This window comes from Ruegeria sp. L12, assembly GCF_056531745.1.
Genome location: NZ_JBQFMH010000001.1, coordinates 504,144 through 559,809 on the forward strand (window position 1 = coordinate 504,144; position 55,666 = coordinate 559,809).

The 55,666-nt window shown below is 60.9% G+C and carries 58 protein-coding genes (2 of these 58 only partly in view); 35 read left to right on the forward strand and 23 right to left on the reverse strand.

Annotation, left to right across the window (positions count from 1 at the left end):
• From ACR0K9_RS02485 to ACR0K9_RS02560, 16 genes are all read left to right on the forward strand, one after another.
• Positions 1-825 carry the 3' portion of a phage portal protein gene (locus ACR0K9_RS02485; protein WP_480820473.1) on the forward strand. It extends 336 nt beyond the left edge of the window, so only the last 825 of its 1,161 coding nucleotides appear in the window; its start codon lies beyond the left edge, outside the window; it ends in the stop codon at positions 823-825.
• The gene (locus tag ACR0K9_RS02490) at positions 818-1,036 is read left to right on the forward strand and encodes a GTA head formation protein, RCAP_rcc01685 family (protein ID WP_170489631.1); all 219 of its coding nucleotides are present in this window, start codon (positions 818-820) and stop codon (positions 1,034-1,036) included. Before ACR0K9_RS02485 ends, ACR0K9_RS02490 begins: the two co-directional genes overlap by 8 nt.
• 26 nt (positions 1,037-1,062) lie before the next feature.
• Positions 1,063-1,608, forward strand: coding sequence for an HK97 family phage prohead protease (locus ACR0K9_RS02495; RefSeq protein ID WP_480820475.1), 546 nt, complete (start codon positions 1,063-1,065; stop codon positions 1,606-1,608).
• A 34-nt stretch (positions 1,609-1,642) separates the two neighbouring features.
• Positions 1,643-2,821, forward strand: coding sequence for a phage major capsid protein (locus ACR0K9_RS02500; RefSeq protein ID WP_480820477.1), 1,179 nt, complete (start codon positions 1,643-1,645; stop codon positions 2,819-2,821).
• Positions 2,822-2,992: 171 nt separating this feature from the next.
• On the forward strand, positions 2,993-3,592 hold the full coding sequence (locus ACR0K9_RS02505; protein WP_480820479.1) for a head-tail connector protein: 600 nt from the start codon (positions 2,993-2,995) through the stop codon (positions 3,590-3,592).
• Positions 3,589-3,927 (forward strand): phage head closure protein, encoded by a 339-nt coding sequence (locus ACR0K9_RS02510; protein WP_480820481.1) that lies wholly within the window; start codon positions 3,589-3,591, stop codon positions 3,925-3,927. Before ACR0K9_RS02505 ends, ACR0K9_RS02510 begins: the two co-directional genes overlap by 4 nt.
• Positions 3,924-4,337, forward strand: a complete 414-nt coding sequence (locus ACR0K9_RS02515) for a DUF3168 domain-containing protein (protein WP_480820483.1) — start codon at positions 3,924-3,926, stop codon at positions 4,335-4,337. Before ACR0K9_RS02510 ends, ACR0K9_RS02515 begins: the two co-directional genes overlap by 4 nt.
• Before the next feature lie 20 nt (positions 4,338-4,357).
• The gene (locus tag ACR0K9_RS02520; RefSeq protein WP_170779913.1) at positions 4,358-4,771 is read left to right on the forward strand and encodes a phage major tail protein, TP901-1 family; all 414 of its coding nucleotides are present in this window, start codon (positions 4,358-4,360) and stop codon (positions 4,769-4,771) included.
• Positions 4,771-5,085: a gene transfer agent family protein gene (locus tag ACR0K9_RS02525; RefSeq protein WP_480531781.1), complete on the forward strand. Its 315-nt coding sequence runs from the start codon at positions 4,771-4,773 to the stop codon at positions 5,083-5,085. The genes ACR0K9_RS02520 and ACR0K9_RS02525 overlap by 1 nt, the downstream gene beginning before the upstream one ends.
• The gene (locus ACR0K9_RS02530) at positions 5,082-5,291 is read left to right on the forward strand and encodes a rcc01693 family protein (RefSeq protein ID WP_480820485.1); all 210 of its coding nucleotides are present in this window, start codon (positions 5,082-5,084) and stop codon (positions 5,289-5,291) included. Before ACR0K9_RS02525 ends, ACR0K9_RS02530 begins: the two co-directional genes overlap by 4 nt.
• On the forward strand, positions 5,278-5,940 hold the full coding sequence (locus tag ACR0K9_RS02535) for a phage tail tape measure protein (RefSeq protein ID WP_480820487.1): 663 nt from the start codon (positions 5,278-5,280) through the stop codon (positions 5,938-5,940). The genes ACR0K9_RS02530 and ACR0K9_RS02535 overlap by 14 nt, the downstream gene beginning before the upstream one ends.
• A gap of 12 nt (positions 5,941-5,952) precedes the next feature.
• Positions 5,953-6,585 (forward strand): phage distal tail protein, Rcc01695 family, encoded by a 633-nt coding sequence (locus ACR0K9_RS02540; RefSeq protein ID WP_480531787.1) that lies wholly within the window; start codon positions 5,953-5,955, stop codon positions 6,583-6,585.
• The gene (locus tag ACR0K9_RS02545) at positions 6,585-7,469 is read left to right on the forward strand and encodes a DUF2163 domain-containing protein (protein ID WP_480820489.1); all 885 of its coding nucleotides are present in this window, start codon (positions 6,585-6,587) and stop codon (positions 7,467-7,469) included. Before ACR0K9_RS02540 ends, ACR0K9_RS02545 begins: the two co-directional genes overlap by 1 nt.
• Positions 7,469-7,909: an NlpC/P60 family protein gene (locus ACR0K9_RS02550; RefSeq protein ID WP_480820491.1), complete on the forward strand. Its 441-nt coding sequence runs from the start codon at positions 7,469-7,471 to the stop codon at positions 7,907-7,909. Before ACR0K9_RS02545 ends, ACR0K9_RS02550 begins: the two co-directional genes overlap by 1 nt.
• The gene (locus ACR0K9_RS02555; protein ID WP_480820493.1) at positions 7,909-11,877 is read left to right on the forward strand and encodes a baseplate multidomain protein megatron; all 3,969 of its coding nucleotides are present in this window, start codon (positions 7,909-7,911) and stop codon (positions 11,875-11,877) included. Before ACR0K9_RS02550 ends, ACR0K9_RS02555 begins: the two co-directional genes overlap by 1 nt.
• 7 nt (positions 11,878-11,884) lie before the next feature.
• A complete protein-coding gene (locus ACR0K9_RS02560; RefSeq protein ID WP_480820494.1) occupies positions 11,885-12,181 on the forward strand; it encodes a DUF7742 family protein in 297 nt (98 codons plus the stop codon).
• Here ACR0K9_RS02560 and ACR0K9_RS02565 read toward each other — a convergent pair.
• Positions 12,162-12,500, reverse strand: coding sequence for a TraR/DksA family transcriptional regulator (locus tag ACR0K9_RS02565; RefSeq protein WP_480820496.1), 339 nt, complete (start codon positions 12,498-12,500; stop codon positions 12,162-12,164). The genes ACR0K9_RS02560 and ACR0K9_RS02565 overlap by 20 nt on opposite strands.
• An 84-nt stretch (positions 12,501-12,584) precedes the next feature.
• Between ACR0K9_RS02565 and cysE the strand changes: the two genes are divergently transcribed.
• A complete protein-coding gene (gene cysE / locus ACR0K9_RS02570; protein WP_480531799.1) occupies positions 12,585-13,394 on the forward strand; it encodes a serine O-acetyltransferase in 810 nt (269 codons plus the stop codon).
• Between the two features lie 3 nt (positions 13,395-13,397).
• Here cysE and ACR0K9_RS02575 read toward each other — a convergent pair whose 3' ends face one another.
• The 6 genes from ACR0K9_RS02575 to ACR0K9_RS02600 form a co-directional block, all read right to left on the reverse strand.
• Entirely contained in the window at positions 13,398-13,640 is a 243-nt protein-coding gene (locus tag ACR0K9_RS02575) for a hypothetical protein (protein WP_480820498.1), read from the reverse strand.
• 148 nt (positions 13,641-13,788) lie between these two features.
• Positions 13,789-15,096: a pyruvate dehydrogenase complex dihydrolipoamide acetyltransferase gene (locus ACR0K9_RS02580; protein WP_480820500.1), complete on the reverse strand. Its 1,308-nt coding sequence runs from the start codon at positions 15,094-15,096 to the stop codon at positions 13,789-13,791.
• Between the two features lie 12 nt (positions 15,097-15,108).
• Complete coding sequence (locus ACR0K9_RS02585; protein ID WP_480820503.1) at positions 15,109-16,482, reverse strand: pyruvate dehydrogenase complex E1 component subunit beta; 1,374 nt, start codon at positions 16,480-16,482, stop codon at positions 15,109-15,111.
• A 15-nt stretch (positions 16,483-16,497) separates the two neighbouring features.
• Positions 16,498-17,487, reverse strand: a complete 990-nt coding sequence (gene pdhA, locus ACR0K9_RS02590; protein WP_480730063.1) for a pyruvate dehydrogenase (acetyl-transferring) E1 component subunit alpha — start codon at positions 17,485-17,487, stop codon at positions 16,498-16,500.
• A 159-nt stretch (positions 17,488-17,646) separates the two neighbouring features.
• Positions 17,647-17,946, reverse strand: a complete 300-nt coding sequence (locus ACR0K9_RS02595; protein ID WP_480820505.1) for an FtsB family cell division protein — start codon at positions 17,944-17,946, stop codon at positions 17,647-17,649.
• Between the two features lie 130 nt (positions 17,947-18,076).
• On the reverse strand, positions 18,077-19,267 hold the full coding sequence (locus tag ACR0K9_RS02600; RefSeq protein WP_480820507.1) for a phosphoglycerate kinase: 1,191 nt from the start codon (positions 19,265-19,267) through the stop codon (positions 18,077-18,079).
• A 136-nt stretch (positions 19,268-19,403) separates the two neighbouring features.
• On the opposite strand from ACR0K9_RS02600, the gene ACR0K9_RS02605 reads away from it, so the two are divergent.
• Entirely contained in the window at positions 19,404-19,910 is a 507-nt protein-coding gene (locus tag ACR0K9_RS02605; protein ID WP_480820509.1) for a peptidylprolyl isomerase, read from the forward strand.
• Positions 19,903-20,451 (forward strand): peptidylprolyl isomerase, encoded by a 549-nt coding sequence (locus ACR0K9_RS02610; protein ID WP_480820511.1) that lies wholly within the window; start codon positions 19,903-19,905, stop codon positions 20,449-20,451. Before ACR0K9_RS02605 ends, ACR0K9_RS02610 begins: the two co-directional genes overlap by 8 nt.
• Before the next feature lie 49 nt (positions 20,452-20,500).
• Here ACR0K9_RS02610 and aqpZ read toward each other — a convergent pair whose 3' ends face one another.
• A complete protein-coding gene (gene aqpZ / locus ACR0K9_RS02615) occupies positions 20,501-21,187 on the reverse strand; it encodes an aquaporin Z (protein ID WP_480820513.1) in 687 nt (228 codons plus the stop codon).
• Between the two features lie 174 nt (positions 21,188-21,361).
• Complete coding sequence (locus ACR0K9_RS02620) at positions 21,362-21,751, reverse strand: MerR family transcriptional regulator (RefSeq protein WP_480820515.1); 390 nt, start codon at positions 21,749-21,751, stop codon at positions 21,362-21,364.
• Between the two features lie 89 nt (positions 21,752-21,840).
• Between ACR0K9_RS02620 and ACR0K9_RS02625 the strand changes: the two genes are divergently transcribed.
• Together ACR0K9_RS02625 and ACR0K9_RS02630 are read left to right on the forward strand one after the other, a co-directional pair.
• A complete protein-coding gene (locus tag ACR0K9_RS02625; RefSeq protein ID WP_480820517.1) occupies positions 21,841-22,164 on the forward strand; it encodes a hypothetical protein in 324 nt (107 codons plus the stop codon).
• A gap of 4 nt (positions 22,165-22,168) precedes the next feature.
• Positions 22,169-22,387, forward strand: a complete 219-nt coding sequence (locus ACR0K9_RS02630) for a GDCCVxC domain-containing (seleno)protein (RefSeq protein ID WP_480820519.1) — start codon at positions 22,169-22,171, stop codon at positions 22,385-22,387.
• A gap of 119 nt (positions 22,388-22,506) precedes the next feature.
• Here the strand turns inward: ACR0K9_RS02630 and ACR0K9_RS02635 are convergent, their stop codons facing one another.
• The 4 genes from ACR0K9_RS02635 to ACR0K9_RS02650 all read right to left on the reverse strand — a co-directional run bounded on the left by ACR0K9_RS02635 (position 22,507) and on the right by ACR0K9_RS02650 (position 25,865).
• Positions 22,507-23,007: a bactofilin family protein gene (locus ACR0K9_RS02635; RefSeq protein WP_480531827.1), complete on the reverse strand. Its 501-nt coding sequence runs from the start codon at positions 23,005-23,007 to the stop codon at positions 22,507-22,509.
• On the reverse strand, positions 22,997-24,322 hold the full coding sequence (locus ACR0K9_RS02640; protein WP_480820521.1) for a DUF5930 domain-containing protein: 1,326 nt from the start codon (positions 24,320-24,322) through the stop codon (positions 22,997-22,999). The genes ACR0K9_RS02635 and ACR0K9_RS02640 overlap by 11 nt, the downstream gene beginning before the upstream one ends.
• 178 nt (positions 24,323-24,500) lie before the next feature.
• Positions 24,501-25,361 (reverse strand): ferritin-like domain-containing protein, encoded by an 861-nt coding sequence (locus ACR0K9_RS02645; protein ID WP_480820523.1) that lies wholly within the window; start codon positions 25,359-25,361, stop codon positions 24,501-24,503.
• A 42-nt stretch (positions 25,362-25,403) separates the two neighbouring features.
• The gene (locus ACR0K9_RS02650) at positions 25,404-25,865 is read right to left on the reverse strand and encodes a peroxiredoxin (protein ID WP_480820525.1); all 462 of its coding nucleotides are present in this window, start codon (positions 25,863-25,865) and stop codon (positions 25,404-25,406) included.
• 69 nt (positions 25,866-25,934) lie between these two features.
• Between ACR0K9_RS02650 and ACR0K9_RS02655 the strand changes: the two genes are divergently transcribed.
• The 4 genes from ACR0K9_RS02655 (at position 25,935) to ACR0K9_RS02670 (ending at position 32,476) form a co-directional block, all read left to right on the forward strand.
• A complete protein-coding gene (locus ACR0K9_RS02655) occupies positions 25,935-29,318 on the forward strand; it encodes a YhdP family protein (protein ID WP_480820527.1) in 3,384 nt (1,127 codons plus the stop codon).
• A 45-nt stretch (positions 29,319-29,363) separates the two neighbouring features.
• Complete coding sequence (gene queA / locus ACR0K9_RS02660; RefSeq protein ID WP_480820529.1) at positions 29,364-30,410, forward strand: tRNA preQ1(34) S-adenosylmethionine ribosyltransferase-isomerase QueA; 1,047 nt, start codon at positions 29,364-29,366, stop codon at positions 30,408-30,410.
• Positions 30,411-30,517: 107 nt separating this feature from the next.
• Positions 30,518-31,789 (forward strand): MFS transporter, encoded by a 1,272-nt coding sequence (locus tag ACR0K9_RS02665; protein ID WP_480531839.1) that lies wholly within the window; start codon positions 30,518-30,520, stop codon positions 31,787-31,789.
• A gap of 105 nt (positions 31,790-31,894) precedes the next feature.
• Positions 31,895-32,476, forward strand: a complete 582-nt coding sequence (locus ACR0K9_RS02670) for a DUF924 family protein (RefSeq protein WP_480531841.1) — start codon at positions 31,895-31,897, stop codon at positions 32,474-32,476.
• Here the strand turns inward: ACR0K9_RS02670 and ACR0K9_RS02675 are convergent.
• On the reverse strand, positions 32,473-32,907 hold the full coding sequence (locus tag ACR0K9_RS02675; protein ID WP_480820531.1) for a hypothetical protein: 435 nt from the start codon (positions 32,905-32,907) through the stop codon (positions 32,473-32,475). The two genes, ACR0K9_RS02670 and ACR0K9_RS02675, sit on opposite strands and share 4 nt — an antisense overlap.
• A gap of 204 nt (positions 32,908-33,111) precedes the next feature.
• On the opposite strand from ACR0K9_RS02675, the gene lpdA reads away from it, so the two are divergent.
• Positions 33,112-34,506, forward strand: a complete 1,395-nt coding sequence (gene lpdA, locus ACR0K9_RS02680) for a dihydrolipoyl dehydrogenase (protein ID WP_480820533.1) — start codon at positions 33,112-33,114, stop codon at positions 34,504-34,506.
• A gap of 134 nt (positions 34,507-34,640) precedes the next feature.
• Here lpdA and ACR0K9_RS02685 read toward each other — a convergent pair whose 3' ends face one another.
• Positions 34,641-36,026, reverse strand: a complete 1,386-nt coding sequence (locus ACR0K9_RS02685) for a M20/M25/M40 family metallo-hydrolase (RefSeq protein ID WP_480820535.1) — start codon at positions 36,024-36,026, stop codon at positions 34,641-34,643.
• A 301-nt stretch (positions 36,027-36,327) separates the two neighbouring features.
• Between ACR0K9_RS02685 and hemA the strand changes: the two genes are divergently transcribed.
• The 3 genes from hemA to ispG all read left to right on the forward strand — a co-directional run bounded on the left by hemA (position 36,328) and on the right by ispG (position 40,087).
• Positions 36,328-37,551, forward strand: coding sequence for a 5-aminolevulinate synthase (hemA, locus tag ACR0K9_RS02690; protein ID WP_480820537.1), 1,224 nt, complete (start codon positions 36,328-36,330; stop codon positions 37,549-37,551).
• Positions 37,552-37,680: 129 nt separating this feature from the next.
• Positions 37,681-38,895 (forward strand): helix-turn-helix domain-containing protein, encoded by a 1,215-nt coding sequence (locus ACR0K9_RS02695; protein ID WP_480820539.1) that lies wholly within the window; start codon positions 37,681-37,683, stop codon positions 38,893-38,895.
• Positions 38,896-38,965: 70 nt separating this feature from the next.
• Positions 38,966-40,087, forward strand: a complete 1,122-nt coding sequence (ispG, locus tag ACR0K9_RS02700) for a flavodoxin-dependent (E)-4-hydroxy-3-methylbut-2-enyl-diphosphate synthase (protein ID WP_480531853.1) — start codon at positions 38,966-38,968, stop codon at positions 40,085-40,087.
• 14 nt (positions 40,088-40,101) lie between these two features.
• Here the strand turns inward: ispG and ACR0K9_RS02705 are convergent, their stop codons facing one another.
• The 4 genes from ACR0K9_RS02705 to ACR0K9_RS02720 form a co-directional block, all read right to left on the reverse strand.
• Positions 40,102-40,677, reverse strand: a complete 576-nt coding sequence (locus tag ACR0K9_RS02705; protein WP_480820541.1) for a Rieske (2Fe-2S) protein — start codon at positions 40,675-40,677, stop codon at positions 40,102-40,104.
• A 123-nt stretch (positions 40,678-40,800) separates the two neighbouring features.
• On the reverse strand, positions 40,801-41,355 hold the full coding sequence (locus ACR0K9_RS02710; protein WP_480531857.1) for a CHAP domain-containing protein: 555 nt from the start codon (positions 41,353-41,355) through the stop codon (positions 40,801-40,803).
• Positions 41,356-41,627: 272 nt separating this feature from the next.
• Positions 41,628-42,386, reverse strand: coding sequence for a DsbA family protein (locus ACR0K9_RS02715; RefSeq protein ID WP_480531859.1), 759 nt, complete (start codon positions 42,384-42,386; stop codon positions 41,628-41,630).
• Positions 42,383-43,765, reverse strand: a complete 1,383-nt coding sequence (locus ACR0K9_RS02720; protein ID WP_480820543.1) for a M48 family metalloprotease — start codon at positions 43,763-43,765, stop codon at positions 42,383-42,385. The genes ACR0K9_RS02715 and ACR0K9_RS02720 overlap by 4 nt, the downstream gene beginning before the upstream one ends.
• Here ACR0K9_RS02720 and ACR0K9_RS02725 point away from each other — a divergent pair.
• The 3 genes from ACR0K9_RS02725 (at position 43,764) to ACR0K9_RS02735 (ending at position 48,799) form a co-directional block, all read left to right on the forward strand.
• Entirely contained in the window at positions 43,764-44,927 is a 1,164-nt protein-coding gene (locus ACR0K9_RS02725) for a pyridoxal phosphate-dependent aminotransferase (RefSeq protein ID WP_480820545.1), read from the forward strand. The two genes, ACR0K9_RS02720 and ACR0K9_RS02725, sit on opposite strands and share 2 nt — an antisense overlap.
• A 66-nt stretch (positions 44,928-44,993) precedes the next feature.
• A complete protein-coding gene (locus ACR0K9_RS02730) occupies positions 44,994-46,214 on the forward strand; it encodes an N-acetylmuramoyl-L-alanine amidase (RefSeq protein ID WP_480531865.1) in 1,221 nt (406 codons plus the stop codon).
• A 95-nt stretch (positions 46,215-46,309) separates the two neighbouring features.
• Positions 46,310-48,799: a penicillin-binding protein 1A gene (locus ACR0K9_RS02735; RefSeq protein WP_480820547.1), complete on the forward strand. Its 2,490-nt coding sequence runs from the start codon at positions 46,310-46,312 to the stop codon at positions 48,797-48,799.
• Here the strand turns inward: ACR0K9_RS02735 and ACR0K9_RS02740 are convergent.
• Positions 48,793-49,623 (reverse strand): aminoglycoside phosphotransferase family protein, encoded by an 831-nt coding sequence (locus ACR0K9_RS02740; RefSeq protein ID WP_480820549.1) that lies wholly within the window; start codon positions 49,621-49,623, stop codon positions 48,793-48,795. The genes ACR0K9_RS02735 and ACR0K9_RS02740 overlap by 7 nt on opposite strands.
• 77 nt (positions 49,624-49,700) lie before the next feature.
• Between ACR0K9_RS02740 and prfB the strand changes: the two genes are divergently transcribed.
• From prfB to ACR0K9_RS02755, 3 genes are all read left to right on the forward strand, one after another.
• Entirely contained in the window at positions 49,701-50,825 is a 1,125-nt protein-coding gene (gene prfB / locus ACR0K9_RS02745; RefSeq protein WP_480820551.1) for a peptide chain release factor 2, read from the forward strand.
• A 181-nt stretch (positions 50,826-51,006) separates the two neighbouring features.
• The gene (locus tag ACR0K9_RS02750) at positions 51,007-52,404 is read left to right on the forward strand and encodes an amidase (protein WP_480820629.1); all 1,398 of its coding nucleotides are present in this window, start codon (positions 51,007-51,009) and stop codon (positions 52,402-52,404) included.
• A 27-nt stretch (positions 52,405-52,431) separates the two neighbouring features.
• Positions 52,432-53,217, forward strand: coding sequence for a DUF2189 domain-containing protein (locus ACR0K9_RS02755; protein ID WP_480820553.1), 786 nt, complete (start codon positions 52,432-52,434; stop codon positions 53,215-53,217).
• 8 nt (positions 53,218-53,225) lie between these two features.
• Here the strand turns inward: ACR0K9_RS02755 and ACR0K9_RS02760 are convergent, their stop codons facing one another.
• The 3 genes from ACR0K9_RS02760 to ACR0K9_RS02770 all read right to left on the reverse strand — a co-directional run.
• Positions 53,226-53,912, reverse strand: coding sequence for a helix-turn-helix domain-containing protein (locus ACR0K9_RS02760; RefSeq protein WP_480820631.1), 687 nt, complete (start codon positions 53,910-53,912; stop codon positions 53,226-53,228).
• A 335-nt stretch (positions 53,913-54,247) separates the two neighbouring features.
• On the reverse strand, positions 54,248-54,808 hold the full coding sequence (gene ilvN, locus ACR0K9_RS02765) for an acetolactate synthase small subunit (RefSeq protein WP_480531878.1): 561 nt from the start codon (positions 54,806-54,808) through the stop codon (positions 54,248-54,250).
• Between the two features lie 67 nt (positions 54,809-54,875).
• Positions 54,876-55,666, reverse strand: partial view of an acetolactate synthase 3 large subunit gene (locus tag ACR0K9_RS02770; protein WP_480820555.1) — the end only. Its footprint extends 961 nt past the window's final position; only the last 791 of its 1,752 coding nucleotides appear in the window; its start codon lies off the right edge, out of view — the gene reads right to left on this strand; its stop codon occupies positions 54,876-54,878.

A 55,666-nucleotide genomic window follows, 5' to 3' on the forward strand; every position in this document is an offset into this window, starting at 1 on the left:
GGCAATGCGTATGTCGAGGCGGTTCGGGCCGAGGAGGGGCTGCCCGTTGAGCTGCATGTGTTGCGCTCGGATCGGATGAGCGTGGTGCCGGGGGCGGATGGCTGGCCCAAGGCGTATGATTACGCAGTCGGCGGTAAAAAGCACCGGTTTGCGGCGGAGAATATCTGTCATATCAAATCGTTCCACCCGCAGGATGATCACTATGGGTTCTCGCCCATGCAGGCGGCGGCGATGGCGATTGATGTGCATAACAGCGCTTCTCGCTGGTCGAAATCGCTGCTGGACAATGCGGCGCGACCTTCTGGCGCTTTGGTGTGGAAGGGTGACGGCCATGGGGTGATGGCTGAGGATCAGTTCCGGCGTTTGTCCGATGAGATCGAGCAGAACTATCGCGGGGCGCGCAATGCGGGTCGACCGATGGTTCTGGAAGGGGGGCTGGATTGGAAACCGATGGGGTTCTCTCCGTCCGATATGGAGTTTCAACAGACCAAGGAAGCCGCCGCCCGCGAGATCGCGCTGGCCTTTGGGGTCCCGCCGATGCTGCTGGGAATTCAGGGCGACGCGACCTATTCGAACTATCAGGAGGCCAACCGGGCGTTTTATCGCCTGACCGTGCTGCCCCTGGTGACGCGGGTGGCGGCGGCGGTGTCCGACTGGTTGGCGAGATTCTCGGGTGAGGATTTGGTGCTGAAGCCCGATCTGGATCAGGTGCCCGCGTTGTCGGCGGAACGCGATGCGCAATGGGCGCGGGTCAACGGGGCCGATTTCCTGACGGATGCCGAGAAGCGCGCTTTGCTGGGGCTGCCGGAGCGGGCGGATGTCTGACGGGTATCCTCCGTTCGAATGCGCGCCGGGGCTGCGTCTGGCCGCGCATGAGCGGGTGGCCGAGATCCAGCATGCCCATCTTTGTCGGCGGCTGGATCAGATCGAAGAGATGATGGAGCGGCTGGAGAAGCGGTTGTGGTTGACGGTCTATGGCGTGGTCGCGGTGATCCTTGCGCAGGCGTTTCAATCCATTCTGGTGGTAACGCCATGAGTACAGCAAGTTACTTGGAGAAGTTCATGGATTTAGAACATAAGTTTGCTCGATTTGGGGATGGGCTTTCCGTGTCTGAGGATGCGGTGATCGAAGGTTACGCCAGCCTGTTCGGACAGGTCGATCAGGGCAGTGATGTGGTGCAGCGGGGGGCGTATCGCGGATCGCTTGAGGGGCTCAAGGCCGCTGGTCAGCGGGTCAAGATGCTGTGGCAGCACGACCCGGCGCAGCCCATTGGTGTCTGGGACGAGGTGCGCGAGGACGACCGGGGCCTGTGGGTCAAGGGGCGTCTGCTGGAGAGCACGCAAAAGGGCCGTGAGGCGGCGGAGCTGATCCGGGCGGGGGCGATGGATGGCCTGTCGATTGGTTATCGCACCAGGCGGGCGGTGAAGAATGACAAGGGCCAGCGGGTCCTGACCGAACTGGAGCTGTGGGAGGTGTCGCTGGTGACTTTCCCGATGCTGCCCAGTGCGCGGGTGGCGGCGAAGGGTTTTGAGCCTGACGTTGAAAACACTTGGCGCAGTATTGCCGAGGTGTTCAACGACGCCCGGCAGGAGCTGGCGCGGAGCTGACGCGCCTCAAACCCCACCCAAAAAGGAAGTGCTGATGAGCAAGACCGAGACCCCGGCCTTGACCGGAGAGGGTGCGCCCCTGGTTCAGGAGGTGAAGCAGGCGATGGCTGGCTTCGTGAATGAATTCAAGGGCCTCAAGGCCGAAGTTAAAACCCAACTGCAACAGACAGAAGAGCGACTGACCATGCTGGATCGTAAATCAACCATCGCGGCACGCCCGCATCTTGCGGCCTCGATCGAGGACGGCGCACCGCATCAGAAGGCATTCGACGCCTATGTGCGTTCGGGCGAGGATGACGGGCTGCGCGGGCTTGAGATCGAGGCGAAATCGCTGTCGACCGCAGTGAACAGCGATGGCGGCTATCTGGTCGATCCGCAGACTGCCGAGACGATCAAATCGGTGCTGAATTCGACCGCCTCGATCCGTTCAATTGCGTCGGTGGTGAATGTCGAGGCGAATTCGTTCGATGTATTGATCGACCATACGGATGTGGGTGCGGGCTGGGCGGATGAAGCTTCGGCCACGGCTGAGACGGCGACGCCGTTGATTGACCGAATTTCGATTGCGCTGCACGAGCTGAGCGCGCTGCCCAAGGCCTCGCAGCGATTGCTGGATGACAGTGCCTTTGACGTCGAGGGCTGGTTGGCCGGTCGTATTGCCGACAAGTTCGCCCGTGCCGAGGCGTCGGCGTTTATCGCGGGTGACGGCGCGGACAAGCCCAAGGGTATTCTGGATCATCCGGCCGTCGACAATGACGTCTGGGCCTGGGGCAATCTGGGCTATGTGCCGACTGGCATTGACGGTGGTGTTGATGCGGATGCGATTGTCGATGTGGTCTATGCGCTGGGCGCGCAGTACCGGGTCAACGGAACCTTCGTGATGAATTCGAAAACCGCCGGCCTGATCCGCAAGCTGAAGGACAGCGATGGCCGATTCCTGTGGTCGGACGGTCTGGCCGCCGGTGAGCCAGCGCGTCTGATGGGCTATCCGGTGCTAATTGCCGAGGATATGCCGGATGCGGCAACCGACAGTTTCTCGATTGCCTTTGGTGACTTTCAGGCGGGTTACACCATTGCCGAGCGTCCCGATCTGCGCGTGCTGCGCGATCCGTTCAGCGCCAAGCCGCATGTCCTTTTCTACGCGACCAAGCGCGTGGGCGGCGACGTCAGCGATTTTGCTGCGATCAAGCTGGTGAAATTCGGCACCGCCTAAAGCGGGCTGAATCCGGGGGGCTTTGCGCCCCTCGGGCGGCGGGCGCGGGCCGGGGTGAGATCCCCTGCGTTGTCTAGCTGCTCCCCTCCGTCCGAGCAACGTGGGGCGGCGCGTGCCCGTCATTTTCTTGAGTGAGGCCCCCGGAGGGGTCCGAGATTGCGGAGTGAATGGATGATGTTGATCGAAGAAACCGCCATCGCGGATGCGGCGCTGCCGGTGGATCAGTTCAAGGCGCATCTGCGGCTGGGCACGGGGTTTGCCGAAGATGCCGTGCAGGACGAGGTGCTGAACGGCTTTCTGCGCGCGGCCATTGCGGCGATCGAGGCGCGCACCGGCAAGGTGCTGATCGAGAGGGAATTTTCGTGGAGCCTGAACGGCTGGCGCGACCCGGCGGGTGAGGTGCTGCCGGTGGCCCCGGTCGGTGCGATTGACGCGGTGATGGTGGCGGATGCGGCAGGGGCCGAGACGGTGATGGATGCGGCGGCTTATCGGCTGGAACGTGATGCGCAGCGCCCTCGGTTGCGTCCGGCGAGCTCATGTTTGCCCAAGGTGCAGACAGGTGGTTCGGTGAAGATTGTCTTCACGGCTGGAATGGCATCGGATTGGGGCGGCTTGCCCGCTGATCTGGGGCAGGCCGTGCTGCTGTTGGCGGCGCATTACTATGAATATCGCGATGAGACGGCGCTGGGCGCGGGGTGTATGCCGTTCGGCGTGACCAGCCTGATCCAGCGCTATCGCACAGTGCGCTTCGGTGCAGGGGTGACGCAATGAGCGCGCCGCGACTGAACCGCAAGCTGGTGCTGGAGGCCGCGACGCGCGTGGCCGATGGCGCCGGGGGCTATACCGAGACATGGGCTGCGCTGGGCTCGCTTTGGGCAGAGGTGACGGCGCGCAGCGGGGCGGAACGGGCTGTGGGCGGCGCCTCGGTGTCGCGGGTTGGCTATCGCATCGTGGTGCGGGGTGCGCCCGAGGGATCAACCATGCGCCCCGCGCCGGATCAGCGGTTTCGCGAAGGCGCGCGGCGCTTCGTGATCCGCGCAGTGGCTGAACGCGATGGGCGTGGCCAGTACCTGACCTGTTTTGCAGATGAAGAGGTGGCGGCATGAGCTATGGCGTTTCAGCCGCTTTGCAGGCGGCGGTGTTTCAGCAGCTTTCGGGGGATGCGCAGGTCGGTTCGCTTTCCGGCGGCGCAATCTATGACGCGGTGCCCTCGGGGGTGTTGCCTCAGACTTACGTGACCTTGGGGCCGGAGGAGGTGCGTGAGGCATCGGACCGGTCAGGCGCAGGTGCGGTACATCGCTTCACGGTCTCGGTGGTGTCGGAGGCGGCGGGTTTCGGCGCGGCCAAGACGCTGGCCGGCGCGGTGTGTGATGCGCTGGAAGGTGCGGCGCTGACATTGGACCGGGGCCATCTGGTGGGGCTGTGGTTTGAACGCGCCTCTGCTCGCCGCACGGGAACCGGCGGCGCGATCCGCCAGATCGACCTGAGATTCCGCGCCCGCGTGGAAGACGACTAAGCAATCAACGGAGAGAGCATATGGCTGCCCAGAACGGAAAAGACCTGTTGGTCAAAGTGGATATGAACGGCACGGGCCTGTTCGAAACCATCGCGGGCCTGCGCGCCACGCGGATCAGTTTCAACGCGGAAAGTGTGGATGTCACCAGCCTGGAAAGTCAGGGCGGGTGGCGCGAGCTGTTGTCGGGGGCGGGGGTCAAGTCGGCCTCGATCTCAGGGTCCGGCGTGTTCAAGGACGCGGGCACGGACGAGCGTGCGCGTCAGCTGTTCTTTGATGGCGAGACGCCCGGGTTTCAGGTGATCATCCCCGATTTCGGCATTGTCGAAGGGCCGTTTCAGGTCAGCAGCATCGAATATGCGGGCTCGCATAACGGTGAGGCGACCTATGAGATGAGCATGGCAAGCGCCGGTGCGCTGAGCTTTACGGCGCTCTGATGGTCAATCCGTGGACGGGCGAGGTGGCGCTGACCATCGATGGGGAGCAGCGGGTGCTCAAGCTGACATTGGGTGCTTTGGCAGAACTGGAGCAGGAGCTGCAGGCCGGGTCTCTGGTCGAACTGGTGCAGCGGTTTGAAGGCGGCGGGTATTCCAGCGGCGATGTGCTGGCCTTGCTTGTTGCGGGGCTGCGCGGCGGCGGGTCTCAGGTGACCCGCGCTGACCTGCTGCATGCCGAGATCGCGGGCGGACCGATGGCCGGGGCCAAGGCGGCGGCAGAACTGCTGGCGCGCGCCTTCATGGTGCCGGGGTGAGCGGGTTCGACTGGCCTGCGCTGATGCGGGCCGGGTTTCTGGGCCTGCGCCTGACGCCCGAGCAGTTCTGGCGTCTGACCCCGGCCGAGCTGCGGCTGATGCTGGGGCAGGGTGCAGGAATGCCGGCGATGAACCGGGCCGGGTTGGATGCGCTTTTGGTCGCCTACCCGGACAAGACACAAGGAGAGTGCGATGGCGGATCATGAAGGGTTTGATGACCTGCAGGAGCGGGGAGAGGCGCTGGGCGATGCGCTGGGCGACGCCGCCACCATGGCATCGGCGTTCGATGGCCAGATGAAGCGGATCAGCGCCGCGTTTGAAGAAACCGGAAAGGATGTGGCGACGCTGGAGCGTGGCATGTCCGGCGGCTTGCGCAAGGCGTTTGATGGCGTGGTGCTGGACGGGATGAACCTGTCCAGTGCGCTGGATGTACTGAAGAACTCGATGATCCAGACCGCCTATTCGGCGGCGATCAAGCCGGTGACGGATCATTTCGGCGGCATGCTGGCCAATGGGGTTGGCAGCCTTGTGCAGGGCATCCTTCCGTTCGCCGATGGTGGCAGTTTTTCTCAGGGCCGCGTGATGCCCTTTGCCAATGGCGGCATCGTCAGCAGCCCGACCATGTTCCCGATGCGCGGCGGCACCGGGTTGATGGGCGAGGCGGGCCCCGAGGCGATCATGCCGCTGGCGCGCGGGGCCGATGGCAAGCTGGGCGTGCGGACGCAGGGCGGCGGGCGCGCGGTGAATGTGGTGATGAATATCACCACGCCGGACGTGCAGGGATTCCGACGCTCTCAGGGGCAGATCGCGGCGCAGATGAGCCGCGCGCTGGGTCGCGGCAATCGCAACAGATAACGGGAGCAGGTGATGAATTTCCACGAGGTGAGATTTCCGGCCAGCCTGAGTTTCGGCTCAGTCGGGGGACCGGAACGGCGCACGGATATCGTGACGCTGGCCAACGGGTTTGAAGAACGCAACACCCCTTGGGCGCATTCGCGCAGACGCTATGACGCTGGGCTGGGGCTGCGGTCTTTGGACGATATCGAGACACTGATTTCGTTCTTCGAGGCGCGGCAGGGTCAGATGTTCGGCTTTCGCTGGAAGGACTGGTCGGATTTCAAATCCGCTGCGGCGACAGCTGAGGTGGACAAGGGCGATCAGGTGATTGCGCGCGGCGATGGTGAGACGGTCTCGTTTCAACTGGTCAAGACCTACAGCTCGGGCGGGTTCAGCTATGTCCGACCGATCCTGAAGCCGGTGCTGGGCACCGTTACGCTGGGGCTGGATCAGGACACGCTGCGCGAGGGCGTCGATTTTGAGGTCGATCTTGCTTCGGGGAGGGTGACCTTCGCCACGCCGCCGCTGGAGCAGGTCGAGATTACCGCAGGGTTCGAATTCGATGTGCCGGTGCGGTTCGACACGGACAAGATCCAGACCAGCGTCGCCAGCTTTCAGGCGGGGGATGCGCCGAACGTGCCGGTGGTTGAGGTGCGGGTCTGATGAGCGGGGACAAACAGGCGCTGCAGGCGCATCTGCAAAGCGGTTTGACCACGACCTGCCGTTGTTGGGCGATAACGCGCCGCGACGGGCAGACATTCGGTTTCACCGATCATGATTTGGAGCTGAGCTTTGACGGGCTGACCTTCAAGGCCAGCACCGGCCTGACTGCTGCGGCGATCGAGCAGGCGACGGGCCTGTCCATCGACAACACCGAGGCGATGGGCGCGCTGTCTGATGCCTCGGTTCGGGAAGAGGATATCGAGGCGGGGCGCTTTGACGGGGCCGAGGTGCGGGCCTGGCTGGTCAATTGGGCCGCGACCGAGCAGCGGATGCTGCAATTTCGCGGCTCGATCGGGGAATTGCGCCGCGCAGGCGGAGCGTTTCATGCGGAATTGCGCGGGCTGACCGATCTGCTGAACCGTCCTTTGGGCCGGATCTATCAAAAGCCCTGCACCGCCGTTCTGGGGGATCGCGCCTGCCGGTTCGCTTTGGATACGCCGGGATATCGTGCAAAGGCCGAGATTGTCGGTCTGGAAAGTACAGTCTTGCGCTTGCGGGGGGCAGAGAGTGCCGACAAGGCATGGTTCGAACGAGGCAGGCTGGATGTGCTGACCGGTGCGGCCAGTGGGCTTTGGGCCACGATCAAGCAGGACCAGCGAGAGAGCGGCGGGCGCAGCGTCACGTTATGGTCTGCGATCGCAGGCGGGTTGGCGGTGGGCGACCGCGTCCAACTGACGGCGGGGTGTGACAAGCGCATGAACACCTGTCGGTTAAAATTTAATAATATCATGAACTTTCAAGGCTTTCCTGATCTTCCACACGAAGACTGGGTGATGGCCATACCCAAGAGAAGCAATCGCAACAAAGGGGGGAGCAGGCGGTGATGCAGGCACATCAGAACATTGTTGATGAGGCGCGGCGCTGGCTGGGGACACCTTATGTGCACCAAGCCTCGGTCCGGGGTGCGGGTGCGGATTGTCTGGGCCTGCTGCGCGGCGTGTGGCGCGCCGTGAAAGGGCATGAGCCCGAGGCGGCGCCGGTCTACAGCATGGACTGGTCCGAGCCGCAGGGCGAAGAGCGGATGTGGGCCGCTGCCCGCCGCCACCTGATCGAGAAACCGCCCGAAGATATGGCTCCGGGCGATGTGCTGCTGTTCCGGATGCGCGATGCGGCGGTGGCCAAGCATCTGGGCATTGTCAGCGAGAGCAATCCGGCGCGCTTTATCCACGCCTATTCCGGACATGGCGTTGTCGAAAACACGCTGAGCGAGCCCTGGCGCCGCCGTGTCGTTGTCTGCTTCGCATTCCCGCAGGAGGATCTCTGATGGCTACTATTCTGTTGTCCGCGGCAGGGGCTGCGATTGGTGGCTCGATCGGTGGATCGGTCGCGGGCCTGTCAGCGGCTGTTATCGGCCGTGCGGTGGGGGCCACGCTGGGCCGGGTGATCGACAACCGGCTGATGGGACAATCCGTCATGGGCGGTGGCAGCGAAGTGGTCGAGACCGGTCGTCTGGATCGCTTTCGCCTGACCGAAACCGGCGAGGGTGCGCCAGTTGCAACGGTATTCGGCCGGATGCGCGTGGGCGGTCAGGTGATCTGGGCGTCGGACTTTCTGGAAACGCGCAGCACCTCGACCACGACCCAGACCACCGGCGGTGGCGGCAAAGGGAGCGCGCCGAAACCATCCGAGGTGGAAACGACGACACTTAGCTACAGCTATTCAATCTCGCTGGCGATTGCGGTGGGGGCAGGCAAAGTTGCCGATATCACACGTGTCTGGGCGGATGGGGAAGAGGTTGAGCGCAGATCGCTGAATATGCGCATCTATCGCGGCAGCCACTCGCAGCTGCCCGATCCACTGATGGAAGCCATTGAAGGTGCGGGCAAAGTGCCCGCCTATCGCGGTACAGCCTATGTGGTGATCGAGGATTTGCAACTGGGTCCATATGGCAATCGCGTGCCGCAATTCTCGTTCGAGGTGGTGCGACAGGAACAAGATGGAATGCCCGACGCTGAGGACGCGCTGTCGCGGATCATCAAGGGCGTGGCGCTGATGCCGGGCACGGGCGAATACGCGTTGGCGTCGTCTCAGGTGAACTATTCCAAGGGGCAGGGGCGCAGCTGGGCGGCGAATGTGAACTCGCCATCCGGCCGGTCCGACCTGTGGACGTCGACGCGGGCTTTGCAACGTGAACTGCCGGGGTGCGAGTCGGCTTCGTTGATCGTGTCGTGGTTTGGGGATGATCTGCGCTGTGGTGAGTGTAAGATACGCCCGAAGGTCGAACGCAAGAGCGCCGACGGCAAGAACATGCCCTGGAGCGTTTCCGGTGTCTCGCGGGAGCAGGCCGGTACGGTGCGAAAGGTCGATGGGCGACCGGTCTATGGCGGCACGCCAGCGGATGCGTCGGTGGTCCAGGCGATCAAACGTCTGAAAGACACTGAAAAGCGTGTCATGTTCTATCCGTTCATTCTGATGGAACAGCTACAGTCGAACGGCCTGCCCGATCCATGGTCGGAAGCTGCGGATCAGCCGCATCTGCCGTGGCGGGGCCGGATCACGTTGGACGTGGCACCCGGACGCGAAGGCTCGCCGGATCAGACTGCCGCAGCGGATGCTCAGGTGGCGGCGTTTTTCGGCACCGCCCGCGCGTCGCATTTTTCGATGGGTGGCGGCGAGGTGACTTATAGCGGCCCGCAGGAATGGGGATTGCGCCGGTTCATTTTGCACTATGCCGCCCTGTGCAGAGCGGCAGGCGGGGTGGACTCGTTCTGCATCGGGTCCGAGTTGCGTGGCCTGACACAGATCCGGGGCGCATCGGGCTTTGCGGCGGTTGCGCAGTTGCGCGCTCTGGCGGCAGAGGTGCGCGATATTCTGGGTGCAGGCACCAGGATCGGCTATGCCGCCGACTGGACCGAGTATTTTGGCTATCAGCCACAGGATGGCAGCGGTGATCGCTATTTCCATCTGGACCCGCTTTGGGCCGATGACAACATCGATTTTGTGGGCATCGACAATTACATGCCCCTGTCTGACTGGCGGGATGGCGAGGCGCATTTGGATGCCGAAGTCGGATCGATCTACGATCTGGATTATCTGCGCGGCAATATCGAGGGCGGTGAGCGCTATGACTGGTATTATGCCTCGCCCGAAGAGGCCGAGGCGCAGGTGCGGACGCCGATCACCGATGATGCCCATGGTGAGCCTTGGGTATGGCGCTATAAGGACCTGCGCAACTGGTGGGCAAACCGGCATCACGAGCGCATCGGGGGTGTCCGGCAGGAAAATCCGACAAGTTGGGTGCCGGGGTCCAAGCCGATCTGGTTTACTGAGCTGGGTTGCGCGGCCATCGACAAGGGTACCAACCAGCCAAACAAGTTTCTGGACCCGAAATCGTCGGAATCGGAATTGCCAAAATATTCCAACGGGATGCGGGACGATTTTATACTGGTCCAATATCTCAGGGCGATGCTGGGATATTGGAGCGACCCGCAGGTCAACCCGGTGTCGGATATCTATGACGGTCCGATGGTCGATATGTCGAACGCCTATGTCTGGGCCTGGGATGCACGGCCTTACCCGACCTTTCCGAACCTGCGCTCGCAATGGACGGATGGTGAGAACTATGCGCGCGGGCATTGGCTGAACGGGCGGTCCGGGTCGCGGACGCTGGCCTCTGTGGTGACCGAGATCTGCCATGAGGCGGGGGTGACGGAGATCGATGTTTCGGCTCTATATGGAATGGTGCGCGGCTATGCGGTCGAGGATGTGATGAATGCGCGTCAGGCCCTGCAGCCTTTGATGCTGCGTTATGGGTTCGACGCGATTGAGCGCGAAGGCGTGCTGGTGTTCCGCACCCGCGACGGACGCCGCGCGTATGAGCTGGACCCGGATCATATCGCCATTAGTTCGGATATCGACGGATCGGTTGAATACCGTCGTGAGGCCGAGGCCGAGATGATGGGCCGCGTGCGTCTGCGCTTTGTCCAGTCGGACGCCAATCATGATGTGGTCGCCGAAGAAGCGGTGTTGCCGGATGACAGCACTCATGCGGTTGCGGTGAACGAGATGCCACTGTCGATGACCCGCGCCGAAGGGCGGCAAACGGTCGAGCGGTGGCTCAGCGAGGCGCGTATCTCACGCGAGACAGCGAGATTTGCTTTGCCGCCGTCGCTGCTGCATGTGGGTGCCGGTGATGTGATGCGCTTGCCTGGGGCCGGGCAGGGGGCGGGTGCGCTGTATCGTATCGACCGGCTGGAACAGGCCGAGATGCAGCTGGCCGATGCGGTGCGGATCGAGCCGGGCGTATACGCGCGTGCGGATGTGCAGGATGACGAGGTGACGGCGAAACCTTACACCGCCCCGGTTCCGGTATTGCCGGTTTTCATGGATCTGCCGCTGATCACCGGATCAGAGGTGCCGCATGCGCCCTATCTAGCGGCGTCGGCTGATCCCTGGCCCGGCAGCGTTGCGGTTTATTCGGCGGCGCAGGACGAAGATTACAGCCTGCAGCAACTCATTGCCGGGCAGGCGGTGATCGGGTTCACCGAGACCCCACTGCGGCGCGCCCGTGCCGGGATCTGGGATGAAGGGCCAGCGCTGCGGGTGAACCTGATCGACGGGTTGCTGGAATCGCGCCCCCGGTCGGCCTTGCTGAGCGGGGCCAATCTGGCGGCGATCGGCGATGGCACGCCGGGCAATTGGGAGCTGTTCCAGTTCTCGGAAGCCAGCTTGCAGGAGACGGGCGTTTATCACCTGTCAGGCCGTTTGCGCGGACAATTGGGCACCGATGCGCTGGTGCCCGAGGTCTGGCCCGAGGGGTCAACCTTTGTCCTGCTGGATCAGCGGGTCTATCAACTGGGCCTGCTGCGCACCGAGCGGCGGGTGGCAAAGCACTATCGCATCGGTCCGGCGACGCGCAGTTACGAGGACCCGGCTTATGTACATCTGGTTGAGGCGTTTGACGGCAATGGGATGCGCCCCTATGCGCCCGTGCATCTGCGTCTGTCATCAACCCCTGCGGCAGACAACTTCACCTGGGTACGGCGCACGCGCATCGACGGAGACAGCTGGGACGGGCTTGAGGTTCCGCTGGGCGAAGAAAGCGAATCCTATCTGATCCGTGTTCTTTCAGGCGGTGCGGTTCTGCGTGAGGCGCTCACGACCACACCGGGCTGGCAATATACGGATGCCATGAGGGCCGATGATGGCCTGAGCGGTGCCTATGAGGTTGCGGTGGCTCAGGTCTCGGCCAGCTATGGTCCCGGTGCAGTGGCCCGGCTGTTGGTCGGCTGAGGCCGCGGTGCGTCCCGTCCTGCACGGAGACATCAGCGCGGCGGCGCGGGCTTTGTTGGCCGCGCCGCAGGCGGCGCGTCATCGCCCGTGCGCCCGCATGATCGCCGAGGCCGAACTGGCCGATCAGCATGTCAAGGCGACCGGTCAACTGCATCCGGTCTACGGAAATGGCGCGCTGATGACTGTGGCGCGCAGCCGGGAATTGGCGGATGAGCCGGGATTCGACGACCTGCAGTATTGTCGGTGTTTTGAGCTGGTTCTGAGTGCCCTGATCCGGTTCCACACTAGCCCGAGGCGCAGCTGACGCATTTGGTGGCGGCCAGATCGAGCTTCAGCCGGCCCTGCGCTATCTCGTCACCGCAATCTTCGCAATAGCCGTATTCGTCCTCTTCCATCCGGGCCAATGCGGCCCTCAGGCGCAGGGTCTCGGTGTCCCTGCGCACCTGCTGCGCCTTGGCCATGGCCTGATTCTGCAGCGCATCCATCCGGCTGAGCCGCCCGACCGCCTGTTGATCAAGTTCAACCACGGCCTGCGCCTGCTGTCCCGATACCGATTGCGCCCGCAGCGCGTTCAGGCGCTGATGGATCAACTCTTTGAAATGTTTCAGATCGACGGCATTCATTTTTTGTTGCGAGGCACATCAAGGGTTTGCGTTTGGCGATTTTGCCACTAGATGGCATTCTAGGCGGAGCAAAGGATCAAAGCCATGTTTGAAACGCGCAGCCAAGTGACACCTGTCGACCCGGTCTGGGATCGCATCACATCCGAGGCCCAGGCGGCCGTCCAGCAAGAGCCGCTGATGGGCGGGCTGGTGCATGCCTGTGTGTTGCATCACCGCAGCCTTGAGCGGGCGTTGTCCTATCGCATCTCGGCCAAGCTGTGTTCGAATGAAATGTCGATGATGGTCCTGCGTGAGATCGTGGACGAGGCCTATGACGACGACAACTCGCTAATCGAAGCCGCGCGCGCCGACCTGATGGCGGTGTACGAACGTGACCCGGCCTGCCACCGTCTGTTGCAGCCCATCCTGTACTTCAAGGGTTATCAGGCCATGCAGGCCTATCGCGTGGCCCATTGGCTGTGGCGCAAGGGGCGGCATGACCTGGCCTATTTCTTCCAGATGCGCTCGTCCGAGATTTTCGGGATCGACATTCATCCGGCGGCGAAAATGGGCAAGGGGATCATGATCGACCATGCCCATTCCATCGTGATCGGAGAGACCGCCATCGTCGGTGACAATGTGTCGATGCTGCATTCGGTTACGCTGGGCGGGACCGGCAAGGAAGAGGAGCAGCGCCATCCGACAATCGGCGACGGTGTTCTGATTGGTGCCGGGGCCAAAGTGCTGGGTAATATTAAGGTTGGCCATTGCAGCCGCATCGCCGCCGGGTCGGTGGTTCTGCAACCTGTACCCGCCTGCAAGACCGTGGCGGGTATCCCGGCAAAAATCGTGGGCGAGGCTGGCTGTGATCAGCCTTCGATCTCGATGGACCACATGCTGGGAAAAGACCAGTAAGGATCAGTTCGAGCGGTTGTTCCTCCGGTTCTGTCGCTCGCGCCGCCGCTCTTCCCGTTTTTGTTTTCGCAGCTGGATGCGTCGTTCGCGTTCGACCCGTTGTTTCGCGATCACGGCCGGGTCGGTGGATTTGAATTTTGAGTTCTCACCCGGATAGCTGTTGGGCTTTGCGATTGCAGCCGCGGGCAATGCGGTTGCTGTCACAGCAACCAGTAGCAGGGTTTTGATCAGATCAGAAAAGCGCATGGTCCACCTTTGGTTTGCGAAGCCGTCTGCACAAAGGTGGGGAAGCGAGCGGGGTTGAGCAACCGATTGGGCGATCACGCGCGCTCACATCACGGCAGTGATCGAGAAAGGCCCCGCCGGGGTTTAGACCCCGGCGGAGGTGATTTGATCAGGCCAGCATGACCATCGGGTTTTCCAGATTGTCCACGATGGCCTGCAGCAGTTGCGCCCCAAGCGCGCCGTCGATGACGCGGTGATCAACCGACATGGTGACGGACATCACGGTGGCGACGGTCAGCTCTCCATCCTCTCCGACAACTGGTTTCTTCGCGCCAGTGCCGACAGCCAGAATACCGGCATGTGGCGGGTTCACGATGGCGTCGAAATTGTCGATGCCGAACATGCCGAGGTTGGAAACTGCGAAGGTGCCACCCTGATATTCATGCGGCGCCAGCTTACGCTCGCGGGCGCGGGCGGCGAGGTCCTTCATCTCGGTCGACAGCGCCGATAGAGATTTGGTGTCGGCATCCTGCAGAACCGGGGTGAACAACCCGCCTTCGATGGCAACCGCAACGGCGACGTCCGAGGGTTTCAGTTGCAGCACCCGGTCGCCCGCCCAGACGGCGTTGCATTCGGGGACCTGTTGCAGCGCGTTGGCGACGGCCTTGATGATGAAATCGTTGACGCTGAGCTTGACGCCGCGCGCTTCCAGTTGCTTGTTCAACTGGCTGCGGAATTTCAGCAGCGCGTCCAACTTGATGTCCCGGCGCAGGTAGAAATGCGGGATGGTCTGTTTGGCTTCGGACAGGCGCGCGGCGATGGTTTTGCGCATGCCGTCGAGGGCGATTTCCTCGTAATCCCGGCCCTCATACATGCGGGCAACCATATCCGTCGACGGACCTGCCGGTGCTGCTGCTGCGGGGGCAGGGGTGGCTGCGGTAGGCGTGGGGGCCGCCGCCGGGGCGGTTGCAGTTGCGCCTTCGACATCCGCTTTGACGATGCGGCCATGCGGGCCGGAACCAGTAATCTGCGCCAGATCCAGACCCTTCTGCGCAGCGATGCGCCGGGCCAGAGGTGAGGCAAAGATACGACCGCCATCCGCCTTGACCGGAGCCGCCGGAGCAGGGGCGGGCGCCTCGGACGCCGCTGGTGCGGCAACCTCGTTGCCCGCGGCGGCTGCAGGTGCAGCCGCTGGGGCTGCGGCAGGCGCAGTGCCAATATCATCGGCGCTTTCGCCATCTTCCAGCAGGACGGCGATGGCGGTGTTGACTTTGACGCCTTCGGTGCCCTCAGCGATCAGGATCTTGCCGATGGTGCCTTCGTCGACCGCCTCGAATTCCATCGTGGCCTTGTCGGTTTCAATCTCGGCCAGAAGGTCGCCGCTTGATACGGTGTCGCCTTCCTTGACCAGCCATTTGGCAAGCGTGCCTTCCTCCATGGTCGGTGACAGGGCGGGCATCAGAATTTCTGTAGGCATCTGTGTCGCTCCTTACCGGTAGGTCACTTGTTTGACGGCGGCGATCACCTCATCTGTGGTGATCAGGGCCAGCTTTTCGAGGTTCGCGGCGTAAGGCATCGGAACATCCTTGCCGGTGCAGTTGATGACCGGAGCGTCGAGATAATCAAACGCTTCCTGCATCACCACGGACGAGATGTAGCTGCCGACCGAGCCTTGCGGCCAGCCTTCTTCCACGGTCACCAGACGGTTGGTCTTCATCACCGAGTTGATGATCGCGCCAGTGTCCATCGGGCGGATGGTGCGCAGGTCGATCACCTCGGCGCTGATGCCGTCCTCGGCCAGCTTGTCGGCGGCTTCCAGCGCGTATTGCATGCCGATGCCGAAGCTGACGATGGTCACGTCCGAGCCTTCGCGCCAGATGCGCGCCTTGCCCAGCGGGATGGTCAGGTCATCCACCTGCGGTACGTCGAACGAACGACCATAGAGGATTTCGTTTTCCAGGAAGATCACCGGGTTGGGATCACGAATGGCCGATTTCAACAGACCTTTGGCGTCGGCTGCCGAATAGGGCATGACCACCTTGAGGCCGGGGATCTGCATGTACCATGCGGCGTAGTCCTGAGAGTGCTGCGCGGCCACGCGGGCGGCGGCACCGTTGGGGCCACGGAACACGATGGGACAACCCATCTGACCGCCAGACATATAAAGCGTCTTGGCAGCCGAGTTGATGATGTGGTCAATCGCCTGCATGGCGAAGTTGAAGGTCATGAACTCGACAATCGGTTTCAGGCCACCAAAGGCCGAACCAACGGCGATACCGGCAAAGCCGTGCTCGGTAATCGGCGTGTCGATCACGCGCTTGCCGCCGAATTCATCCAGCAGGCCCTGAGAGACTTTGTAGGCGCCTTGATATTCCGCGACCTCTTCGCCCATCAGATAGACGTCTTCGTCGCTGCGCATTTCCTCGGCCATGGCGTCGCGCAGGGATTCGCGGACGGTTTGCTGCGCCATCTCTGCGTCAGCGGGCCAATCCGGCGACAGGTCCACCACCGGCGCGGCGGGGGCTGCTGCGGCAGGAGCGGGAGCCTCAACCGCCGCAGGGGCGGCCTCGGTCACCGCTGCGGCTGCGGGTGCAGCCGCGGGCAGGGCGGAAGCGTCTTCGCCTTCTTCAACCAGGATCGCGATGGGGGTGTTCACTTTGACCCCTTCGGTCCCCTCGCCGATCAGGATCTTACCGACGATGCCTTCATCAACGGCTTCGAACTCCATCGTGGCCTTGTCGGTTTCGATCTCGGCCATGATGTCGCCCGAGGATACGGTGTCGCCTTCCTTGACCAGCCATTTGGCCAGCGTGCCCTCTTCCATTGTCGGCGAAAGGGCGGGCATGAGAATTTCGGTTGCCATGTCTTAATCGTCCTCTCAGGCGTAAATATCTGTCCAAAGCTCGTCCAGCGACGGCTCGGGGCTTTCTTTCGAGAATTCGGCGGCCTGATTGACGATCTCCTTGATCTCTTTGTCGATCGCTTTCAGGTCATCCTCGGTCGCGTGTTTGCCGGTCAGCAGCAACTCGCGCACGTGCTCGATCGGGTCGCTTTGTTCGCGGACCTTCTGAACCTCTTCCCGGGTGCGGTACTTGGCCGGATCGGACATCGAGTGGCCGCGATAGCGGTAGGTCTTGACCTCGAGGATGTAGGGGCCCTTGCCCGCGCGGCAGTGGGCAACGGCTTTTTCGCCTGCGGCTTTGACCGCCAGCACGTCCATGCCGTTGACGATCTCGCCGGGGATGCCGAAGGCCTCACCACGCACGTAAATGTCGGGTGATGAGGTCGAGCGCGCCTGGGCGGTGCCCATCGCGTATTGGTTGTTCTCGATCACGAAAACCACAGGCAGATCCCAGAGGGCTGCCATGTTGAACGTCTCATAGACCTGACCCTGGTTGGCCGCGCCGTCCCCGAAATAGGTGAAAGTGACGCCGCCGTTTTCCTTGTACTTGTCGGCAAAGGCCAGACCCGCACCCAGAGGAACCTGAGCGCCGACGATGCCGTGGCCGCCGTAGAAATGCTTCTCTTTCGAGAACATGTGCATCGAGCCGCCCTTGCCCTTGGACAGGCCGCCCTCGCGCCCGGTCAGTTCGGCCATCACGCCGCCCGGATCCATGCCGCAGGCCAGCATATGGCCGTGGTCGCGATACGAGGTGATCCGTTTGTCGCCTTCCTTGGCAGCAGCCTCGAGGCCGACAACGACTGCTTCCTGACCGATGTAAAGGTGGCAAAAGCCGCCGATCAGACCCATGCCATAGAGCTGGCCTGCCTTTTCCTCGAATCGGCGGATCAACAACATCTCTCGGTAATAGGTGGTGAGTTCTTCCGCAGAAACATTTGGTTTCTTTGTGGTTTTTCGCGCGGCCATCGTGGCGATCTCCCCCTTTCGGACAGATAGTTTAGCGTTAAACTATCTAATAAGGCATTTCACCTCATCTGGCGAGAACAAAAATGACGCGGGGGCAGGACGCGCGATTTGCGGCCATGTCCGATCAGCGTTCTGGCAGCCGGGGGAAGTGTTTATGGCTTATTGGATGACTATCTCGTCTGCCCGGATCATGCCGAGGACCGAGCGGGCCTGCTGATCCAGAAGATCGAGATCGAGATAGGTGTCGGACAGGCGGCGGGTCAGGTTCTCCATCCGGTCGATCTCGGCATTCAGTTGCGCCAGATCGCGGGACAGGACATCGCGTTCGGCGGCAATTTCGACGCGGCGGAACAGGCCGTAATCCCCCTGCACGGCGGCAAAGGTGAAATAGACGCCCAGCATGAACGCGATCGAGAAGAAGATGAAAGCCCCCAAACCGGGCCGATGGGAACGGGTCACTGTGTTAACCGCCGTATAAAAAACTGCCTCAGAAACGCATCCTTTGCGGATGTCTGAACGCACTATGTCACAGGTGATTCGGCTTGTGAATCCCCTGTGAACAAAAAGCTGAGGCCTGAGGATTGGGCGCTTACTGATCCAATGCGGCGACACCCGGCAGGGTCTTGCCCTCCATCCATTCCAGGAAGGCACCGCCTGCGGTCGAGATGTACGAGAAATCAGCTGCGGCACCGGATGCGTTCAGCGCAGCAACCGTATCGCCACCGCCTGCGACCGACGTCAGTTTGCCATCGCGGGTCAGCGCGGCGGCTTTCAGCGCGGCGGCGTTGGTGGCGGCGTCGAACGGGGTCAGCTCGAACGCGCCCAGCGGGCCGTTCCAGATCAGGGTCTGGCTCTTTTCCAAAACCTCGGACACGGCGGCGACACTTTCGGGACCAGCATCCAGAATCATGGCATCGGACGGGCATTGATCTGCGGGCAGAACCTGATGCGGGGCGTTGGCCTCGAACGCCTCGGCCACAACGATGTCGCACGGCAGGACGATGGTACAGCCTGCGGTTTCCGCCTTGCCGAGGATTTCTGCGGCGGTGTCGGTCAAGGCGTGTTCGGCCAGCGATTTGCCCACGTCGATCCCTTTGGCCACCAGGAACGTATTGGCCATGCCGCCGCCGATGACCAGATAGTCAACCTTCTCGATCAGGTTGCCCAACAGGTCCAGCTTGGTCGACACTTTTGCGCCGCCAACAACGGCGGTGACGGGCCGATTGGGTGCGCCCAGGGCGGCCTCAAGCGCGCTCAGTTCCTGCTGCATCAGGCGTCCGGCACAGGCGGGCAGCAGACGAGCGAGGGCTTCGGTCGAGCTGTGGGCACGGTGCGCGGCCGAGAATGCGTCGTTGCAGTAGATGTCACCCAGTTTGGCCATGCCTTCGGCAAGGGTAACGCTGTTTTTCGTCTCATCGGCATGGAAGCGGGTGTTTTCCAGCAGCAGAACCTCGCCATCGTCCAGCGATGCGGCGGCGGCTTCAGCCTCGGGTCCGACGCAGTCATCGGCGAAACGCACCGGCGTGCCGAAGGCGACCTCGAGCGCGGGGACCAGCTGTTTCAGCGACATTTTGGCAACGCGCTCGCCCTTGGGGCGGCCGAAATGCGCCAGCAGGATCGGCTTGCCGCCTGCACCTAGAATGTCGCGCACTGTCGGCACGATCCGCTGGATGCGGGTGTCATCCGTCACGACGCCGTCCGCGACGGGGACGTTGATATCCACGCGCACCAGAACCCGTTTGCCGTTCAGATCCATATCGTCCAGAGATTTCCAGCCCATCGTGCTTATCCTTGCCCATTGCATCCAGTTTCAGGCGGTTCTTTTCCTGCATTTTGCCTTCAGGTCAATGCGTCACTTGGCATTCGCGCGCTCGCGTCTTAGGTATTTGCGCAAGTTTCAAAGACAGGAGGGCCAGATGGCCGAGATCAAAGACCCCGAAAACACGATCATCATTGAGCTGAAAGACGGCAATGTCGTGATTGAGCTGCTGCCCGACGTGGCTCCGCAGCACTCGGCCCGCATGAAAGAGCTGGCCCGTGGCGGTGAGTATGACAACGTCGCTTTCCACCGGGTGATCGACGGGTTCATGGCGCAAACCGGCGATGTACAGCATGGTGATATGGAAGACGGGTTCAACCTGCGCATGGCGGGCACCGGTGGCTCGTCGCTGCCTAATGTTCCGGCGGAATTCTCGAAACTGCCCCATGATCGCGGCACGCTGGGTGCGGCGCGTTCGGCGAACCCGGATTCGGCCAACTCGCAGTTCTTCATCAACTTCAAGGACAACCATTTCCTGAACGGTCAGTACACCGTCTATGGCCGCGTCATCGACGGCATGGAGCATGTGGATGCCATCGTACGTGGTGAGCCGCCCGCAAGCCCCGACCGCATGATCAGCGTCAAGGTGGCCGCCGATGCATAAGCTGGCCGCTGTTTTTGCTCTGCTGGCCAGCCCGGCGCTGGCTACGGGTTTGGAAATCGAAATCGAGGGCGAGGGGGCCAATGGCACTGTCACCGTCGATCTGTTCGAAGACCTTGCGCCCAAACATGTCGAGCGGATCACCGCTCTGGCCGCTGCCGGTCAGTATGACGGGGTGGTGTTCCACCGCGTGATCGATGGGTTCATGGCACAAACCGGCGACGTTGAGTTTGGCCGTATCGGTGGCGACATGCGCCGTGCGGGCACGGGCGGTTCGGATCGCCCCGATCTGCCTGCCGAGTTCTCGGATTTCAACTATGACCGTGGCGTTGTCGGCATGGCTCGCGCGCAAGACCCGAACAGCGCCAATTCGCAGTTCTTCATCATGTTTGAACCCGGCCCGTTCCTGAATGGCCAGTACACAGTTGTTGGGCAGGTTACCGACGGCATGGATGTGGTCGACGCGATCAAGCGCGGCGACGGTCCGAATGGCGCGGTGATCGGACAGCCGGACACGATGAAAAAAGTCACCGTGACGGAATAACGGATAAAGGCCCCGCAGCATAGTTGCGCGGGGCCTTTACCATTTGGGCTTAGTCGTCGCCCATTGCCCGCCAGATCAGCGCGCCAATCGCGCCGCCGATCAGGGGTGCCACCCAGAACAACCAAAGCTGTGACAACGCCGGACCCTCGGCAAACAAGGCCACGCCGGTTGAGCGGGCTGGGTTTACGGATGTGTTGGTCACCGGGATCGAGATTAGGTGGATCAGCGTCAGCCCCAGCCCGATGGCGATCGGAGCAAACCCCTCGGGTGCGAAATTGGATGTCGCGCCCAGTATTATAATGATGAAGAACGCGGTCAGGACGATTTCGATCACCAGCGCCGACAACATCGAATAGCCTTCGGGCGAGGCCGCGCCATATCCGTTCGAGGCAAAGCCGCCCACGCCCTCAAACCCCGGCGCGCCGCTGACGATCAGGTACAGCACCGCTGCGGCGGCAATCGCTCCGATCACCTGAGCGGTCCAGTAGGGGATCAGATCCTTGGCGTCGAACCGCCCGCCGATCATCAGACCAAGGCTGACCGCCGGATTGAAATGCCCGCCCGAGATATGCCCGACCGCATAGGCCATGGTCAGCACCGTCAGACCAAAGGCAAACGAAACGCCCAGCCAGCCGATGCCCACATCGGCCACACCCGCCGCCAACACCGCGCTGCCGCAGCCACCCAGTACCAGCCAGAATGTGCCGAAGAATTCGGCCATGAGTTTTGATGACATGAAAAGCCCTCCTGAAATCAATGGCTTTAAGGTTAATTCAAAAAACGATTTTTGTGAAACTGTGGATCGTGGGGAATTTTCCGCGAGGATGTGCAAGATTGTAGCCGTAGCTAGGGATACGCCTCGTCCTGTGTCCAAATGATTGAGAACGACTGCTCTGAGCCCAAAGTTTCACTAGTCGGTACGTAGTTTCGAAAGCATGGGGCAAGAGACATTCCCGCTGTCGCAGTTGGCTGTGAGTTCGTTCAGCGCCGCTTCCAATCGCTGCAGCTCGTTTATCTTTTCACGCACATTGAAGATATGAAGCTCAGCCAGCTCTTTTACGGATCGGCAATCCTCTCCGTCGCCTTCGGACAGGCTGAGAAGCGTCTTTGTATCGGCTAGTGGAAAGCCTAAATCACGGCATTTTTTAAGGAAACGAAGCCTTCCAACATCGTGCGCGGAGTACATCCGCCGGTTATTAGGTGCCCGTTCTGGTTTGGGCACGATCCCTTCGCGTTCGTAGTAGCGGATCGTTTCAATGCCGACACCGCTTTGCCGGGACGCTTCCCCAATCGCAAACATATGAGTTTTCCCGTCTTGATCCTGTAGCGACTACAGAAGTTATACAAGAGGCCGACACTTCGACAACTCCAACTGGTCAAGGGAAAGAAATGCAGAAGTACCTTAGCGTTAGTTATCTGGGATCACTGTCAGCACTCGGCGTTGCGACTTGTTGTGTATTGCCCATGACAATGATGTTGCTGGGACTAGGAGGCAGTTGGCTGGCCATTTTCGGAAAGATCGCGGCGGCAAGCTACTACGTATTGGCGATTTCGACGGCGCTTGTCGCTATATCGTGGCTTGTATCTTATCAGCGCGGTTCCCTAACAAAGTTGAAATGGTGGCTTTCGGGGACGACCGCAATCACCACGTTAGCTTGGGTCGTCGTCTTTAACGAGGCCCGGATCAACGATTACCTGATATTGCAGATGTGAAACAATGACAGAGCAAACAGTAGTGCTTGAAAGCACCCTGACGTGCCCGAAATGCGGTCACAGCGAAACCGAAATAATGCCGACGGATGCCTGCCAGTGGTTCTATGAATGCAAGTCTTGCGCAGCGGTCTTGAAGCCGTTGGAAGGGGACTGTTGTGTCTACTGCTCCTATGCCACGGTGCCATGCCCGCCGATCCAGAATGGCAATAGTTGCTGCGGATGACAAAGTCCGCGGTGTCCGCATTGAAGGTATAACCGGACTTGCACACACATCCTAAAATCAAAAAGCGCCGCAGGTGATCCTGCGGCGCTTTTTGAATTCGTCAGTTGGTCGGCTGAGGCTTACTGCTTCACTTCCGCTGCCGGGTTGGCACCCGATTTGGCGCTGCGGCCCGGGTTCAGCGGGTCATCCTGACGCTGGACCGAACCTTCGAAATGCGCGCCGCTTTCGATCGCGATGGTCTTGTGGATGATGTCGCCTTCGACCCGCGCGGTCGAGGTCAGGCGCACCTTCAGGCCACGTACGCGGCCAACGATACGGCCGTTGACCACAACGTCATCTGCGGTGACTTCGCCCTTGATGGTCGCGGTCTCGCCGATGGTCAGCAGGTGGGCGCGGATATCGCCTTCGATGGTGCCTTCGACCTGGATATCACCCGAGGTCTTGATGTTGCCGGTAATGTGCAGGTCCGAGGACAGCACCGATGCGGGCGGCTTGGGCTTGGGCGGCGTGCTGGCCTTGGTCTCGGCCGGTGCGGGAGTCGCCGGAGTGGCCGGAGCGGCCGGTTTTGCTGCCTCGGTTTCTTTCGACCCGGGTTCGTTGATTTTGCTCTTAGAAAACATTTCTCGCAGCCTTGATGTAAGTCATTGGGTTCATGGGTTTTCCGTTCACGCGCACCTCATAGTGCAGATGCGTGCCGGTCGATCGTCCGGTGCTACCCATATCAGCAATATGATCCCCGCGCGAGACCCTTTGGCCAACCTTAACGCGAAGATTGCTGTTATGAGCGTAAAGTGTCTCAATGCCGAATGCGTGCCTGATTTTGACCAGCCGTCCGAAGCCAGATTGCCAGCCTGCATGGGTGACCACGCCGTCCGCTGTGGCAAAGATATCGGTGCCCGTTGCACCGGCGAAATCCGCACCGTTGTGCATACGCCGACCACCAGTTTTGGGATCGCGTCGGGTGCCGTAGCCGCTGGTGAAGCGAACCGCTGCACGCACCGGGCTGGCGAAGGGGGCCTTTTCGGCAGCGATGCGATAGAGGTTCAGCTGGTCCATCTGTTCCAGCAGGATATTGGCGCGGATCTGGTCGGGGGTCAGTTCCTCACCGCGTGTGCTCAGGGATAAAGGGGTCAGCGGACCGCCCACACCGCTATATCCGCGCCGGACCTCTTCGATGATGCGATCTGTGGGCATGCCTGCGCTGCGGAACATCTTGTCCAGCGGCTCGACCGAAATCAGCATGGCCTCTTCCAACTGGCGGAAAATCTCGTCGCTGCGTTCCTGCATCAGGCGGATTTCAAGCTCAAGCTCGTCCTTCTGATCCAATGCGCCCTGTGCATCTGCGGCAATCTGGTCGCGCTGTGCTGCGGTGCGGGCCAGTGCGTCAGTCATGAACGCCATCTGCACCGGGTTGGCGGACGCCATCATGTAAGCGGCATCCCCATCCGTGCTCTGCTGCAGCTCGGCCAACTCGGTGCGGGCGTCTTCACGCTGTTTCATCGTGGCGCGCAGAGTGGTCTGAATGACCTCGATGCCGGTTTCCAGCTCGTGGCGGCGGTTTTCCGATTTCAGCAGCTCGGATTGCATCGCCGAGATCTGTTCGAGCGCCGCGTTGAACCGGTTGTGGGCTTCCAGCGCTTCGGCGGCGCGGGCATCCCGCTCCGTAGACAGGATGTTCAGGCGTTCCTGATACGTCGCCTGATCCCGCTTGGCCTGTTCGCGGAAATTGCCCGACCCGATGCTGTCCATCAGCAGGATCGATGTGGCAACCGCAGTCCAGGCGACCATCACCGAAACACCTGCAACAGCTGCGATCTGGGTCTCAGAACTCAGCCGAATGAATCGGGTGTCATTGTCGGATTTCAGAAATACCCGGCGCTCAGGAAAGTGCCGCTCGAGCAGTGAGTGTAGTTTGATTGCCAGACGTGTCCGCACGCGTCCTACCTCAATTGTCCCCATATCCCGGAGCCGGTCGTGAGTGAGTAGCCGCTCCTTGAGGCGACTGCATAAAGCGGACGGATCAATCGGGCAAGTTTGTTAACCAATCAGTCAGCAACAGCGGAGTTTTCCCGCAAGTTATCGGCGGGAAGTTGCCGATAGTGGGCATTTGCTATCAGTCTGATACAACCCCGGGTGGTGGCAGGTCTTCGGTTAGCGGCCAGTAGAAATCTGGCGGCAACCCGGCCTCGGCGCGCTTCTCTTCATTGAAGGGCGGTTTGAGTACCCCGTGGAAATAGCGCCGCACCAGTGTGTGGAACACATCCTTTGGGTCCGCATTCTCGCGCCCGCACAGGAAGTGGAACCATTTCGAGCCGTAGGCGACATGACCGACTTCCTCGGCATAGATCACTTCCAGCGCGGCAACGGCGTCGTCAGCCCTCGCCTTGCGGAATATGTCGATCATGCCCGGGGTCACGTCCAGCCCGCGCGCCTCAAGCACCATGGGCACCACGGCCAGACGGCCCATCAGGTCTTGCGCAGTATCTTCGGCGGCACGCCACATTCCGGCATGGGCGGGCAGGGCGCCGTAAAAGCTGTTCATCTGTTGCAGGCAATCGCAGACCATCTCGAAATGGCGCGATTCCTCTTCGGCGCATTTCACCCAATCGTCGTAAAAGCCGATGGGCATGGGAACATGGCCAAAGCGGGCGATGATGTCCCAGTGCAGGTCCACCGCGTTCAGTTCGATATGAGCCACGGCATGCAGCAGTGCGATGCGCCCCGCCTCGGACCCGGGCCTGCGGCGCGGGACATCGCGCGGGGACAGCAGTTCAGGCTTGTCGGGGCGCGCAGGGGACAAGGGCGGCTCGGCGGTGCCGATCTCGATTTCCGGCGCTTCGCCTTTGCGGGCGGCGAACCATGCGGCAGCGTGGCGTTTGGACAGGGCGGTTTTTGCGCGCCCGTCTGCCGTGGTCAGAACCTCGGTCGCCATCTGAGTCAGAGTTTTCGCCACGGTCGCCCCCTTACACTGCATCGGCGCGGGTCATAGCCCCAATGCCCGCGCGGGTCGAGAGGGTCAGAGCGCGCGCGCCGCCTCAAGCACCTCTTCGACATGGCCGGGCACTTTCACCTTGCGCCAGACGCGGGCGATCTTGCCCTGGGCGTCGATCAGAAAGGTGGAGCGTTCGATGCCCATCGACTTGCGCCCGTACATGTTCTTTTCGACCCAGACACCATAATCCTCGCACACGGTCTGGCCGTCATCGGACAGAAGCGGCGTGGTCAGCCCGTGCTTGGCGACAAACTTGTCGTGCTTGGCGACGGTATCACGCGAGATGCCAAAAACGTTAGCGCCAGCATTGCTAAACGCCTGAAGCTGTTCCGAGAAACCGATGGATTCCTTGGTGCAGCCCGGCGTATCATCGCGGGGGTAGAAAAACAGAACGACGGCGCGGCCGCGTTGTTCCGACAGGGTCACTTCGCCGCCGCCGTCACGAGGCAGAGTGAAATCCGGGGCGATGTCTGAAACGTCGGGCATATGAGAACTCCGGCTGAGAATATTAACGGTTGGCTCATATCATAGGGCACCGCGAGCAGGTTGAAAGGCGTGGAACGCAAATTGGTTCAGCAAGATCAGCAGGATGAGACGGAGACCGGCAAAAAGCCGCGCCGCCGGTCGCGTCGGCGGACGGCTGGCCTGTGGGCGATGCGCGGTGTCTTTGTTCTGGTGTTTCTGGCTCTGGTGACCGGATTCATGGTGGTCGGTCAGCGGCTGCATGCCCCGGCCTGGCTGCGCGACCGGGTCGAGGCGCGGCTGGATCAGGCGCTGGGCGGGGTGCAGATCCGGTTCGGCGATGTCAGCTTCATCATCCATGAAGGCTGGCGCCCGCGGCTGCGGTTGACCGACGTGCGCATCAGCGATGCCGCCGGACAACAGATTGCCGAGGTGACGGACCTGCGCGCCAGTCTAGCGATGCGGCCCCTGTTGCGCGGCCATGTGCGGCCCAAGCGGATCATCCTGCAAGGGGCACAAATCGCGCTGACCCGCGGCCAGGATGGCGCGTTGTCGCTTACGGTGGGGACCGGTAGCGCTCCGGTCGGTCAGGCACGCAATCTTGCACAATTGATCGAGGCCTCGGATGAGGTCTTTCGCTCGCCTGCGCTGTCGGCGCTGACGTCTGTTCGGCTGGATTCGATTACTCTGGACTATCGCGACCTGCGGCTGGGCCGGTCCTGGGTGCTGGATGGCGGCCATATTCAAGCCACCCGCAGCGCACGCGAAGTGCGGCTGGCCACCGGTTTCTCGGTTCTGGCCGGGCGTGATTATGTCAGCGGGATCGAGGCGAATTATACCAGTTCACTCGACAGTGCTGCGGCGCAATTTGGTGTCTCGATCACCGATCTGCCGTCCGAAGATATTGCCGGGCACAGCCCCGCGCTGGCCTGGATGCAGGTGCTGCGCACGCCCATTTCGGGCGCTTTGCGCGGTAGTGTGGATGCGGATGGCGCGCTGGGACCGGTCTTTGCCACGCTGAATCTTGGCGAGGGCGCGGTGCAGCCGACACCTGAAACCGTCCCGGTCCGGTTCGAGTCGGCGCGGACCTATTTCACCTATGACCCGAAACAGGAGGTTCTGGATTTCAACGAGATTTCGATCCACTCCGCCTGGGGTGAGGTCCATGCCGAGGGCAAGGCGTTCCTTGAAGGGGTCGAGGCCGGGCGACTTGAAAGTATGGCCGGTCAGTTCCGCCTGAACGGGATTGAGGTCAACCCGGCCAACCTGTTTCCCGAAACGCTGAACCTGACCCGGGCCGACGTGGATTTCCAGATGAAGCTGGCGCCGTTCCGGATGCGGGTGGGGCAGATGACGGTCGAGGACGGCGCCCATCGGCTGCGCCTGAGCGGTGCATTGGCTGGATTGTCCGAGGGGTGGGAGGCTCAGATCGACGCCCAGATCGACCAGATGAACTCTGATCAGCTGTTGAATTACTGGCCCGAGCGGCTGGCTCCCAAGCCCCGCCGTTGGGTCACTGAAAACCTGCACTATGGCGAAATGTCCGATCTGGACTTCGCCTTGCGTCTGCGGCCCGGTGAAAAGCCCGACATCTACGCCGATTTTGAGTTCGACAATACAAGTTTGCGATTCGTCAAAACGCTGCCTCCGGTGCAAGAGGCGCAGGGGCAGGCCAGCTTGCTGAACCGGCGCTTTACGGTGACTGCGCAAAAAGGGGTGGTGGTCGCCGATGAAGGCGGGCGGGTGGATGCTTCGGGCACGTCGTTCATCATCCCGGATACGGGGATCAAGAAGCGGACGCCGGGTATCGCGCGGGTGCAGGCGCGTGGCAGTGTCACGGCGGCGATGTCTTTGCTGGATCGCCCACCGTTGTCGCTGCTGAGCAAAGCAAATCTTCCTGTCGATTTGGCCGAGGGCCAGGTGCGTCTTGCCGGAACCCTGTCGCTGCCGCTGATCAAGGGGCTGAGGCTGGAGGACACGCAGTTCCATTTCAACGGAACGCTGGCGGATATCGACAGTGACAAGCTGGTGCCGGGGTTCGAGATCAGCGCCGACCAGTTGCGCCTGACCGGCGATCAGACGCAGGTCTCAATCGGCGGAGAAGGGCTGTTCGGCATCGTGCCCGTTACCGCGAAATGGCTACAGCCAATCGGAGGGGCAGAGCCCGAACGCAGCACGTTGACCGGGCAGATCGAGCTTTCGCCGCGTCTGATGAACCAGCTCAACGCCGGTCTGCCAAACGGTATGCTGGGCCAAGCTGGTGTGGCGGATTTCACGCTGGGCATTGGTGCGGGCGCGCCGCCGAAACTGACGGCGCAATCCGATCTTGTCGGCGTCACGCTTGCGATCCCTGAATTGGGCTGGCGCAAGGCAGCGTCAGCCAGCGGGACACTCACTGCCGAAGCGACACTGGGGTCACAGTTAAGCGTCGATGCGCTGAGGATTGATACTTCGGGCCTACGAGCCTCGGCCACGATCTCTTTCCATGACGGTGATTTCGACCGGGTCAGGTTCAGTTCGTTTGAACTGGGCGATTGGTTGGCCGTCCCGGCCGAACTGATCGGTCGCGGCGCGGCGCTGCCCGATATCCGCGTTCTGGGTGGCGTGCTGGATCTGGGGAAATCGACCTTGGGCGAAGGCGGCGGCGAAGGGGGGGCTTCGGGACCCGGACCAAAGATGGATGTCACGCTGGACCGGTTGCAGGTGACAGAAACGGTGGCGCTGACAGGGCTGTCTGGCGCATTCCAGACCACTGGCGGGCTGACCGGGGCGTTTTCGGCGCAGGTTAATGGCGGCGCACCGATCCGGGGGCAGGTTGCCCCGCGCGGCGGGCGCAGTGCGGTCAGTCTGACCTCGGAAGACGCGGGCGCGGTGATGCGGTCTGCGGGCATTATCACGCAGGCGCGCGGCGGCAAACTGCAATTGCAGCTCGACCCGATTGCCGAGCCCGGCAACTATGATGTGGACCTGCGGATCGAGAGCACGCGGATCAAGGATGCCCCAGCCATGGCGGCGCTTCTGAACGCGATCAGCCTGGTGGGGCTGCTGGATGAAATGGCCGGGCAAGGCATCTTCTTTTCGGCCATCGAAAGCAAAATGCGCCTGACCCCGACCGAAGTGAAGGTGTTAAGCGGCAGCGCTGTTGGCCCGTCGATGGGTCTGTCTTTCGATGGTACGGTCAATACCGTTGCGGGGACGCTGAACCTGCGCGGGGCCATCTCTCCGATCTATCTATTGAACGCGATCGGCAGTGTTCTGACCCGGAAGGGCGAGGGCGTTTTTGCCTTCAACTACACGCTGACCGGGCCGCTGACCGATCCGAAGGTTTCGGTCAATCCGCTGTCGGGTCTGGCGCCGCTGTTCCTGCGCAATCTGATGCGGCAACCGGCGCCAACCGTCTCGGATGGTCCGAACGCCACGCCGGACCGATCCGAACAACCGCATCCCGCAACTCAGTCACGTGGTGAAGATCGCTGATCCGGGCGGTGGCCGAATCTGTTGCGGCGATGTATTGGCGCGGCCATGAAGCTCAGTGATTTCGACTTTCACCTGCCCGAATACCTGATTGCCACGCGGCCCGCCAGCCCGCGCTCGTCCGCGCGGCTGTTGCATGCACGGGGCGATGCGATTAGCGACCGGCATGTGTTCGACCTGCCCGATCTGCTGCAGCCGGGCGACCGTCTGGTGTTGAACGACACCCGCGTCATCCCGGCGCGCCTTGGCGGGCGGCGTCACCGCAACAGCGCGCAGGGCCCGGTCTCGGCCGCGATTGAGGCGACTTTGCTGGAGCCGCAGGCCGATGGCAGCTGGACCGCGCTGATCAAACCACTGAAGAAGGTCAAGCCTGGGGAAGAGATCATCTTCTCAGACGATCTCAGCGCCACACTGGACCGGGTCGCCGACGGGCACGCCTTTCTGCGGTTCAATCTGACGGGTGAGGATTTCGACCGGGCACTGGAGCAGGCAGGCGCGATGCCGCTGCCGCCCTACATCGCGGCCAAGCGTGCGGCGGATGAGCAGGACAAGACCGATTACCAGACCGTCTGGGCCCGCCATTCCGGCGCGGTTGCGGCGCCCACGGCGTCTTTGCATTTCGATGAACCGCTGCTGCAGGCGCTGAAGGCGCGCGGGGTTGAGTTCACCCATGTCACCCTGCATGTCGGCGCGGGCACGTTTCTGCCGGTGAAGGTCGAGGATGTCACAACTCACAAGATGCACGCCGAATGGGGGCGGGTCAGCGCACAGGCCGCAACCGAAATCGCCTCGACCAAAGCGGCGGGCGGGCGGGTCATTCCGGTGGGCACCACCGCGCTGCGTCTGATCGAAAGCGCCGCACGCGGCGGAGAGATTGCGCCATGGGAAGGCGAGACCGATATTTTCATATATCCGGGCTTCCAGTTCCACGCCGCCGACGCGCTGATGACCAACTTCCACCTGCCGAAATCCACGTTGCTGATGCTGGTGTCGGCCCTGATGGGGCAGGATCGGGTACGGGCGATCTACGACCATGCCATCACGAACGATTATCGGTTTTTCTCGTATGGCGATGCGTCACTGTTGATGCCCTGATGCAGGGATTTTCGCTTAGCGGCCTCACAATGTCGTAGACAAACGCGATGCAACCGGTATTTGGGCGCAAAGCGAACTGAATACACTTTGGCATTTGGATAGGCGGCATGCTTCAGGTTCTCTCCAGCGCTTGGGCGCTTCTTCTTGGAATGGGTTTGCTGATGGTCGGCAACGGCCTGCAGGGGACCTTGCTGGGTGTGCGCGGCGAGATCGAGGGCTTCTCGACCCTGCAGATGTCGTTCGTAATGTCGGCCTATTTCCTTGGCTTCCTCGGAGGTTCGCGTCTGGCGCCCGAGATGATCCGGCGGGTGGGCCACGTGCGGGTCTTCGCTGCGCTGGCATCATTCATTTCAGCCGTGATGATCATGTACCCGATGCTGAGCGATCCGATCGCATGGTTCATTGGCCGCGTCATCATCGGTTTCTGTTTTTCCGGCGTGTATGTGACTGCTGAAAGCTGGCTGAACAACGCGGCCAGCAACGAGAATCGCGGACAGGCGCTGTCGCTCTATATGATCGTACAAATGATCGGTATCGTCAGTGCCCAGGCGCTGCTGCTGGTCGGCGATCCGGCTGGTTACGAGACCTTCGTGATCGCCTCGATTCTGGTTTCGGTCTCGTTTGCACCCATTCTGCTGTCGATTTCGCCGACACCGGCCTTCGACACTGCCAAGCCGATGACACTACGTCAGCTGATGGACACCTCTCCGCTGGGATGTGTGGGCATGTTCCTGCTGGGTGGGATTTTCTCGGCCCAGTTCGGTATGGCCGCCGTCTACGGGGCGCAGGCTGGATTGACGCTTGTGCAGATTTCGACATTTGTCGCCACATTCTATATCGGGGCTTTGGTGCTGCAATTCCCGTTGGGCTGGATGTCGGACCGGATGGACCGGCGTCTGCTGATTCTGATGGTGTCAGCAATCGGAGGGCTGGGTTCTGTGGTCGGGATGATCTTTGGCATCACTTTTCCGGTGCTGCTGGTTTCGGCCTTCATGATCGGTGGGATGTCGAACCCGCTCTATTCCTTGTTGATCGCCCATGCCAACGATTATCTGGAGCCGGAAGATATGCCCGCAGCATCGGGCGGGATGGTCTTTATCAACGGGCTGGGCGCGATTGCCGGGCCGCTGATCACCGGTTGGCTGATGGGACCGGCCGTCTTTGGCCCGCAAGGCTTTTTCCTGTTCATCGCAACGCTGATGCTGATCCTGGCGGCCTATGCCCTGTACCGGACAACGCAGCGTGCCGCAGTGCCCGTGGAAGAGACCGGATCAATGTCGCCTGTCTATCCAACCGCGTCCCCGGTTGCGTTTGAAGTCGCGCAGGAAGTTGCCATCGAAGCGGCGCAGGAAGATCAGGATACGCAGGAACCCGCCTGACGCCGGATTTGTGACTTTTGTGTTGCAATATGTTACTGTCACAAAACTGTAAAAGTGATTTTAATGAGTTCACGTCCCTGGGGGGCATTTATGGAGTTAAGGGCAATGAAGGCTCCTGAAGAAGTATTGAGTTTTTGGTTAGATGAGGTTGGCCCAAAAGGGTGGTACCTGCAGGATGAAGCGCTGGATGCGCGGATTCGTGACAAATTCCTGTCAACCTGGGAGGTCGCGTGCGAAGGGAAGTTTTCGCTCTGGCTGACCTATCCCAGCGGTTCACTGGCTTATATTATCCTTATGGATCAATTCCCTCGCAACATGTTCCGTGGCAGCGCCAAGGCGTTCTCATCGGATCGTGCGGCGCTTGCGGCTGCGAAATGCGCGGTCGACAAGGGTTGGGATATGAAGATCGATGAGCCGGCGCGACAGTTTTTCTATCTACCGATGATGCATTCGGAAAACCTGTGTGATCAGGAACGCTGTGTGCGTCTGATGCACGAGCGGATGCCGCAGGGTGGCGAAAGCAATTTGTTGCATGCGCGGGCGCACCGTGAAGTGATCCGCAAGTTCGGTCGTTTCCCGTATCGCAACGATGCGCTGGAACGCAGCACAACTGAACACGAAGCGGCATATGTCAGCAATGGCGGCTACGGCACCACCGTGCGAGAGTTGCAGGCTGCCGCGACCTAAGTCGCGGGCACGCATCCTCTGATTGCCAGCAGTCTGTTGGTGGCGCGATCTGCTGCCGTTGTGATGGCGTGATCTATCAGGTCTTCAGGCTGCTCTGCCAGGCCCGCAAGGCGGGCCTGTGTGGTTTTCAGACCCTCCTCCAAAGTGCCGAGGCGCTGCAAAGCGGCGTTCAATTGTTGCGCCGTCGCTGAATCGAGCGTTCCCCTTTCTTCCCGTATCGCCACCAGATCCCCGCGCAGCGCGGCGAGCTCTCCGCGTATGCCTTGCGCCTGATCGCGAAGCGAGGGCACAACCTGCAGGTTCTCGGCAAAGCCGGTGCGGATGGTGTCGACCGATTGAGCCAGTTTCCAGCCCAGAAACAGGCACAGGGCCAACAGGATCAGGGTCGCGTTCAAAAGGGCAAGTGCCAGATCTTTGAGGGTTTTTGCCATGATAGATCTCTCTGTAATTCACATAAATGGAAACGGTCGGGTTCGGTTCTAGCCTTTGGATTGACGCGGGTATAGGCTGAAATCAGCGCAAATTTGGCGATCTGACCCCGCGTCATATATGTCGCGGGAGAGGATGTTGATGTGCTTCGGGAAATAGTTTAATGGTAAACTAAATTTGAAACCGACCTGCGCCGAGAGGGACACATGGCTGCACAATCTTATGATCTGATCGTAATCGGGGCAGGCCCCGGGGGCTATGTCGCTGCTATTCGTGCAGCTCAACTAGGGCTGAAAACAGCCGTGGTCGAACGCGAGCACTTGGGTGGCATCTGTCTGAACTGGGGCTGTATCCCGACCAAGGCGTTGTTGCGGTCGTCGGAAGTGTTTCATCTGATGGAGCGTGCCAAGGATTTCGGCCTCAAGGCCGACAAGGTGGGCTATGATCTGGACGCGGTTGTCAAACGCTCGCGCGGGGTAGCGGCTCAGCTTTCGGGCGGCATCGGGCATCTGCTGAAAAAGAACAAAGTTACCGTGGTGATGGGTGAGGCGACGATCCCGGCCAAGGGCAAGGTCAGCGTCAAGACCGACAAGGGTACCGAAGAACTGACGGCCAAGAACATTGTGCTGGCCACCGGAGCCCGCGCCCGCGAACTGCCGGGGCTCGAGGCGGATGGTGATCTGGTCTGGACCTACAAACACGCGCTGCAGCCGCCCCGGATGCCCAAGAAACTGCTGGTCATCGGCTCGGGCGCGATTGGTATCGAATTCGCCAGCTTCTACAACACGCTGGGTGCGGATACGACTGTGGTCGAGGTGATGGACCGAGTGTTGCCGGTGGAAGATGCCGAGATCAGCGCCTTCGCCAAGAAGGCCTTTACCAAGCAGGGCATGAAGATCATGGAAAAGGCGATGGTCAAGCAGCTTGACCGCGCCAAGGGCAAGGTGACCGCGCATATCGAGGTGAAGGGCAAGGTCGAGAAACATGATTTCGACACGGTGATCTCTGCTGTCGGTATCGTGGGGAACGTTGAAAACCTGGGGCTCGAAGCTCTGGGCGTGAAGATCGACCGCACCCATGTAATCACAGATGAATTCTGCCGCACCGGAGTCGAAGGGCTCTACGCCATCGGTGACATTGCCGGCGCGCCCTGGCTGGCGCATAAGGCCAGCCATGAAGGTGTGATGGTCGCCGAACTGATCGCAGGCAAACACGCGCATCCGGTCAAGCCCGAAAGCATCGCGGGCTGCACTTATTGCCAGCCGCAGGTTGCATCAGTGGGGTACAGCGAGGCCAAGGCGAAAGAGCTTGGCTATGACATCAAGGTCGGACGCTTCCCGTTCATTGGGAACGGCAAAGCCATCGCCCTGGGCGAGCCTGAAGGGCTGATCAAAACCATCTTTGACGCCAAGACGGGCGAGTTGCTGGGTGCGCATATGATCGGTGCTGAAGTAACCGAGATGATTCAGGGCTATGTGGTGGGCCGGCAGTTGGAGACCACTGAAGAAGATCTGATGAACACTGTCTTCCCGCACCCGACGCTGTCAGAGATGATGCACGAAAGCGTTCTGGATGCGTATGGCCGTGTGATCCATATGTAAGGGAAGGGGGCTCTGCCCCCGCCGCGGCAAGCCGTGACTCCCCCGGGATATTTATGGCCAGATGAAGCAGGGGATCCGTACTTCATCTGGCTGAAAATATCACGGAGCGCGAGGCAGAGCCTCGCTGAAAACTCCTATTTATTCAGTGCATCCAGAATGCGGGCCCACGAGCGGATGCCCTTGTGGAAGCTTTTGACGTCGTATTTCTCGTTCGGCGAATGGATGGCGTCGTCGTCATTGGCATACCCGACCAGCATCGAATCCAATCCAAGGACGGTGTCGAAATAGCCAACGACCGGGATCGAGCCGCCCATGCCGGTGAACACGGCCTCGCGGTTCCATTCGTCCGAAAGCGCGCCGCGCGCTGCTTCGAATTCCGGGCGGTTGAGGTTCATGACCGAGGCGGGTGAGCCCTCAAGATCATTGTCCCATACGACTTTGGCGTCGGGGGAGAGGCGGTCTTCGACATGTTCGCGAATCTTGCTGCGCAGCGCGTCAGGGTCCATGTCGCCCACGAGGCGGCAGGTGATCTTGCAATGTGCCTCAGAAGGGATCACGGTTTTGGACCCAGCGCCGTTGTAGCCACCCCAAAGCCCGTTGACCTCGAGCGTCGGGCGCGCCCATTGTTGTTCCAGCGTGGAATAGGCCTTTTCACCGTGGGGCTGGGAATAGCCGACCGAGTTCAGATATTCCGCCTCATCGAATCCGCAGTTTTGCCACTGGCGCAGCTGGTCGGCGGGCACCTCGTGAACGCCCTCATAGAAACCGTCAACGGCAACGCGCCCGGTTTCCTCGTCATAAAAGGACGCCACAAGACGCGACAGTTCCCGCAGCGGGTTCAGGCCCGGCCCGCCATAATGGCCCGAGTGCAGGTCGATGCGGGGCCCGATGATGGTGAATTCATCCTTCAACATCCCGCGCAGCTGCGACGCGATCGACGGCACACCGCGTGAGACCATCGAGGTGTCGCAGACCAGCGCCAGATCGGCCTGCAGCTCGGCTTTGTTCGCCTCGAGGAACGGCACCAGCGAAGGTGAGCCTGATTCCTCTTCGCCCTCAAAGAAGAATGTGATGCGGCAGGGCAGGGCGCCATGGACGGCTTTCCAGGCGCGACAGGCTTCGACGAAGGTCATCAATTGGCCTTTGTCATCAGAAGAACCGCGCCCGCGGATCACTTGCCCGTGTTGGGTGTCTTCCAGTGCCGGATCAAACGGGTCGCGGTTCCACAGCTCCAGCGGGTCGACGGGCTGCACGTCGTAGTGGCCATAGAACAAGACATGCGGGCCGCTGCTGCCCTCGCCAACGTGGCCAACGACCATGGGGTGGCCGGTGGTTTCCCGTTTTTCTGCCGCAATTCCGATGCTTTGCAGATCAGCCACCAGCCAGTCGGCGGCTTTGTCGACATGCTCTTTGAATGCCGGGTCGGTCGAGATCGAAGGGATGCGCAGAAACTCCATCAGGCGGTCGATAGAGGTGGTCAGATCGGTGTCGATCCGGCTCAGTACGGCGTCAAGCGACATGGGGTTCTCCTGGGAAGGTTCTGGATTTGGGCAGAGCCTAGCAGCATGAGCGAGGCCGTCCAGCCTGTTTCGCGGTTTGGGCTGGGGTTAAGACCTGCGTCGTTTCCTCGCGTTTTCTGGCCGTAACTTTGCTTGTCGGTTCAGGCGTTAGGCGTTATTTGATGCAAATCAAAGTTGGGTTCACCGGTCCGGCTGTAGGCAGGCCGGACAGAAGAACACAGCGCCATGTTTCCGGTTCGGCTGTGATATGGCGGAAAAACGCGTCCGGCGCTATGATAACCGGGCATCCAAGGAGGGTCCGTTGGACTATACTGCTCAGCTCGATTCAGCGATTGCCAGGCTGCATGACGAAGGACGTTACCGGACCTTTATCGACATCGAACGTCGTAACGGGCATTTCCCGCATGCGGTGCGGACCTGCCCGGATGGATCGCAGCAGAATATTACCGTGTGGTGCGGCAATGACTATCTAGGCATGGGCCAGCATCCGGTCGTCCTGGAGGCCATGCACGAAGCGGTGGATGCTGCCGGTGCGGGTTCGGGCGGCACACGCAATATTTCGGGTACGACCGTATATCACAAGCGGCTTGAATCAGAGTTGGCCGATCTGCACGTCAAGGAAGCCGCGCTGCTGTTCACCAGCGCCTATATCGCCAATGACGCGACACTTTCGACCCTGCCGAAACTGTTCCCCGGTCTGATCATCTATTCCGATGCGTTGAACCATGCTTCGATGATCGAAGGTGTGCGCCGCAATGGTGGTGCCAAGCGCATCTTCCGTCACAACGATGTTGCGCATCTGCGCGAGCTGATGGCGGCGGATGATCCGGCGGCTCCCAAGCTGATCGCGTTTGAATCGGTTTATTCGATGGACGGTGATTTCGGCCCGGTCGAAGAGATCTGCGATCTGGCCGATGAGTTCGGCGCGCTGACCTATATCGACGAGGTCCACGCTGTCGGCATGTACGGCGCCCGCGGCGGCGGTGTGACCGAGCGGGACAATCTGGCCCACCGCATCGACATCATCAACGGGACGCTGGCCAAGGCCTATGGCGTCATGGGCGGATATATCGCCGCCAGCGCCAAGATGTGCGACGCGATCCGGTCTTATGCTCCGGGCTTCATCTTTACCACATCGCTGCCACCTGCGGTTGCGGCAGGGGCGGCGGCCTCGGTGGCTTATCTGAAAACTGCGCCCGAGCTGCGCGAACAGCATCAGACCCAGGCGAAAATCCTCAAGCTGCGGCTGAAGGGGCTGGGCATGCCACTGATCGATCACGGCAGCCACATTGTTCCGGTGATCGTCGGCAATCCCGTCCACACCAAGAAGTTGAGCGATATGCTGCTGGATGATTATGGCATCTATGTGCAGCCAATCAATTTCCCGACCGTGCCGCGCGGCACTGAACGGTTACGGTTTACCCCGTCTCCGGTGCATGGACCTGACGAAATGAACCGTCTGGTACAGGCGATGGACCAACTTTGGTCACATTGTGCGCTAAATCGCGCCGAACTTGCGGGATAACCTCACACCAAAGTGTGCAACGAGTTTGCTGCGTGTTAAGCTTACGCTAACAAAAGTAACGGACGAATCGTATAGGGTCGATTCGCTGTTTGCGCGTAACACGCGACAGGCAAAGATGGGGCAGCAGGAATGATTGGGCGCAGATCACAGCGCAATTCCGAAGAGGACATGGATGTCAGACCCAAAGGGTTTGATGACTATGAGGTACGGCTTGGCGATGTCATGCGCGGCGAACGCGCGACGATGGGCAAGTCTCTTCTGGATGTGCAGCGTGAACTGCGGATCAAGGCCAACTACATCGCTGCCATCGAAAACGCCGACCCTGAGGCTTTTGACACGCCCGGCTTCATCGCCGGGTATGTTCGTTCTTACGCGCGCTATCTGGGTATGAACCCGGACGAGACGTTCCAGACCTTCTGCAGGGAAAGCGGCTTTGAAGTTGCGCATGGGATGTCTGCTGAGGCGTCTGTCGTGAAGAAGACGCAAGGCGGTCTGCCTGCGCGTGGGCCGATGGGGCGCGATCCGTTCGTATCACCCAGCACGCCCTATTTTCCCGGCCACGAATCCGTTGTCAGCCGTATCGAACCGCGCGCCATTGGCTCGACGCTGGTTCTGCTGGCCGTTATTGGCGGTATCGGTTACGGCGGCTGGTCGGTTCTGAACCGTATCCAGCAGGTTCAAGTCAGCCCGGTCGAACAGGCTCCCGTTGTCCTGACCGACCTCGATCCGCTTGATGCGGCCCAGGCCCGGTCGGATGAGGTTGAATTGGCCGGTCTCGACACCCCGAGCTCTGAGGCACTGGATCGTCTGTACCGCCCGCAGGCACTGGACGTACCGGTTCTTGTGGCGCGCGATGCACCGATTTCAACGCTTGATCCGCGCACCGTCGGTACCTTCAGTGCGCCGGAACCGCCGCAAATTCAGGTGACCGAAGTGCACACGGTTGAACGCCCGGCACTGCCACAGGTGGTCGAGCAGGTGGATACCGCGCTCAGGATTGTTGCCGTTGACCCGGCCTGGATGCGGGTGACCGCCGCCGATGGCAGCATCATCTTTGAAGGCACGCTGGGCACGGTTGAACAGGGTAGCACCTTCGAAGTACCGCTGACCGAAGAGCCGCCGCTATTGCGTGCCGGGGCCTCGGGGTCTGTCTATTTCTCGATGAATGGTGAGCATTACGGCCCTGTCGGCGCGCCGGGAACGGTGGCCAAGGGTGTCGTGCTGTCCAAGGGCGCGGTGGCCGAGCAGTACACTGTGGCCGATCTTGAGGCCGAGCAGAACAGCGCGCTCAAGCAATTGGTGGCCGAGCTGCAGACCGAGGCGGCAGAAGCGCCCGCCGAGTGATCTTGGCATTGCTCCTTATGGGTTGGCGAACTATCTAAGGGCCAACTCAGGCTGATCCGGACCGATCCTCATGTCCCTCAATCACGTGCGCCCGTGGCGCAATATCTATCGCCGTAAATCCCGCCAGATCATGGTTGGCAACGTACCTGTCGGGGGCGACGCGCCGATTGCGGTGCAGACCATGACCAATACGCTGACCACCGACGTCGCAGCGACTGTTGCACAGGTGCAGGCGGCGGCAGAAGCTGGGGCGGATATCGTGCGGGTCTCGGTCCCGGATGAGGCTTCGTCAAAAGCGTTGAAAGAGATCGTGCGCGAAAGCCCTGTGCCGATCGTGGCCGACATCCACTTCCACTATCGCCGGGGCATCGAATCCGCCGAGGCCGGTGCGGCCTGTCTGCGCATCAATCCCGGCAACATTGGCGATGAGAAGCGGGTGAAAGAGGTCATCAAGGCCGCGCGGGACCACGATTGCTCGATCCGGATCGGGGTGAACGCGGGCTCGCTGGAAAAACACCTGCTTGAGAAATATGGCGAGCCGTGTCCCGAGGCGATGGTCGAAAGCGGGTTGGAACATATCCGTATCCTTGAGGATAACGATTTTCACAACTTCAAGATCAGCGTGAAGGCCAGTGACGTGTTCCTCTCGGCAGCCGCCTATCAGGGCATTGCCGAAGCCACGGACGCCCCCATCCATCTGGGCATCACCGAGGCCGGAGGTCTGGTCAGCGGCACCATCAAATCGGCCATCGGTCTGGGCAACCTGCTGTGGATGGGCATCGGCGATACGATCCGCGTCAGCCTGTCCGCCGACCCGGTGGAAGAGGTGAAGGTCGGCTATGAGATCCTGAAATCTCTGGGACTGCGCCATCGCGGCGTCAACATCATCTCCTGCCCGTCCTGCGCGCGTCAGGGGTTTGACGTGATCAAAACCGTCGAGGCGCTGGAGCTTCGGCTGGAACACATCAAGACCCCCATGAGCCTGTCGATCATCGGCTGCGTGGTGAACGGCCCGGGCGAGGCGCTGATGACCGATGTCGGTTTCACCGGCGGCGGGGCCGGGTCCGGCATGGTCTATCTGGCGGGCAAGGCCAGCCACAAGATGTCGAACGATCAGATGATCGACCACATCGTGGAAGAGGTTGAGAAAAAGGCGGCAGAACTGGATGCGGCGGCTGAGGCGGCTGAGTAGAAGGCATTAGGCATTTATCTCAGGGATGGCAGTCTCGAGACATCAATGACCAGAGACTGCCGGTCTCCAGTAAAATCAATCGGGTGTACTGTAAGATTTTCTGGGGTTGGACCCTGTCTGGCGCGGCCCCACATATCAAAATGCGCACCTTGGCACGGATCGAAGAAGCCGTCGTAGTTACCGGCCTGAGTGAGAACGATGCATCCAAAGCTCGCTGGGCTTACAGGGCTACCGATGAACCATTCGACACGGGCGAAATCCTCAGGATCAAGCGCACGGGCAAGCGATCCATTGTTCAGAGCCTCAGCCCAATCCTCCAGAGCGATGTTTGGATCGGCCTGCGACATCGCGGTAGCCATTTCAGCGGGACTACGGCGCCAAATGACAACTGGCTTGCCCAAGATGGTCAGTGTTTTGAAATCGCCGGGCTCCCAGCTTTTTATAGGGACATTATGCAGTCTGGATTGATATCCAGATTTGACATCGGCTGTAGGTTCCATGCTTGAAAACAAAAAGTGAAAACCAATGGCAACGGTCAACAATGCCCAACCTGCGGTTATGTAGTAGAGGAAAGAGCCCTTTTTCTTCATTGGGTATTTATTTTAAACTTGGTCTACTCAATCGCGTATTGGTTGAATGGTTATCAATACGCCTACACGGGTGGAAGCGTATATTGATCTATCAATTGTCTCCGAAGGGAAAGGTAATGTGGGTTACTCGCCGAATTTCGGATATATGAACCCGTTCACCGGATAGTTGCTGCCGTATTGCCCCGGTCGGGTTTCGACCCGGACCAGCGTCCAATCGTTGTTTTTGGATACGTCTTTGACACCCATTTTCAACGACACTTTGTTGCGGTGCCAGTTGGCGTGGTTCACGATGACTTCGCGGTCGGTGACGATATCTGACACGACCGCCACGTGACCCAATGGCATTCCTCTGGTTGCCCGAAATGACATCACCGAACCGACAACCGGTTCATTGCCCCGTTGAAAGAGGTTGTGCGCCTTGCCCCACCAGTCTTTGGCATTGCCGCGAATTTCGATGCCGCTGAGGTTTCGCGCATAGGGTACACACCACACTCTTTGCCCCCGGGCCTGCTTTTTTGAGACCTCTTGCAGCGCCATGGCCTGACGTTCGGGATCGAGATCCACCTCATTCGGGTTCTGAGCGCAGGCAGAGACAAGAGCAAACAGCCCCAGCGCAATCGCGGCGCGGGCAGGCAGGCGTGGCCAAATCGTATTCGTTTTGCGAATGCTGTTTTGCAAGAAACTTCGGTGCCGGTTTGAGTGGTGCCCGAGTTTTAGTGCGATCTTGTGGTGTATGGAAAGAGGCCTGCTGTTCGCAGGCAAGATTTTGCCAGTTCCAAATGCCTGTTGTGGCTAAATAGTCGCGCTGGAAGGCCCGCGCGCTTCCTGAGTTACGAGTGATGTACTTGATTAGATATCTTACTGTGGGTCCGAGACCGAGGGCGGCTTTGTGAGTCCAAAGCCGCTCTCGATCCCATAAGACATGAATTGAGGCCTATCTGCCCGCGTGCTTATCCCTGTTCTGCACGCACGCCGTTCGCGATCTGTAGCATCTGATCGGCGGGCAGGAAGCCACGCAGCATTTCGGTGCCCAGCACAAAGGATGGCGTACCCGAAATCCGCATCTTCTGCGCCAGCTGGCGGGTCTGGGCGATTTCGGCCGTCACCTCATCGCTGTCCATCGCTGCGACAATGGCGTCGCTGTCCAGACCCAGCCCATCTGAAATCCGGCGCAAGGTAACTTCGGACGGCTCGCCGCTGAACGCCAGCAGGGCGTCATGCACCTGCTTGTAGGCATCGTCGCCGGCCACTTGTTTCGTCGCAATGGCGAACCGCGAGGATACGACCGAGGCGTCGCCCAGAATCGGCAGTTCCTTGATCACCAGACGGATATTGCCATCTGCGGCCAACAGGCTGGCCACTTCGGGTACGGCGCGGCGGCAATAGCCGCAGCGGTAGTCCATAAACTCGACCAGCGTGATGTCTCCGTCCGGGTTACCGCCGACCCAGCTGTAGCCGTCGTTGAACAGCTCATCCGTATTGGCCGCGACCAGATCCTTGTCGGCGGCGGCTTCGGCGGCGGCGTTGCGTTCTTCCAGAATGTTGATCGCTTCGAGGATCACTTCCGGGTTATCCAGCAGGTATTCACGGACCTGCGCGCCGAACTCGGCCTTTTCCGCTTCGCTCATGGCGTTCAGGTCCAGCGCCTGCGCGGGGGCGGCAAGCATGGAAAGCCCCAGAAGGGCGGGTGCAGTGTGTCTGAGGATCATTTCCGTTTCCTTTTCTTTTTCTTCGCCCGTTCCGAGGCAATCAGCACGTCCTGTGCCCGTTGCCACCCCGGAGACCCTTCGGGCAGTCGCCCAATGGCGCGTCTTGCGTGGATGCCTGCATCGTCCAACCGACCATGCGAGGCATATCGTTCTGCAGTCACCACCGACGCCATCCCGGTGTTGCCCACCTTTGCGTATGCCGCGCCCAGATCCTGCATCAGTCGGGCGTTTCGGTAGTCCCTTGCGCGTGCTTTTTCAAGCGCTTGCAAGGCGTTCTTTGTTTGACCATCCGCCAGAAGGGCGCGCCCGTACCCGGCCAGGATGAGTGAATCATTCGGGGCCATATCAACAGCTGAACCATAGGCTGCAACCGCTTCTTTAACACGGCGGTTTTCCAGCAGAATCTGGCCTTTCAATTCATAGAAAAACGGGTCGTCTGGCCGGATTTCAAGGGCCTTGTCGATGGCAGCGCGCGCCCGGGTCAGGTCGCGGTTCTGATGATGGGCCGAGGCCTCGCGCATCAGGCGGATATCGGGATCGGTTTCCTCGGACGCGCGGCGCAGGGTCCAGCTGGGTGCGCGCAGCCAGGCCGACAGCTTGCCCTTGACCCGGGCAAACCAATAGTCGGCATTGGCGTTCTGCGGTGCCTCTTCGCTGAACTGTTCCAGAAAGTGCTCAGCTGCGCGCAGACGTTCCCGGCTGGTGGGGTGCGAGCGCATATAGGGGTCCTGATTGACCTCGCTCAGCAGTTCCTGACCGGCAAACTTGCGGTGCAGGTTGACCATCCCGCGCGGAGAGATGCCCGACCACCTCAGATAGCTGGCCGCGCTGCGATCGGCCGAGGCCTCTTCGGCGCGGGTATGGCCCAGAAAGCTGCGCAACGCAGACGAGGAGGTGCCTGCGGCGACCCCGGCCGCCGCTTCACCGCCGCCAGCGGCAGCGACGATCAGGGCCAGCGCGGTGCCGAATTGGGCGTTGCGCTGTGCGGCGCGCAGGTTCTCGGCCCGACGGGCGAGGTGGCCGTTTGCGATATGGGCGGCTTCATGCGCGATCACGGCCTGCAGCATCTCGGGCGTCTCGACGGACAGGATCAGGCCGTAATTCACATAGATGGTGTTGTAGTCGATGACGAACGCATTGAACGTGCTGTCATTGACCACCAAGATCCGGACGCGATTGGTGTTCAAACCGGCGGCGCGCAGGATCGGAAAGGCCAGTTCGCGCAGGCCATGTTCGATGTCGGGATCGCGGATCAGGCTTTGCGCCTGGCTTTGCGCGGTCGCCGCCAGCCACACCAGCGCAGCCAGCATCAGGGCCGGGATTGACGCCAGCCGGGATACGCGTTCAAAAGCCATGGCTGCAACATGGGAGATGGGCATGAGAAACTCAACCCGGTCCGGGGTCGATCCGTTTATTGTGATGGACGTGATGGAGGCCGCGCGCAAAGCCGAAGAGGCCGGACGCCACATCATCCATATGGAGGTCGGCCAGCCCGGCACCGGTGCCCCGAAGGGCGCCACCGCAGCACTGGCCAAAGCCATGGAGCAAGGGCCGCTGGGCTATACGGTGGCATTGGGGCTGCCTGCATTACGCCAGCGTATCGCGCGGCTTTATGGTGAGTGGTACAATGTCGATCTGAACCCCGAGCGGGTGGTGATCACGCCCGGTTCTTCGGGGGGCTTCCTGCTGACTTTTACGGCCCTGTTCGACAGTGGCGACCGCGTGGGCATCGGCGCACCCGGCTATCCCTCGTATCGGCAAATCCTGAAAGCGCTGGGACTGGTGCCGGTCGATCTGCCCACCGCGCCCGAGAACCGGTTGCAGCCGGTGCCTGCGGATTTTCCGCAGATGGATCTGCAGGGACTGATGGTTGCCTCGCCAGCCAATCCCACCGGCACGATGCTGGATCACGCCGCCATGGGCGCGTTGATTGAGGCGGCGCAGGGGCAGGGCGCCTCGTTCATCAGCGATGAAATCTATCACGGTCTGGAATACGAGGCCAAGGCCGTCACCGCGCTGGAACTGACGGATGAGTGCTATGTGATCAACTCGTTTTCCAAGTATTTCTCGATGACCGGCTGGCGGGTTGGTTGGATGGTGGTGCCGGAAGATCAGGTGCGGGTGGTGGAGCGCATCGCGCAGAACATGTTCATCTGCGCGCCGCATGCCAGTCAGGTGGCCGCGCTGGCGGCGATGGATTGCGAAGAGGAACTGCAGGCCAATCTGGATGTCTATCGCCGCAATCGTGCGCTGATGCTGGAGGGGCTGCCCAAGGCCGGGTTCACCAACATCGCGCCGCCGGACGGGGCGTTTTATGTCTATGCCGATGTCTCGGATCTGACCGATGACAGCCGCGCTTTTGCGGCCGAGATTCTGGACAAGGCCGGGGTGTCCGTCACGCCGGGGCTGGATTTCGACCCTGTGCGCGGTCACACCACGCTGCGGTTTTCCTATGCGCGAGCAACGGCTGACATTCAGGAGGGGCTGGATCGTTTGCAGCGCTTCATGACGGAACGCGACGCAATCGCTGCGCCGGTCTAAGGCGTTCACAAAGGCCGGGGGATGCGATAGGCTCGGCGCCAAACGATCTCGGGATAACTTGAGGCCATGAGCAGGATTTTCTACGCACTCGCCCTGATCTGGGCGCTGACCGGTGCTGCGTTCGCGCAGGACTTCAACGCGCTTGCCCGGGTGCTGCCGGATCAAAGCCGGATCAGCGATGAAGGCCGGTCGGGTGTGAAGCTGGAACTGAGCCTCAGTCAGGGCGTACCCTATCGCGTCTTCACCCTGCGCGATCCCTACCGGATGGTGCTGGACTTTCAGGAGGTCGACTGGACCGGGATGGACCGTCAGAGCTTTGTCCAGACCATCCGTATCAGCGGCGTTCAATACGGGGCCTATGTGCCCGGCTGGTCGCGGATGGTGCTGGAACTGGGCGCACCTTTGGCGATTGAAACAGCCGATCTGCGCGTGGACGAGGCGACGGGCACCGCGCATCTCTCGCTGCATCTGGTGGGCACCGATTTCGACAGCTTCGCTGCCAGCGCAGGGGCGCCGCGTCAGCCGGGATGGGATTTGCCCGAACCGATAGAACTGCCCAAGGCGACAAAGCCGCGTGATGGTCAAAGTGTTCGCGTGATGCTGGATCCCGGCCATGGCGGCATTGATCCGGGGGCCGAGGTCGACGGCACCGATGAAAAGACCCTGATGATGACTTTCGCGCGCGAGCTGCGCGAGATGCTGCTGCGCGCAGGCGGGTTCGAGGTGGTGATGACCCGGGTGGACGACCATTTTGTCAGTCTTGAACGCCGCATTGCGCTGGCGCACCGGGCCGGGGCCGATGTGTTCATCTCGCTCCACGCGGATTCGCTATCCGAAGGGCAGGCGCATGGGGCGGCGGTCTATACGCTCACTGATGAGGCATCGGATGTGGCCAGCCAGAAACTGGCCGAGCGCCATAGCCGGGGAGATCTGATTGCCGGGATCGACCTGAGCGGGTCGGACGATCAGGTGGCCGATGTGCTGTTGGACATGGCGCGTCAGGAGACCAAACCGCGCACGGATGCTCTGGCGCGGGCGCTGGCCGATGGGATGGCGCAGCAGGGCGGGCCGATGAACAGCCGCCCGTTGCGAACCGCGTCTTTTTCGGTGCTCAAGGCTGCCGATATTCCTTCGGTTCTGGTCGAGCTTGGGTTTCTGTCCAGCCCGCGCGACCTGAAGAACATCCAAAATCCGCAATGGCGCGCCTTGATGGCGCATGGCATCGTGCAGGGGCTGCAGGCCTGGCGGCAGGATGATCTGGTGAAACGTGCGCTGATCGGGCAATGACGCGGCGGCGCAAAATGGCCATTGTAGGGTTTCGTGTTTTGACCCGGGGCGGGCGGGTCCCTATATAGGCGGCACCGCGAGTAAAAGGCAGTAACGTGATCCGGTTCATTCTTTCGTTTTTCGGGGCGATCTTCAGCCTCGTGACTTTGGGTATTTTCATGGCCGCGCTGGTCGTCGGCGCGGTGTTCTGGATGTATGGGCGCGATCTGCCCAGCCATGAATCGCTGGCGCAGTACAAGCCGCCGACGATCAGCCGGATTTATTCGGGCGAAGGCCAATTGATCGACGAATTCGCGCAGGAACGCCGCCTGTTCACCCCGTCCGAGGAAATCCCTGATTTGGTGAAACAGGCGTTCATCTCGGCGGAAGACAAGAATTTCTATACCCATCAGGGCTATGACCCGCGCGGCATTGTTGCCGCCGGGGTCGAGGCGGTGCGCACCAAAGGCGCTACTGTTCGCGGTGCATCGACCATCACGCAGCAGGTGATGAAAAACTTCCTGCTGTCCGGCGACCGCCGGGCCGAGCGCAAGATCAAGGAAATCATCCTCGCCACCCGGCTTGAGGATACCCTGGATAAGGAACAGATTCTCGAGCTGTATATGAACGAGATCTTTCTGGGCCAGAACTCCTATGGTGTGACCGCTGCGGCGCAGACCTATTTCAACAAGACCCTGCAGGAACTGGCGCCGCACGAAGCGGCGACGCTGGCTGCGATGCCCAAAGCACCGTCGGATTACCATCCGGTGCGGCAGAAAGAACGTCTGCTGGACCGCCGCAACTATGTGCTGCGCGAGATGCAGCAGAACGGCTATATCGATCAGGCCACCTATGAGACCGAGGTCGAGATGCCGCTGCGATCAGTCCAGAATGGCGATTTCGAAAGCTTCCGCACCGCGCTGCCGCCGCGCGACTATTTCACCGACGAGATTCGCCGTCAGCTGAGCGAGGATTTCGGCGAGGGCGAGTTCTTTACCGGCGGATTTACCGTTCGCGCCTCGGTTGATGAAGAGATGCAGGTCGAGGCGGCCAAAGCCTTGCGCACGGCTTTGCAGAAATACGACCGCTCGCGCGGGCGCTGGCGTGGTACGGGTGACGTGATCCCCGAGGAAAAGCTGGCCGACGAAACCCAGTGGCGCGAGGCGCTGGCGATCATGGAAATCCCGCGCGACGTGGTATTGCCGACGCAATGGTATCCCGCCGTCGTGCTGAACGTGGCTGACCAGTCCATGACAGTTGGTATCGAGGATGGTCCGGCGGATGGAATTGTTCCGCGGTCTGACATCCAGTGGATGCAGGGCAATTTCCAGGACAATTTCAAACGCGGTGACGTCATTCTGGTGATGGCCGGAGAAGAAGGCCAGTGGTCTGCCCGTCAGGTCCCCGAAGTACAGGGCGGCTTTGTCGCTATGGACGTGAATTCGGGCCGTGTTCTGGCGATGCAGGGCGGGTTCTCGTATCAGGATACCGTGTTCAACCGCGCGACGCAGGCGCAGCGTCAGCCGGGCTCATCCTTTAAACCTTTCGTCTATGCCGCCGCGCTGGATAGTGGATACAGCCCCGCCACCATCGTTGTGGACGCGCCGATTGAGGTGAACACGCCGCAGGGCCTGTGGCGGCCCAAGAACTCGTCGAACAAGTTCTACGGCCCGACACCGCTGCGCACCGGGATCGAACAGTCGCGGAACCTGATGACCATCCGTCTGGCGCAAGAGGTCACGATGCCTGTCGTGGCCGGGTATGCCGAACGGTTCGGCGTCTATGACCGGATGGGGGCGTTTCTGGCCAACTCTCTGGGGGCCGAGGAAACCACGCTCTACAAGATGGTCGCCGCCTATGCGATGTTCGCCAATGGCGGTGAACGGGTTGAGCCGACTCTGGTCGACCGTATTCAGGACCGGTACGGCAAAACGATTTACCGGCATGACGACCGGCAATGTCTGGATTGCAACTCAAACTGGCTGGAGCCGGATGAAGCGCCGCAGATCATCACCGATCGCAGCCAGGTGATGGACGCGATCACCGCTTATCAGCTGACCTCGATGATGAAGGGTGTGGTGGATCGGGGAACCGCATCCAGCGTCGTCAATCTGCCGGTGCCGACGGCGGGCAAGACCGGCACAACCAACGAATCCAAGGATGCGTGGTTCATCGGCTTCACCTCGAACATCGTGGCGGGGTGCTATATCGGCTACGACCGCCCGCGCCCGATGGGGCGGGGGGCCTATGGCGGCACCTTGTGCGGTCCGGTCTTCCAGAGCTTCATGGAAAAAGCGGTCGAGAAATACGGTGGCGGTCCCTTTGAGGTCCCCCCTGGCGGGCAGTTCATCAAGATCGACCGCTTCAGCGGTGCGCGTTTGCCTGCGGATGCGTCGGGTGACTATGTGGTTGCCGAATACTTCCGCGATGGCGTCGATGGCTTTATCGACCGTATCTATGACGGTGGCTTCGCGGTTGGATCCGAGTTGCCGCTGTTCGAAGAAGTCACGCGCGGCGGCCGTCAGGTGACCACCTCGACCGGAAACACGATCACCGTTGGCCCCAATGCCAGCCAGGGCGACCTGCAGGGCGGTGGGCTCTACTGATCCGCGATCTCAAGGAACTGGTGAAGCAGATCGGCCTCCGGGTCGATCTCAACCTGCCCATTGGAGCGCCAGAAAATCGATAGCGCGCATTTTGCGGCGGCCCATTGTGCCAGCCGATGGGCGCTGACATTCATCGCATTGGCGTAAAGGGGCAGGCATCGTTCGATCTGGCTGCGTTGCCGTACCAGTTCGGTCATGCCTTTGGGGTGACGTAGGGCGTTGGCAAGTTCGAACGCCGGATCACCAAGATACCCTTTGGCATCGAAAATCCGAGGGCCGCGATCTGTCAGGATGACATTGTCGGGATGCAGATCACCGTGCAGCGGGATCGTGGCAGGCTGACTTTGCTGCAATGCGCGCGCCAGCTCGATTGCGCGGATCATGTCATGCCGGAAGGGAGCGGGGCAATCGGGTGAGAACCGGCATGAGAAGATCGGGTCAAAGACCTCTTGCAGCGGTTTCAGGCCCTCGGCCCTTACCGGCGGTGTCTGATGTAGGCGGGCTGCGGTTTCAGTCAGCATGGCCAGTGCCGTATCGGGTTCACCCGCCCGTGCCAGATCGCCCAGAGATGGCCCCTCCAACCACTCCATCAGCACGGCATTTTCTGTCTCTGCCAGAACCAGCACCGCGCCGCGATCCTGCCAGAGCTTCATGAGGTTTGTCCCTGCAGCTTCGTTTCCTCGGTCCACCTTGTGATAGAGTTTCAGCACAGCGGGACCATGGGCCGTTTTGACCTTCCAAACCTGCGCATGGCCGGTTTCGGCAACACGCGACAGGATGTTCAGCCCCCACGTCCGGGCAATCTTTTCCACTGCGTTTTGCATTCCGATCCCGCCCGTCTTGTGGTGGCCCCAAGCTCTTGCTATCACGCAGGCCTGATTGAGCAAGTTGGGACAAGACCATGCGCGCCGAAACCCAGAATATCGTGGCGGAAATCGAAAAGTCGCTGGAGCTGCTGGCGCAGCGCATGGACTATGAGACCGCGCCGCATCGGTTGGAGGAGTTTAACGCCCGCGTCGAGGACCCCAACCTGTGGGACAACCCCGAGAACGCGCAGAAGCTGATGCGCGAGCGGCAGATGCTGGTCGATGCCATCGAAACCTACGAATCCATCAAGACCGATCTCAGCGACAATATCGAGCTGATCGAACTGGGCGAGATGGAAGAGGACGCCGAGGTCGTGCAGGACGCCGAAGCCGCCATCAAGGCGCTGCACGGCAAAGCCGCCAAGAAAGAGCTTGAGGCGCTGCTGGATGGCGAGGCCGACAGCAATGACACCTTCCTCGAGATCAACTCGGGCGCAGGCGGGACCGAGAGCTGTGACTGGGCCTCGATGCTGGCGCGGATGTATGTGCGCTGGGCCGAGAAAAAGGGCTATACGGTCGAGCTGCAGTCCGAGACGGCGGGCGAAGAGGCCGGGATCAAATCCGCTGCCTACAAGATTTCCGGGCACAATGCTTATGGCTGGCTGAAATCGGAAAGCGGCGTGCATCGTCTGGTGCGGATTTCGCCCTATGACTCGGCGGCCAAACGGCATACCTCGTTCAGTTCGGTCTGGGTCTATCCGGTTGTGGACGACAATATCGAGATCGAGGTGAACCCGGCGGATATCCGTATCGATACCTATCGCTCGTCGGGCGCGGGTGGTCAGCACGTGAACACCACCGACTCGGCAGTGCGGATCACGCATATCCCGACCGGGATCGTTGTGACGAGTTCCGAGAAGTCGCAGCACCAGAACCGTGACATTGCCATGAAAGCGCTGAAATCGCGGCTGTATCAGCAGGAACTGGACCGCCGTAACGCCGATATCAACGCGGCGCATGAGGCCAAGGGCGATGCGGGCTGGGGCAACCAGATCCGGTCTTACGTGTTGCAGCCATATCAGATGGTGAAGGACTTGCGGACGAACCACGAGACTTCGGACACCAAAGGGGTACTGGACGGCGATCTGGACGGGTTCATGGCGGCTACGCTGGCGTTGAATGTGGCGGGCAAAAGCCGATCCGAGGCGCAGGGCGAATAGGTCGGGCAGGGGGCGCTGCCCCCATCGCGGCAGGCCGCGACTCCCCCGGGATATTTTGGGCCAGATGAAGCGGGATCCCGTGCGCGCGTCTGGTCGGGAAAAGATACATTGAAACAGTGGGTTTAAATGGCGTGGCGGCTTGGCTAGGCTGAGCGGCGAAAGCCTGATGCGAGCCCCGCCGATGAACCTGAGCCAAACCTCTGCCACAGACCTTTTGGGTGCCCTTGCGCGGCGTTCGGTCTCTGCAAGTGAGGTCATGCAGGCGACGCTGGATCGGATCGGTGAGGTCAATGATCGCGTGAATGCGATCGTTGCGCTGCGGGATGGTGACGCGTTGATGGCAGAAGCGCAGGCGCTGGATGACGGCCCGATCCGGGGGCCGTTGCACGGTTTGCCGATTGCGGTGAAGGATCTGGTGAACGTGGCGGGGATGGCATCGACGCAGGGCTCGCCGCTGTTCAAGGACCATGTGCCATCTTCTGACGATCTGATAGCGGCCCGGATGCGGGCGGCGGGGGCGATTCTGATCGGCAAGACCAACTCGCCGGAATTCGGGTTGGGCTCACACACGTTCAACCCGGTCTATGGCGCGACGCGCAACCCTTATGATCCCGCACGGTCCTGCGGCGGATCGTCGGGCGGGGCAGCGGTGGCGTTGGCCACGGGCATGGTGGCGCTGGCCGACGGGTCGGACATGATGGGCAGCCTGCGCAACCCGGCTGCGTGGAACAACGTCTATGGGTTCAGGCCCAGTTGGGGGCGGGTGCCGTCGGAGCCGGTGGGCGACAGTTTTCTGCACCAGTTATCAACTCTTGGCCCCATGGCGCGCAGCCCGGAGGATATCGGGATATTGCTGGACGTGATCTCGGGCTCTGATCCGCGGATGCCGCTGAGCGTGGACAGCTCCGATGTTTCACCTGTTTCCGCGGCTGATCTGAAGGGTATGCGGATCGGATGGCTGGGCGATTGGGGCGGTGCGTTTCCTTATGAGGCCGGGATATCTGAGCTGTGTGAGGCGGCCCTGAACGTATTTACCGCGCTTGGGGCGCAGGTTGAGCCGGTGGCGCCTTCGTTCGAGGCCGAGAGGATTTGGGACAGTTGGATTACCTTGCGCTCCTGGAGTGTCGCCGCCGGGTTGGAGCCATTGTCGGACCGGAAAGGCGCGCTCAAGGTCAGTGCGCAATGGGAGTTGGAGCGGGGATTGGCGCTGAGTGCGATGGAGGTGCATCATGCCAGTCTCACACGGTCCGAGTGGTTTCGGCGTTCGGCGGCTCTGTTTGAAGACTACGATGCGCTGGTTCTGCCTTCGGCTCAGGTCTGGCCCTTTGATCTGAACCGGCACTATCCGACCGAGGTCGCAGGTCAGGAGATGGACACCTATCATCGCTGGATGCAGGTGGTCACGCCGGTCAGCCTGCTGGGCCTGCCTTGTCTGGCGCTGCCCGCCGGGTTCGGGGCGCAGGGATTGCCCATGGGCGTGCAGCTGTTCGGGCCGCGTGGCTCGGACGCCCGGATACTGGCAATCGGAGCATCGTATCACAGCGCCACGCAATGGCCGCAGAAAAGACCGGCCGCCTAAACCGGCCTTGGGGAGGAGAGACAAAGCATGGAAAAACCTTTTGGCGTTCCGACGATGAAACCGGTCGATACGGCCATGCTAAAAGAGGCGCTGCGCCGGGGCTGGCAGGATTTCCGCCGCGCGCCGGTCTTCGGCCTTTTGTTCGCCGGGTTTTATGTGCTGGCAGGATGGGGGATGGCCTGGGTCACGCTGCAGACCGGCACCTCGTTCTGGCTGGTGCTGGCGGCGATCGGATTTCCCCTGATTGGGCCTTTTGCCGCCGTTGGGCTTTATGAGGTTTCGCACCGGTTGGAGCAGGGCGAGCCACTGGATTTCGGCACCATCTTCGGGGTTGTCGTGCAGCAAAGTCGCAGGCAGTTGCCGTCGATCTGCGCCATCATCGTGGTGATGTTCCTGTTCTGGTTTTTCCTGGGTCACATGATCTTTGCCCTGTTCATGGGGCTGTCGACGATGACCAATATTTCTTCGTCATTCGAGGTGTTTCTGACGCCCAATGGCCTGTCCATGCTGACCATCGGAACAGTGGTTGGCGCGATTTTCGCAATCGTGCTGTTCATGATCACGGTGCTGTCGATCCCGATGCTGCTGGATCGGGAACTGGATTTCGTGACCGCCATGATTTCCAGCTTTGGCTATGTTTCTGCCAACAAAGGCGTGATGCTGGGCTGGGGTGCCTTTATCGCTATCGTCACGTTTCTGGCAATGATCCCGTGGTTTTTGGGCCTGTTGCTGGTTCTGCCTTTACTTGGGCATGCGAGCTGGCATCTGTACCGGCAGATTACCAAAAACACCGAGGCTGAAGCCAGCAGCTGACGGTGGTTTTACCGACTTGAGGGGGCTTGCGGAGCATTGCGTCCAAGCCGCAATGCAGCACCAAAATCGTATGCCAGATGATAAAGCTCCAGCCTTTTGAAATCAGGGCCCGGGCCCATCTGGTTCGGCAAGCGCAGCACATAACCCGTCCAGCGTGTTTCAGGCTCCGAGGGGATCTGTGACAGGATCATCATACGGCAATCTTCGCCCCCTTGACGGGACATGAGCGCATAAATCTGGGTGCCCGCATGGGAAACGATCCCCTGCAATTCACGCGCGGGGGCAGGATCATCGGACCTGACGGACCGGGGTTCATAGCCGCGCATCAGGACGCAATGACCGATGCGGCGCACATGCAGAAGCTGGTGGTGCGCATTGTCGTTGCCGTTGGGGTCGGTCTCGATCGCGTGATAAAAGCCCGGACCGAACCGCGTGCCGATCCCGGCGCCAAGGAAGCGGTCGATGGTCTCGGCAGCGGGATGTTCGATAGCGGGTTGGATCTCGTCCAGAGGTTCCAGCAGGATGCGCGCATCGACACAGAAGAACCGACAGATCCGATCCAGCACATCGGGGCGCGGAAAGCTCTCGCCGCCGAGGTACCGGTTGAATTGTGTGCGGTTGATGCCCAATTGCCGGCACAGTTCCGAGACCGACGGATAGCGGCGCGCAAGCAATCTGAGATTTTCGCCAAACATACTGCGCAATTCGGCCGGGCTGCGGATGGTGTCGGTCACGTTTGTCCCAGGATTCTGCTGGTATTTTCAGGAAAACATGATCGCATCGGCGCAAAAGCCGAACGATAGTCAGAAATCGTAAAGAAGACCCCAACGGAGGCCGTCTGGCACCCCGCTACCCGTTATACGCTAGCGGTGTATATGTCAAAATCAATAGTCTTTTGGCTAATTTGCATGATCTTTTTCGCGTTGTTACGCAATTAGACCAAGACAAAAAACCGCGCGCTGTGTTGCGCACGGTTCATTCATCTTATGGTGGCCCGGCAAGAATTCCGGGCGGGATTCTCGCCGTTGACTCAGTCGCCGCGCAGCAATGCGGCAACACCGGTACGGGCGATTTCGGCAAGGCCCAACGGACGCATCAGATCGGCGAAGGCGTCGATCTTATCCGGTGCGCCGGTGATTTCGAAAATGAACGAATTCAGCGTGCTGTCGACCACATTGGCGCGGAAGATATCGGCCAGGCGCAGCGCCTCGACCCGCTTGTCACCTGCGCCGACAACTTTGATGATCGCCAGTTCACGCTCGACCGACGCGCCCTCGACCGTCAGGTCATGCACGTCCCGGACCGAGACGATCCGGCCCAGCTGCGCCTTGATCTGTTCGATTACCTGCGGCGTGCCGGTGGTCACGATAGTGATGCGGCTGAGGTGCCCGGTGTGATCCACCTCGGCGACGGTGAGGCTTTCGATGTTGTAACCCCGGCCGGAAAACAGGCCAATCACACGGGCCAGAACGCCGGGTTCGTTCTCGACCAGAACGGCGATGGTGTGTTGTTCCTGCACGTCCGAGAAAGTCGGGCGTAGGTTGTAGGCGGAGTGGCGCGTCGCGCCTTTTTTGATTTGTAGGGCAGACATTTATGTCCCTTTCATCATCTTGCGATGGCCGGGCACTGGGGCGCCCGACAAAATCCGTCGAAATTGGTTAAACCAGAACCGAACCTTTGGAGTCGATCACACCCTGCGTCTCGGCTTCGCCCAGCAGCATCTCGTTATGCGCCTTGCCCGACGGGATCATCGGGAAGCAGTTTTCGTGCTTTTCAACCAGACAGTCGAAGATCACCGGGCCGTCATAGTTGATCATCTCCATGATCGCGTCGTCCAGATTGGCGGGATCAGAGCACAGGATACCCTTGGCACCAAACGCCTCGGCGAGTTTGACAAAATCGGGCAGCGCCTCGGACCAGGAGTGCGAGTAGCGCTCGCCATGCAGCAATTCCTGCCACTGGCGGACCATGCCGAGGCGTTCGTTGTTCAGGATAAACTGTTTCACCGGCAGGCGGTACTGCGCGGCGGTGCCCATTTCCTGCATGTTCATCAGCCAGGACGCCTCACCGGCGACATTGATCACCAGCGCCTCCGGGTGCGCCATCTGCACGCCGATCGAGGCGGGGAAGCCGTAGCCCATGGTACCCAGACCGCCCGAGGTCATCCAGCGGTTGGGGTCCTCAAAGCCAAGATACTGGGCCGCCCACATCTGGTGCTGTCCAACCTCGGTAGTGATATAGCGGTCGTGCTTTTTCGTCAGCTCTTCAAGACGTTGCAGCGCGTATTGCGGTTTGATCGACTTTTCGCCGTTAGTATAGGCCAGGCAATTGATCTTGCGCCAGTCGGCGATCTGCGCCTGCCATTGTTTGACATTGGCCGCATCGGTCTTGCGCCCGCGCGATTTCCACACTTTCAGGATGTCTTCCAGCACATGGGCCACATCACCCA

Bases quoted from the DNA above. Each gene is read 5' to 3' on its own strand.
- ACR0K9_RS02490 (WP_170489631.1), top strand. From the start codon at position 818: ATGTCTGACGGGTATCCTCCGTTCGAATGCGCGCCGGGGCTGCGTCTG.
- ACR0K9_RS02495 (WP_480820475.1), top strand. From the start codon at position 1,063: ATGGATTTAGAACATAAGTTTGCTCGATTTGGGGATGGGCTTTCCGTG.
- ACR0K9_RS02500 (WP_480820477.1), top strand. From the start codon at position 1,643: ATGAGCAAGACCGAGACCCCGGCCTTGACCGGAGAGGGTGCGCCCCTG.
- ACR0K9_RS02505 (WP_480820479.1), top strand. From the start codon at position 2,993: ATGATGTTGATCGAAGAAACCGCCATCGCGGATGCGGCGCTGCCGGTG.
- ACR0K9_RS02510 (WP_480820481.1), top strand. From the start codon at position 3,589: ATGAGCGCGCCGCGACTGAACCGCAAGCTGGTGCTGGAGGCCGCGACG.
- ACR0K9_RS02515 (WP_480820483.1), top strand. From the start codon at position 3,924: ATGAGCTATGGCGTTTCAGCCGCTTTGCAGGCGGCGGTGTTTCAGCAG.
- ACR0K9_RS02520 (WP_170779913.1), top strand. From the start codon at position 4,358: ATGGCTGCCCAGAACGGAAAAGACCTGTTGGTCAAAGTGGATATGAAC.
- ACR0K9_RS02525 (WP_480531781.1), top strand. From the start codon at position 4,771: ATGGTCAATCCGTGGACGGGCGAGGTGGCGCTGACCATCGATGGGGAG.
- ACR0K9_RS02535 (WP_480820487.1), top strand. From the start codon at position 5,278: ATGGCGGATCATGAAGGGTTTGATGACCTGCAGGAGCGGGGAGAGGCG.
- ACR0K9_RS02540 (WP_480531787.1), top strand. From the start codon at position 5,953: ATGAATTTCCACGAGGTGAGATTTCCGGCCAGCCTGAGTTTCGGCTCA.
- ACR0K9_RS02545 (WP_480820489.1), top strand. From the start codon at position 6,585: ATGAGCGGGGACAAACAGGCGCTGCAGGCGCATCTGCAAAGCGGTTTG.
- ACR0K9_RS02550 (WP_480820491.1), top strand. From the start codon at position 7,469: ATGCAGGCACATCAGAACATTGTTGATGAGGCGCGGCGCTGGCTGGGG.
- ACR0K9_RS02555 (WP_480820493.1), top strand. From the start codon at position 7,909: ATGGCTACTATTCTGTTGTCCGCGGCAGGGGCTGCGATTGGTGGCTCG.
- ACR0K9_RS02565 (WP_480820496.1), bottom strand. From the start codon at position 12,500: ATGAATGCCGTCGATCTGAAACATTTCAAAGAGTTGATCCATCAGCGC.
- cysE (WP_480531799.1), top strand. From the start codon at position 12,585: ATGTTTGAAACGCGCAGCCAAGTGACACCTGTCGACCCGGTCTGGGAT.
- ACR0K9_RS02575 (WP_480820498.1), bottom strand. From the start codon at position 13,640: ATGCGCTTTTCTGATCTGATCAAAACCCTGCTACTGGTTGCTGTGACA.
- ACR0K9_RS02580 (WP_480820500.1), bottom strand. From the start codon at position 15,096: ATGCCTACAGAAATTCTGATGCCCGCCCTGTCACCGACCATGGAGGAA.
- ACR0K9_RS02585 (WP_480820503.1), bottom strand. From the start codon at position 16,482: ATGGCAACCGAAATTCTCATGCCCGCCCTTTCGCCGACAATGGAAGAG.
- pdhA (WP_480730063.1), bottom strand. From the start codon at position 17,487: ATGGCCGCGCGAAAAACCACAAAGAAACCAAATGTTTCTGCGGAAGAA.
- ACR0K9_RS02600 (WP_480820507.1), bottom strand. From the start codon at position 19,267: ATGGGCTGGAAATCTCTGGACGATATGGATCTGAACGGCAAACGGGTT.
- ACR0K9_RS02605 (WP_480820509.1), top strand. From the start codon at position 19,404: ATGGCCGAGATCAAAGACCCCGAAAACACGATCATCATTGAGCTGAAA.
- ACR0K9_RS02610 (WP_480820511.1), top strand. From the start codon at position 19,903: ATGCATAAGCTGGCCGCTGTTTTTGCTCTGCTGGCCAGCCCGGCGCTG.
- aqpZ (WP_480820513.1), bottom strand. From the start codon at position 21,187: ATGTCATCAAAACTCATGGCCGAATTCTTCGGCACATTCTGGCTGGTA.
- ACR0K9_RS02620 (WP_480820515.1), bottom strand. From the start codon at position 21,751: ATGTTTGCGATTGGGGAAGCGTCCCGGCAAAGCGGTGTCGGCATTGAA.
- ACR0K9_RS02625 (WP_480820517.1), top strand. From the start codon at position 21,841: ATGCAGAAGTACCTTAGCGTTAGTTATCTGGGATCACTGTCAGCACTC.
- ACR0K9_RS02630 (WP_480820519.1), top strand. From the start codon at position 22,169: ATGACAGAGCAAACAGTAGTGCTTGAAAGCACCCTGACGTGCCCGAAA.
- ACR0K9_RS02635 (WP_480531827.1), bottom strand. From the start codon at position 23,007: ATGTTTTCTAAGAGCAAAATCAACGAACCCGGGTCGAAAGAAACCGAG.
- ACR0K9_RS02645 (WP_480820523.1), bottom strand. From the start codon at position 25,361: ATGCAGTGTAAGGGGGCGACCGTGGCGAAAACTCTGACTCAGATGGCG.
- ACR0K9_RS02650 (WP_480820525.1), bottom strand. From the start codon at position 25,865: ATGCCCGACGTTTCAGACATCGCCCCGGATTTCACTCTGCCTCGTGAC.
- queA (WP_480820529.1), top strand. From the start codon at position 29,364: ATGAAGCTCAGTGATTTCGACTTTCACCTGCCCGAATACCTGATTGCC.
- ACR0K9_RS02665 (WP_480531839.1), top strand. From the start codon at position 30,518: ATGCTTCAGGTTCTCTCCAGCGCTTGGGCGCTTCTTCTTGGAATGGGT.
- ACR0K9_RS02670 (WP_480531841.1), top strand. From the start codon at position 31,895: ATGAAGGCTCCTGAAGAAGTATTGAGTTTTTGGTTAGATGAGGTTGGC.
- ACR0K9_RS02675 (WP_480820531.1), bottom strand. From the start codon at position 32,907: ATGGCAAAAACCCTCAAAGATCTGGCACTTGCCCTTTTGAACGCGACC.
- lpdA (WP_480820533.1), top strand. From the start codon at position 33,112: ATGGCTGCACAATCTTATGATCTGATCGTAATCGGGGCAGGCCCCGGG.
- ACR0K9_RS02685 (WP_480820535.1), bottom strand. From the start codon at position 36,026: ATGTCGCTTGACGCCGTACTGAGCCGGATCGACACCGATCTGACCACC.
- ACR0K9_RS02695 (WP_480820539.1), top strand. From the start codon at position 37,681: ATGATTGGGCGCAGATCACAGCGCAATTCCGAAGAGGACATGGATGTC.
- ispG (WP_480531853.1), top strand. From the start codon at position 38,966: ATGTCCCTCAATCACGTGCGCCCGTGGCGCAATATCTATCGCCGTAAA.
- ACR0K9_RS02705 (WP_480820541.1), bottom strand. From the start codon at position 40,677: ATGAAGAAAAAGGGCTCTTTCCTCTACTACATAACCGCAGGTTGGGCA.
- ACR0K9_RS02715 (WP_480531859.1), bottom strand. From the start codon at position 42,386: ATGATCCTCAGACACACTGCACCCGCCCTTCTGGGGCTTTCCATGCTT.
- ACR0K9_RS02725 (WP_480820545.1), top strand. From the start codon at position 43,764: ATGAGAAACTCAACCCGGTCCGGGGTCGATCCGTTTATTGTGATGGAC.
- ACR0K9_RS02720 (WP_480820543.1), bottom strand. From the start codon at position 43,765: ATGCCCATCTCCCATGTTGCAGCCATGGCTTTTGAACGCGTATCCCGG.
- ACR0K9_RS02730 (WP_480531865.1), top strand. From the start codon at position 44,994: ATGAGCAGGATTTTCTACGCACTCGCCCTGATCTGGGCGCTGACCGGT.
- ACR0K9_RS02740 (WP_480820549.1), bottom strand. From the start codon at position 49,623: ATGCAAAACGCAGTGGAAAAGATTGCCCGGACGTGGGGGCTGAACATC.
- prfB (WP_480820551.1), top strand. From the start codon at position 49,701: ATGCGCGCCGAAACCCAGAATATCGTGGCGGAAATCGAAAAGTCGCTG.
- ACR0K9_RS02750 (WP_480820629.1), top strand. From the start codon at position 51,007: ATGAACCTGAGCCAAACCTCTGCCACAGACCTTTTGGGTGCCCTTGCG.
- ACR0K9_RS02755 (WP_480820553.1), top strand. From the start codon at position 52,432: ATGGAAAAACCTTTTGGCGTTCCGACGATGAAACCGGTCGATACGGCC.
- ACR0K9_RS02760 (WP_480820631.1), bottom strand. From the start codon at position 53,912: ATGTTTGGCGAAAATCTCAGATTGCTTGCGCGCCGCTATCCGTCGGTC.
- ilvN (WP_480531878.1), bottom strand. From the start codon at position 54,808: ATGTCTGCCCTACAAATCAAAAAAGGCGCGACGCGCCACTCCGCCTAC.